At 66.7% G+C, this 55,350-nt stretch carries 58 protein-coding genes and 1 riboswitch (2 of these 59 only partly in view); of the genes, 30 read left to right on the plus strand and 28 right to left on the minus strand.

The window, feature by feature from the left end:
- Both ASG79_RS09925 and ASG79_RS09930 read right to left on the minus strand, forming a co-directional pair.
- Positions 1-1,927, minus strand: the 5' portion of a protein-coding gene (locus ASG79_RS09925) for a DNA polymerase III subunit alpha (RefSeq protein ID WP_056390504.1). Its footprint begins 1,565 nt before the window's first position; only the first 1,927 of its 3,492 coding nucleotides appear in the window; it begins with the start codon at positions 1,925-1,927; its stop codon lies off the left edge, out of view.
- 19 nt (positions 1,928-1,946) lie between these two features.
- Entirely contained in the window at positions 1,947-2,297 is a 351-nt protein-coding gene (locus ASG79_RS09930; RefSeq protein WP_018769351.1) for a DUF6504 family protein, read from the minus strand.
- 132 nt (positions 2,298-2,429) lie between these two features.
- Between ASG79_RS09930 and ASG79_RS09935 the strand changes: the two genes are divergently transcribed.
- Complete coding sequence (locus ASG79_RS09935; protein WP_018769352.1) at positions 2,430-2,819, plus strand: hypothetical protein; 390 nt, start codon at positions 2,430-2,432, stop codon at positions 2,817-2,819.
- A 27-nt stretch (positions 2,820-2,846) separates the two neighbouring features.
- Here ASG79_RS09935 and ASG79_RS09940 read toward each other — a convergent pair whose 3' ends face one another.
- A complete protein-coding gene (locus tag ASG79_RS09940; RefSeq protein ID WP_043424939.1) occupies positions 2,847-3,170 on the minus strand; it encodes a chorismate mutase in 324 nt (107 codons plus the stop codon).
- 16 nt (positions 3,171-3,186) lie between these two features.
- Here ASG79_RS09940 and ASG79_RS09945 point away from each other — a divergent pair, with 16 nt between their 5' ends.
- A complete protein-coding gene (locus ASG79_RS09945; RefSeq protein ID WP_018769354.1) occupies positions 3,187-3,609 on the plus strand; it encodes a VOC family protein in 423 nt (140 codons plus the stop codon).
- A gap of 95 nt (positions 3,610-3,704) precedes the next feature.
- Here the strand turns inward: ASG79_RS09945 and ASG79_RS09950 are convergent, their stop codons facing one another.
- On the minus strand, positions 3,705-4,466 hold the full coding sequence (locus tag ASG79_RS09950; protein WP_082581718.1) for an SOS response-associated peptidase: 762 nt from the start codon (positions 4,464-4,466) through the stop codon (positions 3,705-3,707).
- A gap of 132 nt (positions 4,467-4,598) precedes the next feature.
- Here ASG79_RS09950 and ASG79_RS09955 point away from each other — a divergent pair, with 132 nt between their 5' ends.
- Complete coding sequence (locus ASG79_RS09955; protein WP_018769356.1) at positions 4,599-4,856, plus strand: mycoredoxin; 258 nt, start codon at positions 4,599-4,601, stop codon at positions 4,854-4,856.
- Positions 4,857-4,895: 39 nt separating this feature from the next.
- Here the strand turns inward: ASG79_RS09955 and ASG79_RS09960 are convergent, their stop codons facing one another.
- From ASG79_RS09960 to ASG79_RS09975, 4 genes are all read right to left on the minus strand, one after another.
- Positions 4,896-5,645: a biotin/lipoate A/B protein ligase family protein gene (locus ASG79_RS09960; protein ID WP_056390510.1), complete on the minus strand. Its 750-nt coding sequence runs from the start codon at positions 5,643-5,645 to the stop codon at positions 4,896-4,898.
- Positions 5,646-5,713: 68 nt separating this feature from the next.
- Positions 5,714-7,426, minus strand: a complete 1,713-nt coding sequence (locus tag ASG79_RS09965) for an ABC1 kinase family protein (RefSeq protein WP_056390513.1) — start codon at positions 7,424-7,426, stop codon at positions 5,714-5,716.
- Between the two features lie 4 nt (positions 7,427-7,430).
- Positions 7,431-7,973, minus strand: a complete 543-nt coding sequence (locus ASG79_RS09970) for a PadR family transcriptional regulator (protein ID WP_018769359.1) — start codon at positions 7,971-7,973, stop codon at positions 7,431-7,433.
- 140 nt (positions 7,974-8,113) lie between these two features.
- Positions 8,114-8,917: a thioesterase family protein gene (locus ASG79_RS09975; protein WP_018769360.1), complete on the minus strand. Its 804-nt coding sequence runs from the start codon at positions 8,915-8,917 to the stop codon at positions 8,114-8,116.
- 155 nt (positions 8,918-9,072) lie between these two features.
- Here ASG79_RS09975 and ASG79_RS09980 point away from each other — a divergent pair, with 155 nt between their 5' ends.
- A complete protein-coding gene (locus tag ASG79_RS09980) occupies positions 9,073-9,750 on the plus strand; it encodes an endonuclease/exonuclease/phosphatase family protein (protein WP_018769361.1) in 678 nt (225 codons plus the stop codon).
- 4 nt (positions 9,751-9,754) lie between these two features.
- Here the strand turns inward: ASG79_RS09980 and ASG79_RS09985 are convergent, their stop codons facing one another.
- From ASG79_RS09985 to ASG79_RS09995, 3 genes are all read right to left on the minus strand, one after another.
- The gene (locus ASG79_RS09985) at positions 9,755-11,644 is read right to left on the minus strand and encodes a glycosyltransferase (protein WP_235509779.1); all 1,890 of its coding nucleotides are present in this window, start codon (positions 11,642-11,644) and stop codon (positions 9,755-9,757) included.
- 452 nt (positions 11,645-12,096) lie between these two features.
- On the minus strand, positions 12,097-12,609 hold the full coding sequence (locus tag ASG79_RS09990) for an NUDIX domain-containing protein (protein WP_018769363.1): 513 nt from the start codon (positions 12,607-12,609) through the stop codon (positions 12,097-12,099).
- 93 nt (positions 12,610-12,702) lie between these two features.
- Positions 12,703-12,894: a DUF1918 domain-containing protein gene (locus tag ASG79_RS09995; protein WP_026265782.1), complete on the minus strand. Its 192-nt coding sequence runs from the start codon at positions 12,892-12,894 to the stop codon at positions 12,703-12,705.
- Positions 12,895-12,967: 73 nt separating this feature from the next.
- Here ASG79_RS09995 and ASG79_RS10000 point away from each other — a divergent pair, with 73 nt between their 5' ends.
- Positions 12,968-13,474: a metallophosphoesterase family protein gene (locus tag ASG79_RS10000; protein ID WP_018769365.1), complete on the plus strand. Its 507-nt coding sequence runs from the start codon at positions 12,968-12,970 to the stop codon at positions 13,472-13,474.
- A 156-nt stretch (positions 13,475-13,630) separates the two neighbouring features.
- On the plus strand, positions 13,631-14,524 hold the full coding sequence (locus ASG79_RS10005) for a glucose 1-dehydrogenase (RefSeq protein WP_056390519.1): 894 nt from the start codon (positions 13,631-13,633) through the stop codon (positions 14,522-14,524).
- A 36-nt stretch (positions 14,525-14,560) separates the two neighbouring features.
- Here the strand turns inward: ASG79_RS10005 and ASG79_RS10010 are convergent, their stop codons facing one another.
- The 4 genes from ASG79_RS10010 to ASG79_RS10025 are packed head-to-tail and all read right to left on the minus strand — an operon-like array spanning position 14,561 to position 17,308.
- Entirely contained in the window at positions 14,561-15,007 is a 447-nt protein-coding gene (locus tag ASG79_RS10010) for a DUF1810 domain-containing protein (protein ID WP_043424958.1), read from the minus strand.
- A 25-nt stretch (positions 15,008-15,032) separates the two neighbouring features.
- The gene (locus tag ASG79_RS10015) at positions 15,033-15,563 is read right to left on the minus strand and encodes a DNA alkylation repair protein (RefSeq protein WP_056390522.1); all 531 of its coding nucleotides are present in this window, start codon (positions 15,561-15,563) and stop codon (positions 15,033-15,035) included.
- Positions 15,560-15,919, minus strand: coding sequence for a TraR/DksA family transcriptional regulator (locus ASG79_RS10020; RefSeq protein ID WP_056390525.1), 360 nt, complete (start codon positions 15,917-15,919; stop codon positions 15,560-15,562). The genes ASG79_RS10015 and ASG79_RS10020 overlap by 4 nt, the downstream gene beginning before the upstream one ends.
- Before the next feature lie 21 nt (positions 15,920-15,940).
- The gene (locus ASG79_RS10025) at positions 15,941-17,308 is read right to left on the minus strand and encodes a coiled-coil domain-containing protein (protein WP_056390528.1); all 1,368 of its coding nucleotides are present in this window, start codon (positions 17,306-17,308) and stop codon (positions 15,941-15,943) included.
- 260 nt (positions 17,309-17,568) lie between these two features.
- A riboswitch (cyclic di-AMP (ydaO/yuaA leader) is annotated at positions 17,569-17,739 on the plus strand.
- A 3-nt stretch (positions 17,740-17,742) separates the two neighbouring features.
- On the opposite strand from ASG79_RS10025, the gene ASG79_RS10030 reads away from it, so the two are divergent.
- Entirely contained in the window at positions 17,743-18,576 is an 834-nt protein-coding gene (locus ASG79_RS10030; protein ID WP_056390531.1) for a LysM peptidoglycan-binding domain-containing protein, read from the plus strand.
- A gap of 127 nt (positions 18,577-18,703) precedes the next feature.
- Here the strand turns inward: ASG79_RS10030 and ASG79_RS10035 are convergent, their stop codons facing one another.
- From ASG79_RS10035 to ASG79_RS10050, 4 genes are read right to left on the minus strand one after another with little or no spacing between them, the layout of a single operon-like run.
- Positions 18,704-20,167: a protein adenylyltransferase SelO gene (locus ASG79_RS10035; RefSeq protein ID WP_056390533.1), complete on the minus strand. Its 1,464-nt coding sequence runs from the start codon at positions 20,165-20,167 to the stop codon at positions 18,704-18,706.
- Positions 20,151-21,098, minus strand: coding sequence for a ribonuclease Z (locus ASG79_RS10040; RefSeq protein ID WP_056390535.1), 948 nt, complete (start codon positions 21,096-21,098; stop codon positions 20,151-20,153). The genes ASG79_RS10035 and ASG79_RS10040 overlap by 17 nt, the downstream gene beginning before the upstream one ends.
- Positions 21,091-21,612: a mycothiol transferase gene (locus ASG79_RS10045; RefSeq protein ID WP_056390536.1), complete on the minus strand. Its 522-nt coding sequence runs from the start codon at positions 21,610-21,612 to the stop codon at positions 21,091-21,093. Before ASG79_RS10045 ends, ASG79_RS10040 begins: the two co-directional genes overlap by 8 nt.
- A 49-nt stretch (positions 21,613-21,661) precedes the next feature.
- Positions 21,662-22,093: a hypothetical protein gene (locus tag ASG79_RS10050; protein ID WP_056390539.1), complete on the minus strand. Its 432-nt coding sequence runs from the start codon at positions 22,091-22,093 to the stop codon at positions 21,662-21,664.
- Between the two features lie 240 nt (positions 22,094-22,333).
- On the opposite strand from ASG79_RS10050, the gene ASG79_RS10055 reads away from it, so the two are divergent.
- From ASG79_RS10055 to ASG79_RS10075, 5 genes are all read left to right on the plus strand, one after another.
- A complete protein-coding gene (locus ASG79_RS10055) occupies positions 22,334-23,200 on the plus strand; it encodes a universal stress protein (RefSeq protein ID WP_018769376.1) in 867 nt (288 codons plus the stop codon).
- Between the two features lie 65 nt (positions 23,201-23,265).
- Positions 23,266-24,846: a DUF4389 domain-containing protein gene (locus ASG79_RS10060; RefSeq protein ID WP_056390543.1), complete on the plus strand. Its 1,581-nt coding sequence runs from the start codon at positions 23,266-23,268 to the stop codon at positions 24,844-24,846.
- A 74-nt stretch (positions 24,847-24,920) separates the two neighbouring features.
- Positions 24,921-25,388, plus strand: coding sequence for a universal stress protein (locus ASG79_RS10065; protein ID WP_056390546.1), 468 nt, complete (start codon positions 24,921-24,923; stop codon positions 25,386-25,388).
- Between the two features lie 44 nt (positions 25,389-25,432).
- On the plus strand, positions 25,433-26,431 hold the full coding sequence (locus tag ASG79_RS10070; protein WP_056390549.1) for a polysaccharide deacetylase family protein: 999 nt from the start codon (positions 25,433-25,435) through the stop codon (positions 26,429-26,431).
- Between the two features lie 12 nt (positions 26,432-26,443).
- On the plus strand, positions 26,444-29,260 hold the full coding sequence (locus ASG79_RS10075) for an HAD-IC family P-type ATPase (RefSeq protein ID WP_235509780.1): 2,817 nt from the start codon (positions 26,444-26,446) through the stop codon (positions 29,258-29,260).
- On the opposite strand, the gene ASG79_RS10080 is transcribed toward ASG79_RS10075, so the two are convergent.
- Complete coding sequence (locus ASG79_RS10080; RefSeq protein WP_082581727.1) at positions 29,257-29,919, minus strand: hypothetical protein; 663 nt, start codon at positions 29,917-29,919, stop codon at positions 29,257-29,259. The genes ASG79_RS10075 and ASG79_RS10080 overlap by 4 nt on opposite strands.
- 254 nt (positions 29,920-30,173) lie before the next feature.
- On the opposite strand from ASG79_RS10080, the gene ASG79_RS10085 reads away from it, so the two are divergent.
- The 3 genes from ASG79_RS10085 to ASG79_RS10095 are packed head-to-tail and all read left to right on the plus strand — an operon-like array spanning position 30,174 to position 31,314.
- Positions 30,174-30,431 carry an SHOCT domain-containing protein gene (locus ASG79_RS10085; RefSeq protein ID WP_082581719.1) on the plus strand — a complete coding sequence of 86 codons (258 nt, stop codon included), beginning with the start codon at positions 30,174-30,176 and terminating at the stop codon, positions 30,429-30,431.
- Positions 30,432-30,469: 38 nt separating this feature from the next.
- Complete coding sequence (locus ASG79_RS10090; protein WP_018769383.1) at positions 30,470-30,787, plus strand: DUF3040 domain-containing protein; 318 nt, start codon at positions 30,470-30,472, stop codon at positions 30,785-30,787.
- Positions 30,784-31,314, plus strand: a complete 531-nt coding sequence (locus tag ASG79_RS10095; RefSeq protein ID WP_056390552.1) for a hemerythrin domain-containing protein — start codon at positions 30,784-30,786, stop codon at positions 31,312-31,314. Before ASG79_RS10090 ends, ASG79_RS10095 begins: the two co-directional genes overlap by 4 nt.
- Before the next feature lie 57 nt (positions 31,315-31,371).
- Here ASG79_RS10095 and ASG79_RS10100 read toward each other — a convergent pair whose 3' ends face one another.
- Positions 31,372-31,860 (minus strand): universal stress protein, encoded by a 489-nt coding sequence (locus ASG79_RS10100; protein WP_056390555.1) that lies wholly within the window; start codon positions 31,858-31,860, stop codon positions 31,372-31,374.
- 274 nt (positions 31,861-32,134) lie between these two features.
- On the opposite strand from ASG79_RS10100, the gene ASG79_RS10105 reads away from it, so the two are divergent.
- Complete coding sequence (locus ASG79_RS10105) at positions 32,135-32,806, plus strand: response regulator (protein ID WP_051081367.1); 672 nt, start codon at positions 32,135-32,137, stop codon at positions 32,804-32,806.
- A gap of 9 nt (positions 32,807-32,815) precedes the next feature.
- Here the strand turns inward: ASG79_RS10105 and ASG79_RS10110 are convergent, their stop codons facing one another.
- A complete protein-coding gene (locus ASG79_RS10110; protein ID WP_056390557.1) occupies positions 32,816-34,498 on the minus strand; it encodes a GAF domain-containing sensor histidine kinase in 1,683 nt (560 codons plus the stop codon).
- A 240-nt stretch (positions 34,499-34,738) separates the two neighbouring features.
- On the opposite strand from ASG79_RS10110, the gene ASG79_RS10115 reads away from it, so the two are divergent.
- The 4 genes from ASG79_RS10115 to ASG79_RS10130 all read left to right on the plus strand — a co-directional run bounded on the left by ASG79_RS10115 (position 34,739) and on the right by ASG79_RS10130 (position 39,188).
- The gene (locus tag ASG79_RS10115; protein WP_018769388.1) at positions 34,739-35,197 is read left to right on the plus strand and encodes a pyridoxamine 5'-phosphate oxidase family protein; all 459 of its coding nucleotides are present in this window, start codon (positions 34,739-34,741) and stop codon (positions 35,195-35,197) included.
- Positions 35,198-35,341: 144 nt separating this feature from the next.
- The gene (locus ASG79_RS10120; RefSeq protein ID WP_018769389.1) at positions 35,342-36,208 is read left to right on the plus strand and encodes a universal stress protein; all 867 of its coding nucleotides are present in this window, start codon (positions 35,342-35,344) and stop codon (positions 36,206-36,208) included.
- 24 nt (positions 36,209-36,232) lie between these two features.
- On the plus strand, positions 36,233-38,752 hold the full coding sequence (locus ASG79_RS10125) for a cation-translocating P-type ATPase (protein ID WP_081620195.1): 2,520 nt from the start codon (positions 36,233-36,235) through the stop codon (positions 38,750-38,752).
- Between the two features lie 13 nt (positions 38,753-38,765).
- Positions 38,766-39,188 carry an Hsp20/alpha crystallin family protein gene (locus tag ASG79_RS10130; protein ID WP_018769391.1) on the plus strand — a complete coding sequence of 141 codons (423 nt, stop codon included), beginning with the start codon at positions 38,766-38,768 and terminating at the stop codon, positions 39,186-39,188.
- A gap of 122 nt (positions 39,189-39,310) precedes the next feature.
- On the opposite strand, the gene ppsA is transcribed toward ASG79_RS10130, so the two are convergent.
- From ppsA to ASG79_RS10150, 4 genes are all read right to left on the minus strand, one after another.
- The gene (ppsA, locus tag ASG79_RS10135; RefSeq protein WP_056390559.1) at positions 39,311-41,734 is read right to left on the minus strand and encodes a phosphoenolpyruvate synthase; all 2,424 of its coding nucleotides are present in this window, start codon (positions 41,732-41,734) and stop codon (positions 39,311-39,313) included.
- A gap of 48 nt (positions 41,735-41,782) precedes the next feature.
- Positions 41,783-44,338 (minus strand): cation-translocating P-type ATPase, encoded by a 2,556-nt coding sequence (locus ASG79_RS10140; RefSeq protein WP_018769393.1) that lies wholly within the window; start codon positions 44,336-44,338, stop codon positions 41,783-41,785.
- Complete coding sequence (locus ASG79_RS10145; protein WP_026265787.1) at positions 44,335-44,796, minus strand: universal stress protein; 462 nt, start codon at positions 44,794-44,796, stop codon at positions 44,335-44,337. The genes ASG79_RS10140 and ASG79_RS10145 overlap by 4 nt, the downstream gene beginning before the upstream one ends.
- Positions 44,797-44,902: 106 nt before the next feature.
- The gene (locus tag ASG79_RS10150; protein WP_056390563.1) at positions 44,903-46,834 is read right to left on the minus strand and encodes a heavy metal translocating P-type ATPase; all 1,932 of its coding nucleotides are present in this window, start codon (positions 46,832-46,834) and stop codon (positions 44,903-44,905) included.
- Positions 46,835-47,017: 183 nt separating this feature from the next.
- Between ASG79_RS10150 and ASG79_RS10155 the strand changes: the two genes are divergently transcribed.
- From ASG79_RS10155 to ASG79_RS10165, 3 genes are all read left to right on the plus strand, one after another.
- Positions 47,018-47,470 carry a flavodoxin family protein gene (locus ASG79_RS10155; RefSeq protein WP_056390564.1) on the plus strand — a complete coding sequence of 151 codons (453 nt, stop codon included), beginning with the start codon at positions 47,018-47,020 and terminating at the stop codon, positions 47,468-47,470.
- Between the two features lie 17 nt (positions 47,471-47,487).
- The gene (locus tag ASG79_RS10160) at positions 47,488-47,850 is read left to right on the plus strand and encodes a DUF5655 domain-containing protein (RefSeq protein WP_018769397.1); all 363 of its coding nucleotides are present in this window, start codon (positions 47,488-47,490) and stop codon (positions 47,848-47,850) included.
- Between the two features lie 65 nt (positions 47,851-47,915).
- On the plus strand, positions 47,916-48,386 hold the full coding sequence (locus ASG79_RS10165) for a GyrI-like domain-containing protein (protein ID WP_056390568.1): 471 nt from the start codon (positions 47,916-47,918) through the stop codon (positions 48,384-48,386).
- A gap of 40 nt (positions 48,387-48,426) precedes the next feature.
- Here ASG79_RS10165 and ASG79_RS10170 read toward each other — a convergent pair whose 3' ends face one another.
- Positions 48,427-48,813, minus strand: coding sequence for a hypothetical protein (locus ASG79_RS10170; protein ID WP_056390848.1), 387 nt, complete (start codon positions 48,811-48,813; stop codon positions 48,427-48,429).
- A 286-nt stretch (positions 48,814-49,099) separates the two neighbouring features.
- On the opposite strand from ASG79_RS10170, the gene ASG79_RS10175 reads away from it, so the two are divergent.
- Entirely contained in the window at positions 49,100-49,372 is a 273-nt protein-coding gene (locus ASG79_RS10175; RefSeq protein ID WP_056390572.1) for a YegP family protein, read from the plus strand.
- Positions 49,373-49,405: 33 nt separating this feature from the next.
- On the opposite strand, the gene ASG79_RS10180 is transcribed toward ASG79_RS10175, so the two are convergent.
- Positions 49,406-50,863 (minus strand): DUF5129 domain-containing protein, encoded by a 1,458-nt coding sequence (locus ASG79_RS10180; protein WP_056390575.1) that lies wholly within the window; start codon positions 50,861-50,863, stop codon positions 49,406-49,408.
- A gap of 26 nt (positions 50,864-50,889) precedes the next feature.
- Here ASG79_RS10180 and ASG79_RS10185 point away from each other — a divergent pair, with 26 nt between their 5' ends.
- The 6 genes from ASG79_RS10185 to ASG79_RS10210 form a co-directional block, all read left to right on the plus strand.
- Entirely contained in the window at positions 50,890-51,837 is a 948-nt protein-coding gene (locus ASG79_RS10185) for a universal stress protein (RefSeq protein ID WP_223991733.1), read from the plus strand.
- Between the two features lie 64 nt (positions 51,838-51,901).
- Positions 51,902-52,426 (plus strand): hypothetical protein, encoded by a 525-nt coding sequence (locus tag ASG79_RS10190; protein WP_018769403.1) that lies wholly within the window; start codon positions 51,902-51,904, stop codon positions 52,424-52,426.
- Positions 52,423-52,614 carry a hypothetical protein gene (locus ASG79_RS10195; protein ID WP_018769404.1) on the plus strand — a complete coding sequence of 64 codons (192 nt, stop codon included), beginning with the start codon at positions 52,423-52,425 and terminating at the stop codon, positions 52,612-52,614. The genes ASG79_RS10190 and ASG79_RS10195 overlap by 4 nt, the downstream gene beginning before the upstream one ends.
- A 53-nt stretch (positions 52,615-52,667) precedes the next feature.
- The gene (locus ASG79_RS10200; RefSeq protein ID WP_018769405.1) at positions 52,668-53,537 is read left to right on the plus strand and encodes an HNH endonuclease; all 870 of its coding nucleotides are present in this window, start codon (positions 52,668-52,670) and stop codon (positions 53,535-53,537) included.
- A 31-nt stretch (positions 53,538-53,568) separates the two neighbouring features.
- On the plus strand, positions 53,569-54,654 hold the full coding sequence (locus tag ASG79_RS10205) for an alpha/beta hydrolase (protein WP_223991736.1): 1,086 nt from the start codon (positions 53,569-53,571) through the stop codon (positions 54,652-54,654).
- A gap of 28 nt (positions 54,655-54,682) precedes the next feature.
- Positions 54,683-55,350 carry the 5' portion of an alpha/beta fold hydrolase gene (locus ASG79_RS10210; protein ID WP_082581720.1) on the plus strand. Its footprint extends 280 nt past the window's final position, so 668 of the gene's 948 nt are visible here — the first part of the coding sequence; its start codon is at positions 54,683-54,685; its stop codon lies off the right edge, out of view.

Genomic DNA, 55,350 nt, shown 5'->3' on the forward strand with positions numbered 1-55,350 from the left:
TCCGGCCGTCCCCGGCGATGTAGTCAGGGCCTGTTCCGTCAGGTCCTGCCGGGTGCCTTCCTGCCTCCACCACGTCCTTCTTGCTGGGGTGGATGCGGATGATCTCCCGGACTGCGAAGGCCATGGCGCTTTGCATGCGCACCCCCAGGACATCGAGTTTGAGCATGCCCATGGGGTCCATGTCGTGCTTGTCGAACTGGCTCATGGGCAGCCCCAGGCCGCTTGGCTGGACCGGGGTGCGGTCCAGGAGTGTGGCATCGCCCAGGATCACTCCGCACGGGTGCATGGAGATGTGGCGGGGCAGCCGGTCCAGGCGTTCGGTCAGGTCCACCAGGAGGTCAAGCTGCTGGTTCCCGTCCGTGTCGCGCTGCTCCACCCGGCCAGCGAACTCCCGGAGTTCGGGCTTTTCCTGCAGTGCTTCACGGAACTTCCGGGCGGAGAAGCGCCACAACTGCTTGGCGATCTCCCCCACCTCGCCGTCGTCCATGCCCAGCGCCAGCCCGGCGTCGCGAACCGCCCCCCGGGCCCGGTACCCGTTCTGCATGCTCATCAGGGTGACGCGCTCCGGGCCGAACCGGTCAAAAATCCTGTGGTACACGTTGTGGCGTTCCGCGCTTTCCACATCGATGTCAATGTCAGGGAGGGTGGCCCGGTCGTTGGAAAGGAAACGTTCAAAGATCAGGTCATGCTGGAGGGGATTCACATGGCTGACCTCGATCAGGTAGTTGACCAGGCTTGAGGCTCCTGAGCCCCTGGCGGCCGCCCGGACCCCCATGTCCTGGATCATGCGGGATACCTCCGCCACCGTCAGGAAATAGGCGGAGAAACCCAGGTTCCGGATGATGCCAAGCTCATGCTCCAGCCGGGACAGCATCTCCTGTTCGGGTTTTCCTGAGATCCCCGGGAAACGCCTGCCGATTCCCGCATGGCAGCGCTGGATCAGTTCGGCGTGCGGATCCTGGCTGATCCCAATAACCGATGCTTCCGGAACCACTGGCTGCTTCCACCCCATATCGGTGCTGGGGTCGATCCGGCAGAGGTCGGCGAGCGCCTCTGTTTGCGCCATCAGCTGTTTGAGGTCTGCTGCACCGTAACCGGCAGCGGAAATGATTTCCTTTCCCAGTCCCAGCATTTGTTCGGAGGTTTTCAGCCAGCCCTGCCCGGTGGGCTGCAGGAGCGGTTCACCTGCAAGTTCCGGAAGGGACTTCAGGGTCCGGGCAGAATCCAGGACGTCGGCGGTTGGTGCGCCGTCTGCGGCACAGTACCTGACGGCGTTGGTGAGGATGGCGGGTACGTGGTGTTCCTCTGCGAGCCTGAGCATGCGGACTGCATGTGCGGTGCTGAAGGGAGTCCCCGGAGCGCTGAGCTGGGAGACAATTTCCGCCACGACCGTTCCAGCGGGCATGGCATCCAGCCATTGCTTGAACAGGGTCCGTGGACGCAGGTAGCGCCGGCCACCCATGGCCCGTCCGACGTCGGAATCCGGTCCAATCAGGACGGTCAGCACCGGCTTGAGGGTCTGGGGGTCAAGGGTGCGGGAGGCGAGTTCGGCACGGGTGACCGCGGCGGGCACCGCTCCCCCGGCTTTCCCCGAGGTCCTGGCGTGGGAATCGGAAACCAGCCGGCACAGCGCACGGTACCCGGCACCGTTGTTGTGGCCGCGGGCCAGCACCACCACCCTGCCGGATACCTGTGTGCGGTGATCGCCGTCGTCGTCAAATACTGCAAGGTCCACCCCCACTATGGGGTCGATGCCCGCCGCCATGCAGGCCTTGAGGTGCTTGATGGTGCCGTACAGCCCGTCCCGGTCGGTGCAGGCAAGGGCCGTTGCGCCGTCGGCTGCGGCCGCCATTGCCAGCTCTTCAGGCCAGGAGACACCGTAGTGGGCACTAAATGCCGTGGAAACGTGGAGGTGGGTAAAGCTCATGGTGATGGGAGGTGGGGATTCATGCGGTTTTGGGGCGAAGGCCGTCATGGATCCGCAGCAGCCGCCAACGGCCACTGCGGATATGGCGGGTCAGGTCAAGGGTGAGGGGTTCGGCAACGGCAGGTTCTCCTGGCCCCATCGGGCGGGACGCCACTTTGGCAGGCAGTACCTGGACCCGCCAGATTTCGTGGTCCACCACGCCCGGTCCGCTTCCCAGCGGAGCCCGGGTATCCTCTGCCCACCATTGCCGGCGTTCATACCAGCGGACAGGTTCGGCACAGACGATGTATGACGTTCCTGCCCACGTCAGGGATTCCGGCTGCCCGGAAGCGGAGCACACCACGTCAACGGACTCGCTGAACATGCCCACGTGCGCCTCCCTGCAGCTGCAGATTTTGACCCTTATTCGAATATGTATTCGAACGAATCCAGTCTACGCCGGGGAGGCAGCAAAACATAGGCGGGGGTGGACGGAGCGTGCGGCAGGGAGCAGGATGATGGCATGAGTACCGATGACGCACTCCTGAAGCAGGCAAGCATCAAGACCCAGGACTCCACCCTGGTTGCACGGTTCGACATCGACGGCACCATTCCGGACTCCGGGGCCTATGTGGTGGGCCTGATGGGAGCCTCGCCGGATTATTCCATGCAACGACGGCTGTGCATTGAGTTCATGAACGGGGAGGCAATCGCCTGCTACTCGTTCAACCGGGACCAGGGAATCGAGGAAGACTACGACCTGTCGGGAGTGTCCCACTCGGACAACAGCATTACCGGGAGCTTTCCCGCGACGGCCTTGACCGGGCTGGGGCAGGGCCATGTCCTGTCAGCCTTCAGTGAGGCGGACGGCCGGGAGTTCCAGCACGGGGTGCCGGTGGAGGAAGCCCTTTAGGGCTCCTCCGCCAGCCCCCGGAACAGGTCAGCTGTTTTCTTTGTGGATCCGCAGTTCAAGTTCAATAAACGCGGAGATCATCGCCCGGTAGGTTGCTTCGACGATGTCCGGATCGATGTCCTTTTTCTCTGCGGCGGACCGGACGTGCTCGATGATCCGCTCCACCCGGCCCGGGGCACGCACCTCTGCGTCATCACCCTTGAGGGTCCCGGCGATCCTGATCAGCCGTTCGCGGCGGGCAATGAGGGTGACAATCTGTTCATCCACCTCATCAACGGCAACCCGAACGGCAGCGAGCTGTTCCTTGTCGGCCCGGGCATCCCTATCGTTTCCTTGAATTGTCGCCATCATCTGACAGTATCGAAGCATGGAGCCAAGAGTCGACTTTATCTCCCTCGGAGTCCGCAATGTTCAGGCATCCCGCGACTTCTACGTTGATGGCCTTGGCTGGCCGGTCCACCGTGAGGTTGCCGGGGAAGTGCTGTTCATCCAGGTGAACCACGGCCTGGTGCTGTCCCTGTGGGACGTCCGCCAAATGCAGGCCGAAGCGGGCACCAGCCCTCCCGCCGGCATCCCCTGCATCACCCTCAGCCACAACGTCGCCGGTCCCGGGGACGTGGACAGGGTCATGGAAGAGGCCGCGGAGGCCGGCGCTGACATCATTGCCGAGCCGGTCACCCAGCCGTGGGGCGGCTACACGGGCTATTTTGCCGACCCCGACGGGTTCCGCTGGGAAGTGGCGTACAACCCCACCTGGGCAGTGGACGACGCCGGCAGGGTCACCGTCTGATCCCCGGCCTCACCATGAGGTGCGGCTGCTGGAGCTGGGCTGAAAAACAGGGCTGGGAAAACAGGCCGCTAGAACAGGGCGCTGGAACAGGGCAGCTAGAACAGGGCTTCGACCGGGCGGATCAGTTCGGGGCCGTTGTTGCGGACATTGCCCACTTCCTTGCCCACCGACTCCACCCGCCAGTCGGCCGCGGCATTCTTGACGCCGGACCGCACCAGGTCCACGAGTCCGGCGGCGTCATCCGCCTGCGGATCCAGCCATGCCTCCATGGTGTCCCTGTCCATGGGCAGGGGGACGCGGTCGTGCAGCTCCGTCAGCTTCCCGAAGATGGTGGATTCAGACCCCGGCGGAGGCGTGTCTGCCGTGAGGATGGACGTTGAGAGCAGCCAGCGGCCCGGATCCCCTTCGGGAACGGAGGGGTCCTTCCACCACTCGTAGAGGCCGGCGAAGACCAGCCCGTGGTCCGTGCCCGGGTGCACGTAGTAGGGCTGCTTCGACTTCCCAGGTCCCTGCTTCCATTCGTAGTAGCCATCGGCCGGGACCGCGCAGCGGCGGGACTGGACTGCCTTCCGGAACGCCGGCTTCTCCAGCACCGATTCGCTCCGGGCGTTGATCATGCGGGAACCGATTCCGGGGTCCTTGGCCCAGGACGGGACCATGCCCCAGCGTGCCACGTGCAGCTGGCGCACCTGCCGGGGCGCGGCACTGTCATCCACCAGGCGCTCCAGCACGATGGGGACGGCATCGGTGGGTGCCACGTTCCACGACGGCGGGATGCTCACCTCGCTCTCCAGCTCGGCATCGAACTCAGCCAGCAGGTCCCCCACGGCGCGTGCCATTACGTAGCGTCCACACATGGCACCAGCTTGCCACCGGCCGCCACAAACTGTCATCCGGCGCCGTTCCAGGCGTCAGGCACCGGGGAATACCGGCAGCCACGCTACGGTTGACGGTAAGGAAACCTTTCAAGCGACGTATAGGAGATCCCTGTGGACTTCACTCCCGAATCCGGCACCATCACCATGTTCTCCACCACCTGGTGCGGCTACTGCAACCGGCTCAAGAAGCAGCTGGACGCGCAGGGCATCGGCTACACGGAAGTCAACATCGAAGAGGTGGACGGCACTGCCGAACTCGTGGAGCAGCTGAACGGGGGCAACCGTACGGTTCCCACAGTGCTTTTCCCGGACGGCTCCGCAGCCACCAACCCGTCTGCTGCCGAGGTCAAGAGCCGGCTGGCTGCCTGACCGGCCCAAGACGCGGCATCGCCGCAACTTTAGTGCGGGTCATGCCCCCAGGCTGCTGAAGGAAGCAGTTTCCAGGGTGGCATGGCTCGCATATGTTTCCAGCAGGGACCGCTCAACGGCTGCCACGTCAAGGCCGGGCACCAGGTCGTTGGCGGCACCGGCGGTTGCCGGGTCCCAGTTCAGGCCGAGCGCGGCATAGCTGTCGGTGAGGACCTTGCGGATCGGGGCGGAATCCTCCACCACGATGACGGAGCTGAAGAGCCAGCCACCCGAGACCACACGCTGCGCGGTACCCACCAGTTTCACCCGCCGGGAGTTGTCCGCTGGATCCGTTCCATGCACGCTGAATTCACCGGGACAGTACTCGCCTGGGATTTCCCCCACCGCCGCCTGCACCCCAACGCCCCGCAGCGCCTGCGCAAAGAGCTCACCGAAGTAACCGAACCTGGTTTTGGAACCGGCGACGGCGTCCGCGTCCGGTTCGATATGGTCCACCACAAGGGTGCCACGGTGGTAGGCGGCCGCGCGTCCCCCCGCCCGCCGGACCAGGGGTTCGAAGCCGTTGTCCCGGCAGGCACGGGCGGCGGCGTCAAAGCCGGGCAGGCGGGTGTCCCGCTGCCCGAACGCCACAGTGGGAGCCGGCCGGTACAGCCGCAGGGTGGGGCCGATGCCGCCGCTCCTTGCCCTGGCCAGCAGCTCCAGGCCGAATTCAAGGTCACGGCCCGCGCCGAGGGACACGTCCTGCCGCACCACGGTAAGCGTGCGGAGTCCAGTACCGGTGTGGTGCATTGTTGCGAAACTCCTGGGTCGGGTGCGGGCAGGCCATCCCTAGGTTACGCCCGACGGCGGCAACCGCCTTAACGAACCCGGCGCCCGGCCCACAGTGCGTGCAGCAGCGGAAGGGACGACGCAGCCATCAGCGCGTTCCCGGCCGCCAGGTCGTCGGCGCGGACGATGGCGCCGGACACCAGCAGGGCACCGAAAACCACGGCGGAGGCCGCGCGCCGTCCCGCCCGTTCCAGCCGCGCCGCCTGCCGCTCCAGCCGCGGAACAGCCACCTCCAGCGACCCCTCCTCAAGCCGGCCGGCCAGCGCGTCCAGCCTGCCGGGCAGGCGCAAGGCAATACCGGCGGCATCGAGCGCCTGCCGGGCCACGTCCTGCACCACGTTGCCGCGCTCGTCGCGCAGCAGCTGCGCCGCGTAGGGTTCCACCGAGTCCCAGAGGTTGAAACGTTCATCCAGCGCGCTGCACACACCGGAGGTCAGGGACATGGCTCGAATGATCAGCAGGAAATTCTCCGGCAGCTGGAACGGCAGCGAGCGGACCACGTCGCCGAACTCCACCGCGAAATCCCGGAACTCCCGGGGGTCGACTTCGCGGAGCTCGGCAAAGCCCATGCCGCCGAAGCGGGCAAAGAGCTGGGTCATGGCGCGTTCCAGGCCCACGCTGTCCGCCGACGGCATCAGGACGCCGACGTCGTTGATCGCCGCCACGAGTCCCTTGCCGTCGCGGGCGGCTGCTGCGATCAGGAGCTTCCGCAGGCCGCTGCGCGTGGAGGGGGTAACCTCGCCCATCATGCCGAAGTCAATGAACGTCAGTTTCCAGGGGCGTTCGCCTGCGCCTGCACGGACGGGAGTGACGAAAATGTTCCCAGGGTGCGGGTCCGCATGGAAGAAGCCGTTGGTGAACAGCTGGTCGAACATGATGGCGGCAAACACCGGGGCCACCGTGGCGGGATCGATGCCCGCGGCACGGAGCGCACGGGCATCGGTGATCTTGATGGCCGTGACATCCTCAAGGGTGAGTACACGGCGGGTTGTCCGTTCCCAGACAACTTCCGGTACCGCCACCCGGTCATCACCGGCAAAGTCAGCCGCAAAGCGCTCGGCGTTGACTGCCTCCTGCAGGTAATCAATCTCCTGCAGGCTGATCATGGCGAATTCCTCTACCAGGGCCCGCATGTCGGCGCGGCGGGAGACGAGCCGGACGTGGCTGAGCCAGCCGGCCACTTTCCGCAGCGCGGCAAGGTCGACGTCGACGATGGCGCCGATGCCCGGACGCTGAACTTTCAGGACCACGGCATCCAGTCCAGTGTCCCCGGCATCCATCGGGTTCAGGCGGGCCCGGTGGGCCTGTCCCAGCGAGGCGGCTGCAATCGGAGACTCGTCCACGGAGGCGAAAACCTGGTCCGGCGGTGCACCCAGTTCATGTCCCGCCAGGGCGGCGATTCCCGGGAAGGCCACCGGCGGCACCTCGTCCTGCAGCCCTTCGAGCTCTTTGGTGATCTCCGGAGGTAGGACGTCGAGCCGGGAGGACAGGAACTGGCCCACCTTGATCATCAGGCCCCCGAGTTCCACGGCCAGATCATGGAACCGCCGGGCAAACTGCCGCATCCTCCGGGAGCGCGTCCGGGCGGCGACGCCACCAAGCCCTATCCGCGGCAGGAACAGCTCAAACCACCACGTGGTTGCAAGGTTCCAGGCGGCGAAGCGCAGGATCCGCCGGTAGCGCCCGCGGTGCTGCCTCAACGGGCGCTGCGGGTCGTCCCTGGCATGGAGGATCGACGACACCCGATCAGTCCCGGGCGAGGATGGCGTAGAGCCGGCGGCGGGCCTCGTCCAGCACCGCCACTGCCTGCTGCACCTGTTCCGCTGAACCGGTTCGGCCTACCTGCGCCGCAGCCTGGGCCAGTTCAATCCCGGCCTTGGGAAGGGAAGCGATGCCGCCTCCGCCCATGGAGGCCGCCGGATCCCATGGCGCAGATCCCCGCTGGGCCGCCACCTCCTCACGGCCGGCTTCGGTCAGCGAGTAGATCTTCCGCCCGTTGGATTCCTCGGCGCTGATGGACCCTTCATCGGCCAGCAGCTGCAGCGTGGGGTAGACAGAACCCGCGCTCGGTTTCCAGCTGCCGCCGCTGCGCTCCTCGATCTCCCGGATGATCTGGTACCCATGCATGGGCCGTTCCGCGAGCAGTGCCAGCACCGCTGCCCGCACCTCTCCCTTCCCGGCGCGGGTTCCCACCCGTTTGTCGAAACGGGCGCGCAATTCCTCCACGGCCTGCCACATGCCGTCCAGATTGTTTCCGCCGAATCCCCCTGTGGGGTGTGAAGCACGCATGATGAACTCCTTTGCCGATCGCGAACGATATACAACGATACTCAGCGATATACGCCGCGCACCATACCAGGAGCAAGGATGCTGCCCGCGGACACCCAGCAGCCGGCCACCGCCCGCGTACTGTCAGGACGTGCGCAGGGTCAGGATTTGCGCAGGGTCAGGATTTGTTCAGCGCGGCCGAACGGGCCCTGCCGGTCGTGCAGCACGGTGGAGGTCAGCCCGATCCCGTCGCGGCCGAACGACACCGCGTTGTCCAGCCCCAGCCACTCCCCCTCGGGCCTGCGGTACATGTGGATCTGCAGGTCCAGGTTGGGGAACGCGTAGCTGTCCTTGCCCGGAGGTACCCGGGCGGCAATTCCGTTGGCGGTATCCACCAGACCCATGAGCCGCGGGAAGTCACCGCTGTCCGCCCGGTCGGTCAGCGGATGGTCGGTGCGGAGCCATACTTTCCCGGCGCCCGGCCGGTGCCCTTCGGCCACCCGCATTTCGAGGGACCGGATGTAGCCTCCGGGCCACACGGCGGAGCCGTCATAGGGTTTGCATTCATCGGGCCCCGGTATCGCCGCGTCCTCGACGGCGGCCACCCCTGCGGTGTCACTGGTCTGCAGGCGCCAGCCGGTGGCACGGATCGCGGTCCGGCCCCCGGCCACCAGCTCGGCCTGGACCAGTTCGATGGTCCTGCCGGGCCGCAGGGTGGTGGTGTCAATGCGGAACTCGCCGCCGGGAATCAGCCCAAGGATTTCGTAGCTGATCCGGGCCATCCGCATGTCCCCGCGCGGCTGGTGCCGTTCCAGGACATCTGCCATCAACCCGGAAGCGGGAGCCATGTGCTGTTCGTGGGCGTTCCAGGCGCCCTGGGCGTGGATGGTGGACCGGAACAGGCCGCCGCCAAGGTCCTGGTAGTAGAAGTTGCCCCCGGCGAGTTCGGACAGGTCTGCAGTCAAGGCTGGCCCCTTACGGAATTTCAGTGAATTGGCACTAACTCTATCCTCCTGCCGTGGAAGGCACGCTGCGGCAAGGCCACGAAATGTTGGAGGGTGCGGGTGCCAATCGGACTAGACTCAGGAACTGGTCCTGTCAGCAACCCAAAAGAGGTTCCATGCGCGTCATCAGCTATAACCTCCGCAAGCACAAGGCCAGCGGCGAGCTTCTTGCCCTGGCACGGAACCATGACATCGATGCGCTGTGCCTCCAGGAAGTGGATTCCAGCGATCTTCCGGAGACCCTTGGTCCCCTGCACCTGGCCGACGTCACCAAGGGCAACCGGCTGGGGCTGGCCATCTATTACCGCACCACCCGGTTCACGGCATTGGACACGCAATCCTTCGCCTTAAAGAAATCCATGCATGACCGGGTGCTGGCCCCGGCCCATGAGCGGCTCATCGGAACACGGGTGATGGACAACGAAACCCAGCATGAACTGGTGATCGGCTCGTTCCACGCTGCCCCGCTGACCGCATCGAACTCGCTGCGCAGGAAGCAGATCCACGCAGCCCACGCCGAACTGCTGAGCATGGGCAAGGGGTTGATGACCCTGATGGTGGGCGACTTCAACTATCCGTTCTTCACCAAGAACCTGGACATGCATATGAAGAACTCGGGGTACGCCCTCTCGCTGAGCAACAGGCGGACCTACACCAGGTACAAGGTGTTCAAGGGTCATTTCGACTTTGCCACGTCCCTGGGCCTGGACATCACCAGCGTGGAAACCCTGCCGCGCGGAAACTCGGACCACCTGCCCATCCTGGTGACCGCCGAGTACGGCGAGGGCTACTAAATGATCAGGGCGACGGCAACCGGTAGATTCGGGCGTCGGCGTTACTGAATATGAGCTCCACGCCCCCTTGGGCCTTTAGCCAGTCTTCCAATTCCTTGGAGTTGCGTTCGGTGCTCTGGCCCTGGAGCTCGAGGCTTGCCTCTGTTGACCGCATGAGCAGCACGAAGGCGCCGGCAGGGTTGTGCCGGCCGTAGTTATAGAAGATTGGGCCGCAGCTCGCTGCTGACAAGTCCCGCCGGCACAACTCGTCCATGGTCCGGTACCGGTGTTCCAGGTAGGCATCGCTGCGCCATGGTGTTGGGTGGGCAGCGGAAATAATGGCCGCCCCGTGAGGCGCGATCCGCTCCACTTCGGCCACGGCGGCCATCTCACTGTCGGTGAAGATGTCGAACTTCGTATTCCCGAACCTGCTGGTCTCGATCAACAAGGTCAGCAGCAGGAAGGTGGGCACGAGGGCCAACACGGCCAGGAAAGGAAGGCGCGTGCCGCCCTCCCTTGGCAGCAGGGCCGAGGACGCCTGCAGGGCGACGAAGGGCAGCGCGAACAGGGAGACGCGGATGAGCATTTCCCCGCCGTATGACTGCATCGGGAACAGCAGGAGCGGGGTGACTGCAAGCAGGACCACCCGGATGTCAAGCCGCTTCCTACGCCAGTCCCGTACCGCCCCTGCCGCCGCGAGGACCCACAGCACGAGGGTCAGGACCATTCGGACTTTCACTACGAGCGAATGGCCCGGGGTCCCGGTGACGCGGTCAACGACATTAGCCGCAACCGCACCCTGGAATCCTGCGTCCTCAAGGGGCGGGTGTCCAATGAGATAGGCACTTGCCGGGTAAACCAACCAGAGTACAAGCACCACAGCAGTGATCAGCGGCAGCCGGCTGGACCAGAGACGCCCACTGAGGCTGAGGGCGGTCATGGCAATGAGCATCATGAAGGGTGTCAGCTGGTGGCTTGCACAGATCACAGCGACAAGCAGGAGGGCCACCACGAAAGCGCTCACCCGGTGCTGCGGCCTTTGCTCCCAGGGGGACCGGCCCCGCCACCAAACCGCCAGGTCGGCGGGCCGGAAGCCACGGAAAGTGCCGGGGTTCGCGGCCAATGGTCCGACGAGCAGTGCGATCAGGATGAGGTACAGGAAGAAAGCGAAGGCCTGCGGGGACAGATAGTCCTGGTCCTGCCAGTTCCCCAGGCAAAAAAGCCAGAGCACCAGCCAACGCCGTCGCGGATCAGCGGTCAAGGTCCGGGTAAGCACTGCCAGGGCCATGAGCCACAGCCCAACGTCGAACACAGGAGCCCACAGGGCTATGCTCACCGGTTGGAGGCCGGATGCCTTGATGACCGTGGCCAGGAGGGCAAAGAAACCCGGCCAGTTGAAGTACGCGTCAATGTCAGGATCTATGACCTGCGTGCTTGATAGTGCGTCGGCAATGCCCAAATGCCTGAACGCTACTTCGCCCCGCGGTATGTCGGTCACAAACGCTGCGGTCCCAAACAGCTCCACAACCAGCACTGCGAGGAGCCACACCATCACTGCGCGGCCCGCCGGGCCCCGGGCGTCCCCCCGCAGCGCCGCGATGAAGGTGAGATTGATCAGCAGGAGCCCTATCCAGTACGGATAGGGCAGGACGGCAACGAGCCCGAGGTCGCTGTTGACGGGCAGGTCCACGGTGGAGGCCGCCCCTGCGGCGAGCACCAGCGATACGGCACCTGCCAGTGCGAAGACCACATCGCGGGGCCGCAGGCGCCCACCGTTGCGTCCGGGGGCATCGAGCACGGCGGTCATGGTGTCTCCTGCCTGGGGCGCCAGGGCATGGCGGGGATCCTGGGCCCGGCTGCCCCGAAGCCGGGCGAAGGCACTACCGGCGGCCGAGCGCGGCATCTTGGTCCTCACGCCGCCCGGGTACCGGGAGGACGCGCTCCCGCGCCGCATGCGCCACCATGCCGAAGAATGCAGGATATTGATGTCGCCGTGTAGTGGCAGGGATCTGGACACCCGCAGGAGTCCGGCCCGGCAGTAAGCCTGGCTGTGACGTGGCACCCGGTGACAGGAGAGGAATGGACAACTGGCTCACCAACCTTGCTTCGTGGCTGGGATGTAGATTCAGCCAACCGGAGATGGCCCCAAAAATGGGACATGTCAGGGCTAATACGGTGGTTGTCCGGTTTACCTGCCCAGAGATCAAGCAGCCCCGACTTCGCCGTAGCTTGGAGCATAACGGCCTGCACATGCGGACAGCACCAGTACCGGGTACCTAATTTCGCGCCAGGGATACCTACACCCGCCCGCAGGGCAGCCCGGTCCGTCAGTCCAACTTCCAGGGTGGGCAGTCCAGGAAAGGCTTATCAGGGATCCTGGGTGTCCAGCCGCGCCAGCAGGTCCGGCCACGACGCCGCGAATCCGGGGTGCAGCTCCAGTGCGTCCACCTCGGCTGTGGGAATCCAGAGCAGTGCGATGCTTTCGGGATCGCTGATGACGGGCTCGAAGGATTCCCGCACCAGCACCACTACGGTGGTGTAGGACCAGTAGCCGTGGTCCAGCACGGAGGTGAACAGCACTTCCACGCTCTCCGGCGGGACGGCAGCTTCCTCGTAGGCTTCGCGGAGGGCACCGTCGACCGGTTCCTCGCCCTGGTGCAGTGCCCCGCCGGGCAGGCCCCAAGTTCCACCGTTGTGGCTCCAGACGGCGCGGTGCTGCAGCAGCACACCTTTGCCGGGGTCGTAGGCCAGGACGCCGGCCGCGCCGAACCTGCCCCAGTACCGGCCGCGTTCCCCCTCCACCCATGCGTCGCCCGGGTCGCGCGGGCCGGTGCGCGGCGGCGGAGTGGAGGACGTGCTGGCGGACGGAAAGAGATCCATCGCTCCAGTCTGACAGGTGAAGCACCCGCAGGTGAAGCACCGGCGGGCCAGGCGGGGGCGGGTCAGGGGGCGGGCGGAATCCCGCCGGCCCTGTCAGGTCTTGTTTCCGTGGTCGACGGCGAAATCACCGCCGGGATACATGACGGTTTCATGCCCGTCGTCAAAGCGGACCACATATGGTGGGCTGCCGCCCTCGCCACGGACTTCAAGAATCACCCCATGCCGGTCCGAGGACCCCACGGTCCTGCCGTGCACGACGATACGGTCGCCTTGGGCTGCCTCCATGGCAATCACCTCCCAGCCCCCAGATTACGACTCGTGGCCGCGTGGGAACAGGGCACCATGGCAGGATTCCGGTATGCCGTTGAACCTCATCCTGCTCGCCGATACCCACATACCCAAACGCGCCAGGGACCTGCCGGAACAGGTGTGGTCCGCCGTCGAAAATGCCGATGCCGTATTCCACGCGGGCGACTGGGTGGAGGCAGCCCTGCTGGACGAATTCGAACGCCGGAGCAACCGGCTGCTGGGTGTTTTTGGCAATAACGATGGGCCCGAATTGCGCCGGCGCCTGCCCGAAACGGCAACTGCCAACCTGGACGGAGTCCGCTTTGCGGTGGTCCATGAGACGGGGCCGGCCAAGGGCCGCGAAGTGCGGTGCGATGCGCTCTTTCCCGACGCCGATGTCCTGGTGTTCGGCCACAGCCACATCCCGTGGGACACGGTGTCGCCGAACGGCCTGCGGCTGCTGAACCCCGGGTCGCCTACGGACCGCCGCCGCCAGCCGGCGTGCACGTTCATGGAGGCCACGGTCGACGGCGGTCAGTTGGCCGAGGTCCGGCTGGTCACGGTCCAGCGTGACTGACCCGCCATGCCGCTTGGCATGAGGCCGCCTCTCTGCCTAGGCTAGGAACCGTAAGCATGCTTAGCTTTTTGCTTTCCTGTAAGGGCGCAAATCGCGGGCTGCTTCAGTACCCGGGGCGACGAACCAGCCCGTGTCCGCACGACCAGGAGGACCACCATGACTGACCAGTACACCTTCCGCAATCCCGTGACGGCCTACGAAAAAATCTCCCCGCCCAGGCAGCACCAGCCCGAGCCGGGGCTGGATGCAGAACTCGAACCCAAGGCCGACCTGGGCGAGGAGACCTACCGCGGCACCGGCCGGCTGGAAGGCCGCCGGGCCATCGTCACCGGCGCGGACTCCGGCATCGGGGCCGCGACGGCGATCGCCTTTGCAAGGGAAGGCGCCGACGTCGTGCTGTCCTACCTGCCGCAGGAAGAAGCGGACGCCTCGCGCATCGCCGGGATCATTGAAGCGGCCGGCCGCAAGGCCGTCAAGGTGCCCGCTGACCTCAAGGATTCGGCGGCATGCCGCGACCTGGTGGAAACGGCGGTGGCGGTCCTGGGCGGGGTGGATATCCTGGTCAACAATGCCGGGAAACAGGTGGCCCAAGAGGACCTGCAGGACATTTCCGACGAGCAGTTCGACCACACCCTGAAGACCAATGTCTATGCGATGTTCTGGGTGACCAAGGCCGCCGTGCCGCATATGCCTGCGGGTTCGACCATCATCAACACCACGTCCATCCAGGCCTACAACCCGTCCCCCACCCTGGTGGACTATGCCACCACCAAGGCGGGCATCAACAACTTCACCAAGGGCCTGGCCCAGCAGCTCGCGCCCAAGGGCATCCGGGTGAACGCTGTGGCCCCCGGCCCCATCTGGACGCCCCTGCAGGTCAGCAGCGGCCAGCCCAAGGAGCAGCTGCCGGAGTTCGGCCAGTCCACGCCCCTGGGCCGTGCCGGCCAGCCCGCCGAACTGGCCCCCGCCTACGTCTTCCTGGCGTCGCCGGAGTCCAGCTACGTCGTGGGCGAAACGCTGAACGTCAACGGCGGCAGCCCCACGCCCTAGCAGCCAGCCGCGCTCCGGCTGCCCCGGTCCGTGTGGTCAGCCGGCTGCGTCCTGCGCCGCCAGGAGCTCGTCGGTGGCAGGGTCCGGCTCGCCGTTGAAGAACTGGGCCAGGACAGTCTTGAACACTGTTTCTCCGGGTGCTGCCCGGAGGAACAGTGTCATGGAGGATCGGAGTTTCCTGGCGTCGATGCCACCGAAGATGTCCTCGGCCGGCTGGTCGGCATGGTTGGCCAGGACCGTGGCACACTCGAGAAGCCGCGGGCCCAGGACTTCGTGGTCCAGGTAGGCCCGGGCTTCAGCCAGTGAAGAGATGGCGTATTTACGTGACATGGCGCTCTGCCCCAGCCCGGCAATCTGCGGGAAGATGAACCACATCCAGTGCCCGGACTTCCGGCCGACCTGCAGCTCCCCCAACGCCTGGTCATAGGTTCCGCCGGTGTTTTGGGCGGCAACAAATCGCCCAAGATCAAACGGCTCATTCATGTGGATCTCCTTCATTCGTCCGCTTTTAGAAAGTCAGTTCCTTCATGAGGGCAGCGGCCGCCGCCTGAAGATGGGGGTCCGGGTCCCCGCGCCACCGTTCCACCACACCGCGGGCCCGCTGCCGTTCACGCTCCCCCAGCCCTGCCAGCAGCGGCATCAGGACATCGGAGAGCAGGGGCGCGGTCAGATCCGCTGCCTGGGCGGAGCGGAGGAAGCCTTCCAGCCGGGTCAGGTCCGAATGCTGCAGGAGCCGCACCCGTGACTGCAGCAGCACCACGGCGGCAAGGCGGCGCTCGAAAACCGGGCGGGAGCCGGGCCCCGGCTGTCCCCAGAGGGCAGAGGCCAGCATCACGGTTGCGTCGTGGTCCAGGTCCTTGAATTTGCGCAGGGCGTCGCGCACAGTTCCACGGACGGCGCCCACGGAGGAACCATACGAGGCCAGCACACCGCCCAGGCGGTGTGCGACGTCGTCCGCGCGGTACCAGGCGCCCTCATTCTGGAGGGTACGGTCAACAAATTCCGCCGCAGCGGACACCACGTCCGCTGTGCCGGTCACCGCGCGCGCCCCGCGGAGGCGTGGTGGATGCAGAACGGGGTCCAGGGCCGGGCTTCCAGCCTGCCCTCGGCGATGGGTTCCCCGCACACCGCACAGATGCCATAGGTCCCCGCGGCCAGCCGGGCCAGGGCAGCTTCAATCTGGTCCAGCCCCGCCGAGCTTTGTTTCAGCAGCGCCGATGCCTGTGACAGCTCGAAGGCGATCGTGGCGCCCTCCGGATCGTGTTCGTCGTCGACGTTGGAGTCCTGGCGAGCCGAATTCGCAGCGTCGATGTCCGCCCGCAGCGCCGGCAGCAGCGCCATCCGCCGCGTCCGCTCCTCTTCGAGCAGTGCACGGAACCGTCCGAAATCTGGCATGGGGAAAGCCTAGCGCGTCAGTCAGTACCAGTTCAGGGATACGGAATGGTTCCATGCCCCGCAGGGCGACCCGTAGCGGTCACGGATGTAGCCCAGGCCCCATTCGATCTGCGTCCGGTAGCTGGTCAGCCAGTCGCTCCCGGCGCTGGCATACTTGCCGGGCGGCAGTGCCTGGGCAATTCCGTAGGCCCCGGACCACGCGTTGGTGGCGGTGGTCAGCCAGTTGGATTCCTTGGTCCACAACTGGGCCAGGCACAGGAACTGGTCCTGGCCCCAGCCGAAAGCGGCAAGGCGTCCGGACGCGTAGCTTTTCGCCCCTGCCGGATCGTTGACCGCTCCACCGGGAATGGAAGGCACGACGACGGCGGGCGGGCTGGGCAGGGCCGGCTCGGCTGGCGGCGCCTCCGGAACGGAAGGGACAGGGTTGGCCGGCGGAGGGTTGGCCGGGACAGGATTGGCAGGGGCTGGATTCACCGGGACAGGATTGCCGCCCACGGCGGCTGGGGCGGCTGGTGCGGGCGGCCTGGGCTGCTGGGCGGCCGCCGCGGCGGCCCTGGCGGCCGCTTCGGCCTGGCGGCGGGCCTGCTCCTCCGCTGCGGCGCGCTTGGCCGCCTGGGCCGCCTCGTAGGCAGCCAGCGCAGCCTGGCCTTGGCGGTACTCCCCCTCAAGCGCCGCCGTCGTCCCTTTCAGGGCGGCAAGCTGGGCCGTTAGCTCGCCGCCGTGCCGCTGCTCCTCGGCCACCTGCCGTGCCAGTGCGTCCCTGGCGGAACTGGCTGCCTCGGCTTTTGCCCTTGCCTCCCCGGACAGGCGCTCCCGTTCGCTCCTGGCAACCTTTTCCTGTTCCACCAGGGCAGCGGATACCTTTCCGGCCGCCGCCGCCTTGACCACCAACGCGGCCGTCTTGTCCCCCACGAGCTTGACGAGGTTGAGGCCCTGGACGCTGTTGGTCCCCAGGGCGTCCAGCGCCACGAAGAACCCGGCGTTGGTCCCGCCTGTCTTGTACGACTGCACGGCCAGGGCCCCGAGGTCCTTCCGGTACCGGGCCACTTCGTCGTTTGCGCGGGCGGCCCGTGCGGACAGGGTTTCCAGGCGTGATGTGGCTGACTGGAGCTCTGCATCCGCGGCAGCGTATTCGGCGGCCGACCGTACGGCTGCGTCCCCGGCTGCCTCCGACTGCGCCTGCAGGCCGGTCAAGAGCCCGTCGATGGTGGCAATTTCTGCAGCTTTTGCCGCTTCGGACGACTGCGCCTGCTGCACATCCGACCAGGAGGGATATCCGCCCGGCGGCGGCTCCTCCGCTGCGGCCGGCAGCACGGTGGCGGCGGCCAGGGCGATGGCCAGCACGCCACCGAGGAGCGGGATCCCTCGGCTGGTCACGAACAGGGGCATAGTCCCGAAGCTTACCGTCCGGCGCGGCCCCCGAGGGCGCGTCCGTGGCCACATTGTTACCGTTTGCAGCGATAAAGACCCTGCCTGCATTGGTCGAGGTCACCGCCCGAAATGCGAAGTACATCAAGACGTTTGCGCAATTGAGAGGGGAGCCTCGTATGTTATCCAAATGTGACAATCGGGGGCAGCGCGGGTTATGGTCGTTTGGTGTCCCTCTCAGACGGGACATTCCCGTCAGCATGCCGAGCCCTGCCGCTGATCATGGGATTCAACCGCTTTCCGTTTGGCAGGGACGGGGGAACCAAGTTTCTACGGCCACATGTGGCCTTGGGGTTAAGTCGTTAGCGCCTCCGCCCGCGGAGCCAGCTACCGGCCGGGTATCTCCAGCCCGAACCCGACAGCTCACCCCGCAGGCATGGGAGAGGCGATCAACTGTGTCAAAAATTTCCACCACTGCCCGTCACCGCGCGACTCCGGCCCGCTCCATTGTGCTCGAGGGCCTCGCCGTAACCGCCAAGTCCCAGGCCCGTTCGCTGGGCCGTCCGGCGCTTGCCGTTGCTGCAGCGTCCGGTATTGCCTTTGGCGTCGGAGCCCCCGCCCATGCAGGTGTCACCGGCCCGGACACCACTGAGAACACCAGCGTCCAGGCATACTCCGCACCTGCCCCGGCAGCAGCACCCGCCGCAGCAGCAGGAACCGTCCACACGGTGGTGTCCGGCGACACCATCGGGGCCATCGCGGCCGCCCATGGCGTCAGCCTCAACGACGTCCTGGCCGCCAACGGACTGGGACTGTCCTCGATCATCTACCCCGGTGACCAGATCAAGATCCCCGGCGCTGGCCACACCGCAGCCCCGGCGCCGGCAGCAGCTCCCGTCCAGACGGCAGCCGCAACCGCACCGGCAAACACCGGCATGAACATGTCCTACGCCTCAGCCGCCCCGGCGGCGTCCACCGGCACCGGGACCGGCGCTGCCATCCTGGCATCCGCTTACAGCCAGGTCGGCGTGAACCAGGACTGCACCGCAATGGTTGAGAAGGCCCTGCGCTCCGTCGGCAAGTCCGTCGGCGACCTGGCCCCGACGCAGTTCTTCCAGTACGGAACCGTTGTCGGCGCTCCCGCCCCCGGCGACCTGATCATCACCTCCGGCCACGTGGGCGTGTACGCCGGCAACGGCCAGGTTGTGAGCGGCGGCGTCAACGGCTACAGCACCGAGGTCCACTCCATCAGCTGGCTCGGCGGCTACTCCGCAGTCCGCGTAGCCTAGCCTTCGCAACGCTTTGGCAGCAGCAGGCTGGTATTAAACAGCAAAGCTGTTCTTAAACAGGAGGGCGGCAGCCGGGTATTCCCGGCTGCCGCCCTCCTGTCATTTCCGCACCGTACCGCTGAGGCAGTCACGTCCCGCAGAAGGTCATGTAGGTGCCGAAATCCTCAGGGGCACCTTCGGCGTAGCGTTCCAGGCCCGGCCGCTCGGCGAAGGGGCTGCCGACGGCCTCGAGCAACTGCTGCAGGGGAGCCAGGTTTCCGTCAGTGGCGGCGGACAGCGCCTCTTCCACGAGGTGGTTCCGCGGAATATAGGCAGGGTTCACGCTGTCCATCAGTTCCGCGTCGGGCCCCAGGGCCTGCCACCGCTCCGCCCAGGCGTCGAACGCTGCAAGGTCCAGGACCATGCCGCGCACGGGACGGAGGTCCCCCCGCGCGGCCTTGCCCAGGTTCCGGAAGAACAAGGTGTAGTCCACCGGCCCGTCCTTCAGGATGGCAATGGCACCGTCCACCAGGGCGGAGGCGGCGTCGCTGTCCGCATCCCCCGACAGGCCCAGCTTGGCCTTCATGCCGCCGGACCACGCCTGGCTGTACTGTCCGCGGAATCCGCCAAGTACCTCCACCGCGGGGGCAACCGCCTTTTCCTGGTCCCCGTCGATCAGCGGCAGCATTGCCTCCGCCAGCCGTGCAAGGTTCCATTCGGCCAGCACCGGCTGGTTGGCGTAGGCGTAGCGTCCGCTGACGTCGATGGAACTGTAGACAGCGGCGGGATTGAACGCATCCATGAACGCGCACGGGCCGTAGTCGATGGTTTCCCCTGAGATGGTCATATTGTCCGTATTCATGACCCCGTGCACGAACCCCACCAGCATCCACCGGGCCACCAGGTCCGCCTGGGCGGAGACCACCGAGGCGAACAACTCCAGGTAGGGGTTTGGGGCGCCGGCAGCGTGCGGGTAGTGCCTGCCGATGGCGAAATCCGCCAGCCGCTTCAGCAGCTCGAAGTTTTCCGTGGCCCGCGCGTACTGGAAGCTGCCGACGCGCAGGTGGCTGCCGGCAACCCGCGCCAGGACCGCACCGGGCAGCATGCCGTCACGCCTGACCTGCCGGCCAGTTGCCACGACCGCGAGCGAGCGGGTGGTGGGAATGTGCAGGGCATGCATGGCTTCACTTACCACGTACTCACGGAGCATGGGCCCGACGACGGCACGTCCGTCCCCGGCGCGGGCAAACGGCGTGCGCCCCGAGCCTTTGAGATGGAGGTCCAGGAGGCGGCCGCCTTTGTCCGTGACCTCACCAAGCAGCAGGGCGCGTCCGTCGCCAAGCAGCGGAGAGTAGCCGCCGAACTGGTGGCCCGCGTAGGCCTGCGCCACCGGGGTGGCGCCCGCCGGAACGTGGTTGCCCACCAGGAGCCGCACCCCTTCGGGACTGCGAAGGTACCCTGGGTCCAGGCCCAGGTCGCGTGCGAGCCTGTCGTTCAGGACCAGGAGCTCGGGGCTGGGGGCTTCCTCGGCCTGCCAGGGAACGGCGAGTTCCGACAGTTCCCGGGCGAAACGGCCGTCAAAAGTGACCGTGGATTCAGCTGCTGCCGTCATGGCTTAACCCTATCGCCGTAGTTCCGCCCGCTGCTTCCCGTGCCGGTTGCCGGCGGCGGGGAACGGCAATGCGCTGCAGGTCCTCAGCGGCAATGACCGTGGTTCCCGGAGCCCGCGCCCGTGCCTGCTCCGCGAGGTGCGGGACGCCGTCGCCATAGCGTGCGGAGAAGTGGGTGAGCACCAGCATCCGGGACTTCCCGGACGCCGCAAGTTCCCCTGCCTGCCCGGCGGTCAGGTGCAGGTATTGCCGGGCCAGGCCGACGTCGTCGTCACTGAACGTGGACTCGGCCACCAGCAGGTCCGTGCCTGCTGCCAGTTCTTCGGCACCGTGGCAAGGTGCGGTGTCCATGATGAAAGCGAAGCGCTGGCCCGGCCTGGGAATACTGACCTCTTCCAGCCTGGCCGCTCCGAGGACCCCTTCGCGCTGCAGCAGGCCCACGTCGGGCCCTTCGATGCCCGCCGCCCGCAGCCGCTCCGGCAGGAACGTGCGGCCATCTGGCTCGGTGAGCAGGTAGCCGTATGTCTCGATGCGGTGCTTGAGGGGCCGGACCTCAAGCCTGTCCGCCACGGGACCGGCGCCGCCATGTGGATGGAGCCTCACGTCAAGCCCGGGCGGGCTGAGACCGACCAGGGCCCTGACCACCTGGTCACCGGACGCCGGATAATGCAGGTGGACCGGGTGCGCCACGCCGTCCAAAACCATCCGGGAGAGCACCCCGGGAAGGCCGAAGCAATGGTCCCCGTGCACGTGCGTAAGGCAGATCCTGGTGATGGCGCCCGCCGCCACTCCCGCATGGATCATCTGGCGCTGGGTACCCTCGCCGGGATCGAAAAGCAGCCCTTCGCCGTCCCAGCGCAGGAAGTAGCCGTTGTGGTTGCGGGTCCGCGTGGGAACCTGGGACGCAGTGCCCAGCACTACGAGTTCACGCACCGTTGGAATCTGACGCTGCAAGCAACCCTTTGGCGTAGGCGGCCTGGCCGCCGTGCTGAAGGCAGTCCCCCAGGATGCTGACCAGCCGCACACCCAGGGTGACGGGCGGATCCCAGCGCCTGTCGACCACACGGTCCAGGTCGGAATCCCCGATACCTTCCAGGACCCTGGCAGTCTGCCGGTGAACGGCCTGGTAATACTCCCGCAGGAGTTCCCGGGGCGCGCGGACTGCGTCCACCTGCTGGCTTGAGTGGCCGTAGCCCGTATCACTGTCCGCCAGCGGGAGCCCGAAGCGGGTTACGAATCCTTCGGCCTTCCAGACCTGCTCCAATCCCGAGGCGGACGCAACCTGCGCATCTTCCACCCGTCCCATGTGCCAGACCAGCCAGGCGATGGAATTGCCTTGGCCTGCAGGACGCAGCTGCAGCTGCTCCTCATCCAGCCCGTCCAGTACCTGCCCCACCAGGCCGGGGAGGCGGTCAAACGCCTCGAGCAACAACTCCTTGGAGTGCATGGGTCTCCTTCCCTGCGGACCGGGCCCGGGCGCACCCGGCCCGGGATTGCTAGCGTTCCAGGTCGTCCGGCTCAAACTCACTAAGGGGCGAGCCGCCAAAGTTTTCCTCGTCGTCGCTTGCGTCTGCTTCCAGGCCGGTGGGATTCCCGCCGAAATCGACGTCGGCTGCTGCTTCACCCAGCGTGGGTGTGTCCGGCGGAACCTGCTCATCGCCGGAGCGGTACCGGGCCTGCGCGCTTTCGTCCCGCAGCGTCTGGTCGCTCAGGAAGTCCTGCTCCTCCCCCGAGACTGCTTCGTCCTGCAGCAGCGGGTCCTCCTGCCAGCGGTCCGGATTGTTCTCTGCAGCCCCGGGGTAGCTGTCAGGTTCCCCGTTGACGGGATCGAGCTCCAGTGACGATGCCGCGCCGGGAGTCTCGTCGAGAAGAACGTCGTCTTCCTGCACAACTTCCAACTCATCGTCGGGGACGTTCTGTTCAGTCATGATGATGCCTTTCTCATGGGCTCCGGGCGGATAATAGTAAGCATACTGAGGAACGGTATGCCTGTGAACAGCCACCGCATTTCCGTCCCAAGCGGACAAACGGCGGTTCCCGGCCGCGCGCCAAGGCCGCAGGGCGGCCTGAACAGCGCTTCCGTGACTTTTGGCCCTAGAGTGCCGGTGGCGGCGGGGCCAGTCTTGAAAGGCAGGAAGACCAGTTCAAGACGACCAGGAAGTGCGGCCATGACATCCCAGAAACCCATCGCTGTGGGCACCAACGACTCAGCGCAAAGCCAGGCCGCGGTCCTGTGGGCGGCCCGCCGCGCCCACCGGACGCACCTGCCGCTGGTGATCCTCCACGTCGTCGACGACCGGTGGGTAGCTGAACCCTACCCCTGGTTTGGAACCCTCCAGCAGGCCGGCGAGGAACTGCTCAAGACCGCCGCCGGCAGGCTCGAAGGAACCGTGACGGTCACGCCGACTACGGAACTGCTCACCGGAAGCGTGGGCGGCCAGCTGGCCAAGTATTCGAAGAAGACCTCGATGATGGTCATCGGCTCCGGCAGCGGGCACCTTGGCGGGGCCCTCGCCGACCGCGCACTCCAGGTGGCGACCGCCGCCAAAGTCCCTGTCGCCGTCGTCGGGACCCAGGACCTCGAAGGCAGGTCCGGTGTGGTGGTCGGCGTTGACGGGTCTGCCGAGGCAACGCGGGCCGTCGCCTTCGCCGCGGCCGAGGCCGACCGCGAGGGAGACGAACTCACCGTCGTTTATGCCGTCAATGCGCCCGACCCCATCATCGACGCCGGCCTGACGCCGGGGGCGCTCGCGGACCTCATCGTGGACGAAGAACGCGTCGTGCTCTCCGAAACCGTGGCCGGGCTCAAGGAAGACTACCCGGACCTGACCGTGCACCAGCGGCTCGACAGGGAAAAAAACGCGGTGGACGCCCTTGTCGAGGCCGCCGCCGGGGCACGGCTGCTTGTGGTGGGCAGCCGCGGCCGGGGCGCCTTCAAGCGCCTTTTGCTCGGTTCGACCGCACACGGCGTGCTCAGGCACCTCCCGTGCCCCACGATCATTACCCGTACTGACACCGTTCACAGCCCCCTTTAGGCCGCAGCGCCTGCTGGTCCTTCTTCCCGCTCCACATCCTCCCCTACAGCGGAAGGTTCCACGCCATGAAAAAACCCGCCGCCATCATCATGCTGGTCCTCGGCATCCTGATCTCTCTTCCGGGACTGGCCGCGCTGGCGGGAGGAGCCGTGGCATCGGCGGTGGGATCGATCCAGGGGGACGGATACCTGACCTCCGGCACATCCCGTTTTTCCGTCAGTTCCTTTGCCCTCACCTCTCCGCGGGCCGAGGCCATCGGCGAGGATGTGCCGGGCAGGCTTCCTTTCGACATCGGTACCCTGCGGCTGCGGATTGCATCAATGATCCCCGACAAAGCGGTGTTCATTGGCATCGGCCCGCAGGCCGACGTCGAACAGTACCTGTCAGGTGTGCACCACTCGGAGCTGCTGAACATCCGGCAGCGGCCTTTCCGCGCCGAATACCGTGACGTTCCGGGCGGCAACCCCGCATCGCCGCCGGCCGGCCAGCGCTTTTGGACGGCCTCCGTTTCAGGCTCCGGCGAGCAGGAGCTGACGTGGAACATCACCCCGGGCACCTGGGAAGTGGTGGTGATGAATGCCGATGCCTCCTCCGGTGTTGATGTCCAGGCACAGGCCGGCTTCCGCTCAGACCTCATCAGGCCGGCAGCCACAGGCCTGCTGGTGGGCGGCCTCATCGCCCTCGTGATCGGTATTCCCCTCATCGTCTTCGGCGCCATGGGACTGGGCCGGCATGCCGGGCGGCCACCTGTTGGACCATCACCGGGCGGCCCGGCGGTGGCAGGACCGGGGATGGCGGGACCGGGGATGGCGGAACCGGGGATGCAGGCGCCTGGGATGGCCGGACCGGGGATGCAGGCAGTGCCGGCCGCACCCGGAGTGGCACCCCCGCCGCAGCCGTTCACCGTGGCAGCCGAAGACCGCCGCGCCTACCCCGCAAGGCTTTTCGGTGACATCGATCCGGGACTGTCACGATGGATGTGGCTGGTCAAGTGGTTCCTGGCCATACCGCATTTCATCCTTCTCTTCTTCCTCTGGTTTGCGTTCGTCATCACCACCATCGTGGCGGGCTTCGCCATCCTGTTCACCGGCCGGTACCCCAGGGCACTGTTCGACTTCAATGTGGGTGTCATGCGCTGGAACTGGCGGGTGGCCTTCTACGCCTACGCCGCCGTAGGCACCGACCTCTACCCGCCGTTTACGCTCAAGCGCACCAATTATCCTGCGGACTTTGACGTTGACTACCCGGAACGGCTGTCCCGCGGGCTGGTGCTGGTGAAATGGTGGCTCCTCTCGATCCCGCACCTGCTCCTGGTGGCCGCGTTTACCAATACAACGTGGCGGTGGCGGGCGGACAACACCTTCGTTGGCGCCACCTATGAGCAAAGTGCGGGACCGTCCCTGCTGGGACTGCTGGTTCTGGTCGCGGCAGTGATCCTGCTGTTCACCGGCCGCTACCAGCGCCCGCTGTTTGACTTCATCCTCGGCATCGACCGCTGGATCTACCGGGTCCTTGCCTACACAGCGCTGATGCGGGACGAATATCCACCATTCCGGCTGGACCAGGGAGCCACCGAACCTGAATGGCCCGGACCGGTGATTCCGCCGGCCGGGGCACCACCGGCGGGAGCCCCCGCGGCGCCGTGACCTTCGGCCCTAGCCCCGCAGCAGGCATCCGGGCATGATGGGCCTGACAGCGAGGGTCCGACGAGGGAGCAGACATGAGCATAGCCGGGGCACCAATTGCCAGGATCGTGGTGGGCGTCGACGGATCGGAACCGTCCCTGGAGGCACTTCGCCAGGCCCAACGGCTCGCCACTCCCCTCGGCGCCAAGGTCCAGGCGATCGCCTGCTGGGAGTACCCGCAGGTGTACTCGGGCTACGTCATGATGGGCATTGAGGGCTTCGAGGAAGGCGCCAAGAAGGTCCTGGACGACGCGATGGTGCAGGCTTTCGGCGCCGAGATGCCGGCCAACGTCACCTCGACCCTTGTCCGCGGCCATCCGCGTGAGGCGCTGATCGACGCCAGCCGGGACGCCGACATGATCGTGGTGGGGCGCCGCGGGCACGGCGGGTTCGGCGGCCTGCTCCTGGGCTCCGTCAGCTCCGCCATCGTGGCCCATGCCCACTGCCCGGTACTGGTGGTCCACACGCCCGAGAGCGGAGCCCACAGCTCCAAGGAGTCCTGAACGGTACGTCCGGGCGGGAAAGGTACTGACCTCCGGGACGGGTGATGGCATTGCCGCTCAGTGAGGCACGACGGCGGACACCCGCCATAGCGCTCGCCGCCGCCCTGGTGGTCCTCGCCATTTCACTGGCCCTGTTGCTCCCGGTGCCCTCGGCCGGTCCGCCGTCGGCATCACCGACGGCTCCCTCCCCGCTGCCCAGCGGCTCCAGCCAGCCCGGCACAGCCAGCCCAACCGTCTCCACCCCCGCGCCGGGGCCGCAGGAGACGGAGACACCCGAAGCGGGCCAGGCTCCCGTCGAGCCCCCGGTCGTCGTGCCGCCGGTTCCCGAACCGCAGCCCACGGAGCCACCGGCCGGCCCGACGCCACCCCGGGAGCCGGGTACTCCCCCGCAACCGGCGCCGTTCCCGGAATCCCTCCGCGGCCAGGACCTGACCGTCATCCCGGGGGCAGGCCGGGTGGTTGCCCTCACCTTCGATGCCGGAGCCAACGCGGCAGGACTGCCCAAAATCCTGCCCACCCTCGCCGCCAAGGGGGTCGCCGGGACGTTTTTCCTGACCGGCAACTGGGCGGCGAACAACCCGCAGGCCGTAGCGCAGATCGTGGCCGCCGGGCACCGGGTGGCCAACCACTCCATGACCCACCCGGGCTTCACCGGACTGGGCAACGACCAGATCTTCCAACAGGTGCGTGGTGCCGAGCAGGCCATCCTGGCAGCCGGCGCCGATCCAAGGCCGCTGTTCCGCTTCCCCTACGGCGAGCGGGACGCACGCACCATCGCTGCAGTCAACTCCCTGGGCTACGTGGCCGTCAGGTGGACCGTGGACACCCTGGGCTGGAAAGGCGCCAGTGGAGGTTCCAGCGTGCAGTCGGTGGCCGACCGCGTCCAGGCCGGCCTGCAGCCCGGTGAAATCGTCCTCATGCACATCGGGTCCAATCCCGACGACGGCACCACCCTCGACGCCGACGCCCTCCCCCGGATCATTGACCGCACCGCTGCCGCAGGATACGGCTTCACCACGCTCGATGCCCTGCCGGGGCAGTGAGGCCGCGGCACCATGGCGAAGACCCGGCCCTCCCGACGCGGGCACGTGCAGCCCCCGCGGCCGGAACCATCCTCCACCGGCCGCCAACCGGACGCTGTCCCTGATCCGGCACACCACGGGCTGCCGGTCCACGAGGTCGTCCTGCTGCTGGAAACGGATGCGGCCAGGGGCCTTGGCCAGGCGGAGGTAGCGCGCCGGCGCGCCCAGTTTGGCGCGAACGAGCTTCCCCGGTCCAGGGGCGGGGGAATCGCCCGCAAGCTGGGGCGCCAGTTCAACAACCCGCTGGTCTACGTCCTGTTGGCCGCCGCCGCCGTCACCGTGGTCCTTGGCGCGTTCCTGGACGCCGGCGTCATCCTCGCCGTAGTGCTGGTCAACACGCTGATCGGATTCGTCCAGGAAGTCCGGGCAGAAGCGGCCCTGGACGCCCTTCACTCGCTTGTCCGCACCCACGCCACCGTCATGCGCGGCGGCGAACGGAGGCAGGTTCCATCCGAGGACCTGGTCCCCGGCGACCTTGTGCTGCTGGAGGCCGGCGACAAGGTACCGGCTGACCTCCGCCTGGTGCGCCTGTCCGCCTTACGGGCGGACGAATCCGCGCTGACGGGAGAATCCGACCCCGTGCCCAAGGACGAGGTGGTCCTGCCCCCGGTCACGCCGGTGGCAGACCGGAGGAACATGCTGTACAGCGGCACCCTGGTGACCGCCGGCACGGGTGCGGGGGTCGTCGTCGCCATCGGCGGCGAAACCGAACTTGGCGAGATCCACCGCCTCATGGGGACGGTCCGGCCGGTGGCCACGCCGTTGACGGTCAAACTGGCACGCTTCAGCTCGACGCTCACCATAGCCATCCTGGCCCTCGCCGCCGTGGCCTTCCTTGCCGGGCTGGCACATGGCGAGCAGCCGGGGCAAATGTTTACTGCCGCCGTCGCCCTGGCCGTGGGAGCCATCCCCGAAGGCCTTCCTGCCGCCGTCACCGTGACGCTTGCCATTGGCGTCCGCCGCATGGCGCGCCGCCGGGCCGTGGTCCGCCGGCTGCCGGTGGTGGAAACGCTGGGCAGCACCACGGTGATCTGCTCGGACAAGACGGGCACCTTCACCGAGAACCAGATGACAGTCCGGGCACTCTGGACCCCTTCCGGGACGTATGACGTTACGGGTTCCGGCTACGGACCGGAGGGACGCATCGCCCCGTCGGCAGCACAGCACACCGGCGGCCGGCAGCACGTGGCGGATTCAGCGGAGCACCCGGCGGACGGGGACGCTGCGCTGCAGTGGTCCCTCCTGGGCGGTGCAGCCTGCAACGACGCCACCGTCCGCAGGGAGGGGCAGGGGTGGCACGTACGGGGGGACCCTACGGAGGCCGCAATGCTGGTGGCAGCAGGGAAGGGCGGGATGGACGTATCCGGCTTCCTGGCGGCCAACCCGCGGAAGCAGGAACTGCCGTTCACGTCGGAGCGGCAGTTCATGGCCACCCTGCACCTTTCCACGCTTCCGCACGGAGCCGGCGTGGTGTTCGTCAAAGGGGCCGCCGAACGGGTCCTTGACCTCTGCGGCACGGAAATGGACAGGTACGGTGCCAACAGGCCCCTCCACAGGCAGGCCGCGCTCAATGCCGCACATGCGCTCGCGGACAGCGGGCTCCGCGTGCTGGCCACGGCCATGATGCGCCTTCCCCCGGACAGCCGGCCTCTCTCCGCCATCCAATTGCGGGGCCGGATGACCCTGACCGGGCTCCAGGCCATGCACGACCCTCCCCGGGAAGCGGCCGCGGCGGCAGTGGCGGCCTGCCGGCGTGCCGGCGTGGCGGTCAAGATGATCACCGGAGACCACGTGCGGACTGCAGTGACCGTTGCCGCGGCGGTGGGCCTGGCCGCCGACCATGACAGCGGAACAGCCCTGACAGGCGCGGAGCTGGACGTCATTGCACCTGACCAGTTCGCCGATGCCGTGGAACGGGCCACGGTTTTCGCCCGGGTCTCGCCGGAACAGAAACTCCGCCTGATCGGGGCCCTGCAGTCCCGCGGACACGTGGCCGCCATGACCGGGGATGGCGTCAACGACGCACCGGCCCTCCGGCAGGCGAATGTCGGGATTTCGATGGGACGCACCGGAACGGAGGTGGCCAAGGAGGCATCGGACATCGTCCTCACCGATGACGACTTTGCCACCATTGAGGCCGCCGTTGAAGAAGGCCGGAATGTCTTCGACAACCTGACCAAATTCATCGTCTGGACCCTGCCCACCAACATGGCCGAGGGGCTGGTGATCCTCGTGGCCATCCTGCTGGGCGCAACGCTGCCCATCCTGCCCACCCAGATCCTCTGGATCAATATGACCACCGCTGTTGCCCTTGGACTCATGCTTGCCTTTGAGCCAAAGGAACCAGGACTGATGTCCAGGCCGCCACGGCCGCCGGACCGCCCCCTCCTGACGTGGGCGCTCACCGTGCGGATCCTGCTCGTTTCGGCCCTCCTCGTCGCCGGGGCATGGTGGCTCTTCGAACATGAATTGGCCGATGGTGCCTCTCTTGCACAGGCCCGGACGTCCGCCGTGAACCTTTTCGTGGGCGTGGAGGTGTCCTACCTCTTCAGCTGCCGGTCGCTGACCCGGCCGGCGTGGCGGATAAGCCCGTTCAGCAACCGCTGGCTCCTGGTCGGCGTCGCGGTGCAGGCGGCCGGCCAACTGGCACTCACGTATGCGCCGCTGATGAACGGGCTCTTCCACACCGCCCCCATCAGCGGCGAAGCGTGGCTGCGGATCCTTGGCCTGGCCCTGCTCGCATCCGTGGCAGTCGCCGTGGACAAGCGTTTGCGGCGCCGCGGCTTCTAGTGCGCATCCCCCGCGGCTGCAGCATCCGGCATAAGGCGCAGCAACACCAGGCCTGTGACCACGGCCATCACTGCCGCCATGAGGACCGCCGCCCCCACGCCAATCACCGCGATCAGCCAGGCAGGCTGGTCCGGCTGCCACAAAGGCGGGGCAACCAGCATGAACGCTGCAAGACCCGCCGCCCAGGCCGCGGCGTTGCCGGCGATCCACGGCCACGCCCGCCGGACATGGTGCCGCAGCTCAAACCACTGGGCAGTGCCAATGGATCCGAGCAGCAGGATTGCCGCCGCGCCACCCGCAGTCAGCCGGAGCGGAAGCGGCCAGTCCTGCCATTCCCCGAAGGTGGACGGCAGCATGCCCACGGACCAGGCGAATGCCGCGGCCACCGCGGTCAGCAGGACCCAGCGGGCCGCGGAGATCCCCGGCAACCGGTTCCGCAGGACGCGGACCTGGAACCATCCCAGGACAGCTCCTTCGGCGAGGCCGGCCAGTACCAGGAGTGCAAATTCCGCACGCGGCCAGGCAGTGGCCGCAAGAAACCACGCAAGGACCGGGGCGAGGAAGCCCAAGCTCTCGCCCAGGGTCGCCCAGCCCACCCAACGGGTGAGGAACGCACGGCGGGCTGTCCCGCCGTCGTACGTGCTGTCCGCAACGGCCACGGTGCCATCCTCCCTTTCCGCTTTACTCTCCTGCAACGGAACCGGATGCTCATCCAGATTCACCATGCCCGCGCCGCCACCGCCAGTGCCATAAGCCCCCGGTGCGGAAGTTCCGCACCGGGGGCCGAGGACCGGAGCCTGGTACCCGGCTCCGGAACAGGACTAATGGCTCTGCCCCGGACACCGGCAGAGACCAATACTGGAAGGGAAGGCGGACGGCTGGCGTCCGCCTCCACTTCAGCGGAGGTCGTGACGTGTACGGCTGGAACGACGGCATGGGCCTGTGGGGCTATGTCCTGATGAGCATCAGCATGGTGGTGGTCTGGGGAGCAATCATCACCGGCATTGTCCTGCTGGCCCGTTCCCTGCGGGCTCCCTCCCCGGGTGCACCCCGGCCCCCGTCGCCACTAACGGCAGAAGACGTACTGGCCGAGCGTTTCGCGCGCGGCGAGATCGACGTCGCGGAATACCGGAACAGGCTGGCCGTCCTGCGCGGCCAGCCGGGTACCTGAGTTCCGGTTCCCGCAGGCAATGGATAGTGGGTGCAGCTGTGCCGCTCTCTGAATTTGAAAAACGCGAACTCGAACTGATCGGCCATGGCCTGGAGGAGGAAGACCCCGGATTCGCGGCCCTGCTCGGAAGGGATGCCTTCGTACTGTCGCTTCGCACCCGCGTCAGGCGCGGACTCCTGCTTTTCGCGGCGGGCGTGGGCGTCCTGCTCCTTGGCCTGGTGGTCCGGGCGCCCTACCTGGGCATCGCAGGCTTCGCCGTCATGAACGGCGGAGCGTACTGGGCCATCAAAGACCTCCGCTGGTCCTTGCGGGCCAACCACCGGCACGTCGCCCAACTGGAAGGCAACAACGAATGAACACCAACAGCGGTAACGGCACGGAAGCCGGCTCCGAGGCGCGTGCGCTGCAGGCGGTGGAAGCCCACCATGCCGACATGCTGCGGCAACTGAACGCGCTGGTGGGACTGCTGACGGAGGCCGTGGAGGCACGGGACCCTGCCGCCGGACAGGAAACGCAGGCTGCGTTGCTGGACTGGTGCGACACGGTGCTGGTGCCGCACGCCCTGGCAGAAGAAGGGCCGCTGTACAGCGGGCCCCACGGCCTGCCGGAAGCGAAGCTGCTGTTGGACGGCATGCTGGCCGAGCATCAGGTCATCGTGGGCCTGGTTGAAGAGCTCAGGACCGCCGAAGGCGTTGCTGCCGCCGTGGCCGCCGGGGCCATCCAACGGATTTTCGCCCTGCACCTGGACAAGGAGAACCGCCTCCTGATGCCCTTCATCATCCAATCCCCCGGCCTGTCACTCGCACAGGCAGTCGAAGGGCTTCACGAACTGGTGGGGGAAGGCGCGGCACACCATCATGAGGACGGCCATCACAGCCACTAGGGCGGGATGACACGTACGACGGCGGGATGCCGGGTCGGTCAGTCAGGGCGACTGCAATCAGGCCGCCGGGTCATGGCTCCCCGTCAGGGCGCTTGCCTGGCCGGTGTCCCCCGCGCCTTCCGCCTCCGGGGCGTGCACCACCAGCACGGGACAGTGGGCATGGCTCACGCACGTCGAACTGACGGAGCCAAGGACAAAGCTCCCATGTCCCCGCCTGCCCACGATCAGCAAGGAGGCGTTGCGGCTCGCGTCGATGAGTACCGGCCCTGGCTTACCCCGTACCAGGCGGGCATGCACGAAGGCCGGCAGCTCCCCGAATGCTTCTTCCAGTGCCTGCTGGAGGACCTGGTGGGCCGCGTACTTGAACCCTTCGATCCCTACGGCGAGGTAAACCCCGTAGCCGGCCGGGACGTCCCAGCAGGCCCAGGCCTCAACCGTCGCTGACAGGGGCTCCGCCATGGCCCGGGCCACCCGGAGCGCGGCGATGGAGGCGTCTGATCCATCCACCCCAACGATGATCCTGGGGTACGTTTCAGGGGCAGTCATGCCGGCTCCATTCACTGTTGTTGCCGCATTCCCTCCTGCGGGCATCCTGCAAGCGTCGTCCCCAGAATGGAACAAGTGCGCTTTCAGGGGTAGGGCCGAAGGTCATGACAGGAACAGGGCCCAGACTTCGGGTGCCGCCCTGCGGATCGCCGGCGGACTTAGGTCCCTTCCGGCAGGACGCCTCCTGGGGAACAATGGGCTCAGGCCCTCCCCGGGGGCCGCCCCCGCACGAATGCGGGATTTGGTCCTGGAGATTTGGGAGCGATCAATGCAGATGCATGAAGCTGGGTCTGAGGCGGCAGGATCTCCCGGGCAGGTCCGGGTGTTCATCCTTGATGACCACGAACTTGTCCGGCAGGGGTTGAAGGACCTGCTGGAGGGCGAAGGGTTCCTTGTGGTGGGCGAAAGCGGCTCGGCTGCCGAGGCCACGCGCCGCATACCCGCACTGCACCCCGACATCGCCATCCTCGACGGAAGGCTTCCCGACGGCACGGGAATCGAGGTGTGCCGGGACGTGCGTTCCCTGGACCCCCGCCTGCGCTGCCTGATACTCACCAGCTACGACGACGAGCAGGCCCTTCGAGGCGCTGTCCTGGCCGGTGCCTCCGGATACATCCTGAAACAGATCAGGAGCGATGACCTCCTGGCCGGAATCCGGAAGGCGGCTGCGGGCGAGTCCCTCTTCGATCCGGGAGTTGAGCAGCAGATCATTACCGGACTGTCCACGGCACACACCGATCCCCGCCTGGAGGGCCTCAGCGCACAGGAGAAGAAGGTCCTGGCCCTGATCGGGCAGGGCCTGACCAACAGGCAAATCGGCGACGAACTGTTCCTGGCCGAGAAAACCGTCAAGAACTATGTTTCATCGATCCTGGCAAAACTGGGCTTCGAGCGCCGGACGCAGGCCGCTGTCTACGTCACCAAGAGCTCCACGGACACTGCCTGAGCCGGCAGGTCAGGTGAGCCGGGCGGTCCATGTCACGGATGTGCCCTTGCCTGGCCCGCTCTCAATGATGCAACTGCCCTGCAACAACTCAGCCCGGTGGCGCATGTTCGCCAGGCCGCTCACCCGGGCAGGGTCGGCGAAGCCCCGGCCATTGTCGCGGATGAGAAGCTGGACCTGGTCCTTGCCCACCGCAACCGTGACCTCCACGTCGTCCGCGCCGGAATGCCGCAGCGCGTTCCTGAGTCCTTCCGACAGCACGGACAGCAGATGGACGGCCACATCCTCCCGGATCGAGTCCACGGGGCCGTCCAGGGCCACCTTGGGGGTCAGGGCGTAGCTGCGCGAGTTTTCCCGGACCACCCGCAGGATCCGGCCCGTCAGCGGTTCGCGTTCCTCATCCGCCGTCCGGAGCGAGTAGATGGTGTCCCGCAGCTTGCGGATTGTTTCATCGAGTTCCGTGGTGACGGCGGCGATGCGCTCGTGCGCCACCGGGTCCACGGTGTAGCGGCGCAGGCTTTGGATGCTCAGGCCTGCGGCAAACAGGCGCTGGATGACGAGGTCGTGCAGGTCCCGCGCGATCCGTTCCCGGTCAGTGAACAGCAGGTTTTGTTCGCGCAGTGCGTTCACGCGCGCCAGGTCGAGCGCCAGCCCGATCCGGCTCCCGAAAATGGCACCCGACTCTGCGTCCGCCTGGTTGAAGGCGGCAGTTGCGTGTGCGCGGGCCAGCAGGAGAACGCCGTTGTCGCTGCTGCCATGCCCCAGGGAACACACGAGTACGGATCCGAGTTTCCCGGCCATTCCGGCCTCAAAGACCTGCCGCGGGTCCTTGGCCACAAAGGAGCCGCCGCCCTCGATCACGTCCCACACGGAGTGGGAGACCCTCCATTCCTGGCCTGCCTGGAGACCCTGCACACCAAGGCAGGACCGGCATCGAAGCACGCCTCCACCCGCCGGCACGGCCACCACTGCAAGTGCCGCATCCGATACCTTTAAAGCGGCGTCGGCAACGACGTCCAGGTTATCCGCGTCCCCGGGGCTGGACGCCATGATCAATCTGCTGCTGAGCTCCATGCCTGCTTCCAGCCACTTCTGCCGGCGCCCGCTGTCTTCAAAGAGGCGCGCGTTCTGGATCGCGACGCCGGCCGCCGCCGCCAGGGCAACGGCAAGGTCCTCATCGTCGGAGGTGAAATCCTCGCCACCTTGCTTTTCCGTCAGGTAGAGGTTGCCGAACACCTCGTCACGGACGCGGACGGGCACGCCAAGGAATGTCTTCATGGGCGGGTGGTTCGGCGGGAAGCCGGACGCAATGGGATGCCGGCCAAGGTCATGGAGCCGCAAGGGCTTTGGTTCGCGGATGAGCAGGCCAAGTACGCCGTGCCCCGTCGGCAGGTCGCCAATGGAGCGGATTCCGTCTTCATCAATACCCACCGTGATGAAGTGGCTCAGGGTGCGGTCTTCGCCAATGACGCCCATAGCGCCGTACCGTGCGCCGACCAGGGCGCAGGCCGAACGGACCAGGCGGTCAAGCACGGCCTCAAGGCTCAGATCCTCGGCGAGGGCCACCACCGCCGCCAGCAGGGCGTTGATGCGTTCCTGGGTATCCAGCTGTTCGTCGCCCCGGGCGGAAAAGTCCCGCAGCAGGTCTTCAACGGTGTCCCTAGTCGGCGGACGCCAGGGCTTCTCAGTGCTCACGTTCCACCTCCTGCGGCAAGAACCTGCCACGCTGCGGGTCCTTGGCGCGGTCCGGGGGTCCGGAACGGAAATGCCTGCCCCGGGCCGCAAGTCCGCCTTCACTTGGGCATGAAGACGCTACCGGCACAATTCTAGGAGGCCCAGGCGAAAATTACCTCCGACCGTCCCGGATGGGTGCCTTTGCTGGCGCGGGACCTTCTTCCCTATCCCCGGGAGGTTTGCCGGTCCTAGGCTACGGCCATGAATACCGCAGCCACAGAACCTGACATCAAGGAACTCGGCGTCCACGATTGCTGGCGATACCTTCGTTCAACTTCCCTCTGCAGGATCGCCTTCTCCGAGGGGGACGCAGTGGAAAACTATCCGGTGAATTTTGTCCCCACCAACGGCACACTGCTCATTCGTACCGGCCAGGGAACAAAGCTCGCCTCCCTTGCCGACCGGAAAGTGGTAGCCGTCGAGGCGGACGGAATGAACCAGTACGGCACCATCGCCTGGAGCGTCATCATCAAGGGGCACGCCAAAGTTGTAACCGATGCGGAGGAAGTCCAGGACGCCATGGAGGCGGGCTTGTCCCCCTGGCAACCCGGCCAAAAAAATGTCCTGATCCGGATCACGCCGCAGGATATCAGCGGCCGGAGGTTCGTCATCGCGGCGCCGACCCATTGGTGGCCGGCCCGGGAGCCCAGCGCCGACTGACCCAGCGCCCACTAGCCCAGCGCCGACTGGCCAACGCTGATCAGGCCAACGCGGATCAGGCACGCCGGTCAGGGCAACGTCATCCGGCTCCGCTCCACGCCCGCACCACACCCCTTCTCCAGCACCCCCTAAGGATGGTCCCCCATGGCAACTGCCAAGCCAATCGCCGTCGGCATCACTAATACTTCGGCCTCCAACGCCGCCCTGTTGTGGGCAGCTGCCCGGGCCAACAGGCTAAAGTGCCCCCTCGCCGTCGTAAATGTGGTGGACGACCGCTGGATGGCCGCCGAAGTGCTCCCCTACCTTGAAGTCCTGCGTGAATCGGGGCTGGCGCTGTTGAAGGAGGCCGGTGAAAAAGCCACCGCAGCCGAACCCGGACTGCAGGTAACCCTCCAACTGCTCGAAGGAGGCATCGGGGCAGCCCTGGGCGACTATTCCAGGAATGCCTCCATGCTCGTCCTGGGCACCAGCGGCCACACGCGCGGCGCCCTGACGGACCGGGCCCTCCAGGCCACCGCCACCGCGGAGTGCCCGGTGGCCGTCATCGGTGATGCCCAGGAGGCAGGCCGCGGCATCGTGGTGGGCGTGGATGGCTCGCGTGAAGCAACACAGGCAGTGGCTTTTGCAGCCGCGGAGGCTGACGCACTGGGCGAGGAGCTGACCGTCCTATATGCCTTCACCGGCCCCAACCGCTGGATTGCGGCAGGGCTGCCGCAGAGCAGTTTCGCCACCCACGTCGTCGAGGAGGAACAGATCGTGCTCGCCGAAACTGAGGCGGGCCTCCGGCAGGACTATCCGGACCTCGTGGTCAACACCAGGATGGAGACCGTTCTTGAGCCGGCGGACGCCCTGATCCGTGCTGCATCCGGCGCCCGGCTGCTGGTCCTGGGCAGCCGCGGAAAGGGTGGCTTCGAAAGGTTCGTCCTGGGATCCACGGCACACGCAGTGCTGTCGCAGCCGCCGTGCCCCACCGTGATCACCCGGGTGCACAAGCAGCAGCACGCCGACTGACCGGGTCAGCTGCCTGGCCACATCATGACAATCGCCGGGGACAACGGGAGACCGGTCCCGGGACTGGACGTGAGCCATCCCCGGGACGGACTCTCCACCGCAGAAGTGCGGGAGCGCACTGCCGCCGGCCGTGTCAACAGCGTGCCAACGGCAACCAGCAGGAGCGCCTGGGAGATTGTCCAGGCGAACGTGTTCACCCTGTTCAACGGCGTGGTGGGAGGCTGCTTCATCCTCCTGCTGGTCCTTGGCCAGTGGCGTGATGCGCTGTTCGGCTTGTCCGCCATCAGCAATTCGCTGATCGGGATCATCCAGGAGTACCGGGCAAAGCGTTCCCTTGACCAGCTTGCCATTCTGCAGGCCGCCCGGAACACGGTGGTCAGGAACGGGGCCAGGGAAGTCGTCTCCTCGGACGAACTGGTCCCTGACGACCTGGTGGTGCTCAACGCCGGGGACCAGGTAACGGCAGACCTGGAGCTTCTTGGCGGGGCACCGCTTGAGGTGGACGAATCCCTGCTGACGGGCGAGTCGGAACCCGTTCCCAAAGCCGGCGGTGCCGTGCTGCTGTCCGGCTCGCTGATCCTCGCCGGCAGCGGCCGGGCCAGAGTGCTCCGCGTGGGACCCGACACCTTCGCTTACCGGCTGGCAGCCGAGGCACGGCGGTTCTCCCTTGTCAGGTCAGAGATCCGCAGGGGCCTGGAGAAAGTCTTTACCGTCATCACCTGGCTGTTACTGCCCACCGCACTGCTGCTCACGAATGCGCAGATGCAGGACCAGGGCGGATGGGCTGGAGCCATGGGATCGGGGCGGTGGATACCTGCCGTCGTGGGAGCTGTTGCCGGGATCATGGCCATGATCCCCCTGGGCCTGCTCCTGATGACAAGCGTGGCCTTTGCCGTGGGCGGCCTCCGGCTCGCTCGCCAGAAGGTCCTGGTCCAGGAACTCGCCGCCGTGGAGGTATTGGCACGGGTGGATGTCCTCTGCCTGGATAAAACCGGCACCCTGTCCTCCGGCTCCGTGGTGTTTGACGCCGTCCATGAGGCCGGAACAGTTCCTGCGTCCGGGTGGCGGCCGGCGGTGGAATGGTTTGGTGCCAATGCTGAGGCCAGCAGCACCGCTGCAGCCATCGGCGCGGCCTTTCCCGTGCGGGTTCCGCTGCAGGAGCAGGATTCCGTCCCGTTCTCCTCCGCCCGGAAGTGGAGTTCGGTGACGTTCGCGCCGGGCTCCGCCGCCTCCGGGACGTGGATCCTGGGAGCGCCGGATACGGTCCTCGGGTCCGCTGACTCTGCTGATGCGCACGCCAGGGCGGCGGCCCTCGCTTCCACCGGCCTGCGGACCCTGGTTCTGGCGCACCTCCCGGCGCCGCTGCCGCCGGGCCCCCAAGAGGCAGGCCTGCCGTCCGGGCTGGTGCCGGTCATGCTGCTGACCTTCCGGGAGAGCATCCGCCGGGACGCCGCCTCCACCCTCGACTACTTCCGCCGGCAGGGGGTGACCGTCAAGATCATTTCCGGTGACGATCCCCGGACCGTGGCAGCGCTTGCGCGCGGGGTGGGTTTTGGAACCGGGGTTGCCTATGACGCACGCACGCTTCCCCGGGATCCGCTGCTGCTGGAGGAAACGGTGGAGTCGCAAAGCCTCTTTGGAAGTGTGACCCCATCCCAGAAACGGGACCTGATCCAGGCCCTGAAGCGGCGGGGGCACACGGTGGCAATGACCGGGGACGGGGTGAACGACGTCCTGGCACTTAAGGATGCGGATCTGGGGATCGCCATGGACTCGGCCTCCCCCGCGACCAAGGCCGTGGCCCGCATGGTCCTCCTGGACGGGCGCTTTGAACGGCTGCCGGCGGTGGTGGACGAGGGGCGCCGGGCCATCAGCAACATTGAGCGCGTCTCCCTGGTCTTCCTGAGCAAGACTGTCTACGCCACGGTCATCTCCGTGGTGACCGGCGTCCTGTTGCTGGCCTTCCCGTTCCTGCCCCGGCAGCTGTCCGCACTGGACGGACTGACCATCGGCCTGCCGGCGTTCTTCCTTGCCCTGCAGCCCGGCGGCCAGCGTTATGCCCCCGGGTTCCTGAGGCGTGCCCTGGCCTTCGCGGTCCCGGCAGGCATCTGCACGGCCCTGTGTGTCCTGGCGGTCAGCGCGTACGGGCAGTTGTGGGGCGGCCACAGCCTTGAGTCCGCCCAGTCCGCGGCAACGGTGACACTCGGCCTGGTGGCCGCGTGGATCCTGGTGATGGCATCACGCCCCCTCAACCGGATCAAGGTGTTGATCCTTGCCGGGATGTACGCGGGGCTGGTCCTGTTGTTCAGCGTTCCCTTAACGCAGGACTTCTTCCGGGTTGAGTGGCCGCCCGCCGGACTGCTGGCCGTCTCGGTTGCAGTTGCCCTGGCAGGGTGCCTGGCCATCGAACTGGTTGGCCGCCTGACCCGCCGGCCACCGGCGGGTCACGGCCGAACGGGGCTGGGACCTTTGCCTCTGGAGCCGGATTCATCGAAAGGGGATGGTGGAAGTGCCGGGCAACGCGATGGTCCGGCTTCCACATGAGCAGGAGGCAAGAATGACTGACCTGATGAAATGGTTTGATAACCGCCGCTCCCCCATCGATGTCATCGAACGGCTTTTCGAGGGTGACCTGGGGTCCTCCGCCATCAGGGTCGAAGAGATGGTGGACGGCAACACGCTGGTGGTGCGGGCAGAGCTGCCCGGCATCGATCCGGAGAAGGACGTGGACGTGACGGTTACGGACGGTGTCCTGACCATCAAGGGAGAACGGCAGGAAAAGAAGGAACACAAGGAGAAGGACAGCTACCGGTCCGAGTTCCGCTACGGTTCCTTCGTCCGGCGGATCCCCCTCCCCACCGGGGTGAAACAAGACGACGTAACGGCTGCATACAAGGACGGGGTCCTTGAAGTGCGGGCTCCCATGCCGGAGCAGGTGCAGGCAACCGGGGCGTCCAAGATCCCCATTACCAGGGGCTGAGCAGAGTCACGGTACGACGACGGTGCCTGGCTTCCGGGGAGACTGTCCCCTGGGGTGCCAGGCACTTTCCTGTGGCCGCCAGGGCAGTACGCGGGGACACGCAGTATGCCTTGGGCAGCGGGTCAGACGGCTTGTTCGTTGGCAGCCCGCGCCTCTGCTGCCGCAATAACCGGAAGCGTCCGCACGTACGTGTCCGGGTTCAGGGACACCGAATCGATCCCCTGGCTGACCAGGAACTCCGCAAGGTCCGGATGGTTGCTGGGCCCTTGTCCACAGATGCCGATCTTGATGCCGGCGGCATGGGCCTTGCTGATCGCCTGGGCAATCATGGACATTACTGCCGGATCCCGCTCATCGAACAACCCGGCTAGTTCCTCCGAATCGCGGTCCACCCCCAGGACCAGCTGGGTGAGGTCGTTGGAACCGATGGAAAAACCGTCAAAACGCTTGGCGAATTCCTCTGCCAGGACCACGTTGGATGGGATCTCACACATCATGTAGAGCTGGAGCCCTTCGGCGCCGCGGACCAGCCCGTGCTCTTCCATGGCCTGGATGACCTGGTCCGCTTCCCGCACGGTGCGGCAGAAGGGGACCATGACAATCACGTTGCCGAACCCGGCCTGCTCCCGGACGCGTTTGAGGGCCTTGCACTCCAGCGCGAATCCTTCCCGGTAGGCGTTGCTGTAGTAGCGGGAGGCGCCGCGGAACCCCAGCATGGGGTTTTCCTCGGGACGTTCGAAAGCGCTGCCGCCGATCAGGTGGCTGTACTCGTTGCTCTTGAAGTCGCTCAACCGGACGATCACCGGTTTGGGATGGAAGGGGGCGGCGATCTTGGCGATCCCCGTGGCCAGCACGTCGATGAAGTACTCCTGCGGGTCCTGGTAGCCGCTGGTGAGCTGCCGGATGAGCGCGGCCTCCTGGGGGTCTGACACCCGTTCCGGATGGACCAGGGCCATGGGGTGGATGCGGATCAGGTTGTTGATGATGAACTCCATCCGGGCCAGGCCTACGCCGTCCGCAGGCAGCCGCCACCACTTGAACGCGGCGGCCGGGCTGGCGATGTTGATCATCACGTCCGTGCGGGTGGCCGGGAGGGCGTGCATGTCCACGTCCTCCACGGAGAACTCCAGCAGCCCTTCGTAGACGCGGCCCTCTTCGCCTTCCGCGCAGGACAGGGTGACCTGGCCGCCGTCGGGAAGGACCTCTGTGGCGTTGCGCGTTCCCACCACTGCGGGCACGCCCAGTTCGCGGCTGACAATGGCGGCGTGGCTGGTTGTGCCGCCGTGGTCCGTGATGATGCCCGCGGCCCGCTTCATGACGGGAACCCAGTCCGGGTCCGTCATCCGGGTGACCAGCACGGAGCCGTCCACGAATGATTCGATGTCCTTGGCATCCCGCACCACGCACGCCTGCCCGCGCGCGACCGAATCTCCGATGGCGGCGCCGGTGACCAGGACCTTCCCGGGCCCTGCAAGGTGGTAGGTCCGGAAAGTTGATGTGCTCCGGCGGGCCTGGACGGTCTCCGGCCGTGCCTGCACCATGAAGAGTTCGCCGGTGACCCCGTCCTTGGCCCACTCCATATCCATGGGCACGCCGTAATGTTCCTCCACCGCGACGGCCCAGCGGGCCAACAGGACAATCTCGCGGTCATCCAGTACCCGTGAGCTCTGCTCCCGCCCGGTCGTCTCCACCATCATGGTCCTGGCATCGCCACCGCGGCTGTACACCATTTTGCGTTCCTTGGCACCGACTTGCCGCTCGATCACGGGGCTGAAGCGCCGGTCTGCAAGGAGCGGCTTGAACACCTGGTACTTGTCCGGGTTGATGGTGCCCTGGACCACCGTCTCCCCCAGCCCCCAGGCGGCGCTGATGACCACCACGCCGGGAAAGCCGGACTCCGTGTCGATCGAAAACATCACCCCTGATGCGCCAAGGTCCGAGCGGACCATGCGCTGCACTCCAACGGACAGGGCAACGTCGAGGTGGTCGTAACCCTTCATTTCGCGGTAGCTGATGGCACGGTCCGTGAACAGGGAGGCGTAGCAGCGCCGGCACGCCTCCAGGACCGCGCGCTCCCCGGCCACGTTCAGGAAGGTTTCCTGCTGGCCGGCGAAACTGGCGTCCGGGAGGTCCTCGGCCGTGGCACTGCTGCGGACCGCAACGGCCACTTGGTCTTGCCCGGTGCGCTGGCAGAGGGCCCGGTAGTGCTCCTGGATGTCGGCAGTGATGTCCGCCGGGAAGGTGGCCTGCAGGAACAGTTCGCGGATCGCCGCCCCGGCCTGCCGAAGTGTTGCTGCCCCGGCGCGGTGGTCCTCCATGTGCTTCCTGATCCGGGGCTCCAGGCTGTTGGCAGCAAGGAAAGCGCGGTAGGCGGTGGCCGTGGTGGCGAACCCTTCCGGAACCCGGACTCCTGCCGGCTGCAGCGCACGGCTCAACTCCCCCAAGGAGGCGTTCTTTCCCCCTACGGAGGGGATGTCCGCGATCCCGGTTTCTTCAAGCCATTTGACGCTGACATCGGCCAGGGACGTTTCTGCAGCGGCGGTCATGGCTCGATTCTGGCCTTGGTGGCGCCGGGGCAGGCAGAGTCTTTGGTCCTAGCTCCGCCGCAGGCGCGCCCGGGCCGCTTTGTGGATCCAGTCTGCAAGAAGGACAGCGGGGGCCGCGAGAAGTGCCAGGAGGAAGCCCAGGGGAGGCGGCGGGGCCTGGCCCAACAGCGTTGCAAGGTAGGGCAGGAACAGGCACACCGCAAGGATGGCCAGTTCCGCAAGAACTGCCCATACCAGAAGCCGGTTGGTACCCCATCCCAGCTTCCAGGGCGGCACGGTGGCGCTCCGGCAGGCAAAGGCGTTGGCCAGCTGTCCCAGGACCACGGCGGTAAAGGCGGCGCCGGAGGCAGCCATGAGGAGCCCGGGCTGGGGAACCTGCCCCCGGATCCACCCGCCGGCAGCGAGGACAACGGAGAAGACGGCCATTTCCATGGCGGCCTCCGTGGGACCCAGGATGCAGAAGACACGGATGATCAGTTGCCGGTCCATCAGGTGCCGGCGTTCGGGCGGACGCGCCAAAACACGCCGGCCGGGCGGTTCGGCGCCAAGGGCCAGCGCGGGCAGCAGGTCGGTGCCAATGTCCAGGGCAAGGATTTGAAGGACACCGAGGGCAAGCGGGAAGTGGCCGCCGGAGAGCGCCCAGATGACAAAGGGAGTCAGCTCCGCCACGTTGTCGGTGAGATGGTAGGTGAGGAACCGGTGGATGTTGGCGTAGGTTGCCCTTCCTTGTTCGATGGCTGCCACGATGGTGGCGAAATGGTCGTCCAGAAGGACCAAATCCGCTGCCTCCCGCGCCACGTCAGTTCCGCTCCGCCCCATGGCCACGCCGATGTCGGCTTCGCGAAGGGCCGGGCCATCGTTGACGCCGTCGCCGGTCATGGCCACCACATGCCCACGGGCCTGCAGCGCCTTGGCCACGCGGAGCTTCTGTTCGGGCGAGACCCTGCTGACCACCACTCCGTCACGGTCCAGGAGTGCGCCGAGTATTTGCTCGTCCGCCGGAAGGTCTGCGCCTTCCAACACGTATTCAGGCGTTCCGGCAAGGCCGATCTGCCGGGCGATCGCTGCCGCCGTGGCAGGGTGGTCGCCGGTGATCATGGCGACCTTCAGGCCCGCCTGCCGCGCCGTTCGGATGACGTTGCCCACATCCGGCCGGGGCGGATCCTGCAGTCCGATCAGGCCCAGGAGTTCCATGTCCGTTTCAAGTTCTGCGGCAGGGCTGGTCTGCCAGGTTTCGGGTGCTCCCGCGAGACGCCGCCGTGCCACCGCAATGACGCGCAGGCCACGCGTTGCCATCACCTCTACCTGTTCCTTGACCTGACCCGGCACGGATTCACACAGTGGGAGCACGGTTTCGGGGGCACCCTTGCAAAACAGCTCGGGCCCCACAAGGGCAGACTCCCTGCGCCGCACCGGATCGAACGGCAGCCGGCGCGATGCCGCGGGCCCGGACCCGGCGCCTGTCAGCCGGCGGGCCAGCACGTCCACGGCAGCTTCCATCGGGTCACCCTGTGCACGCCACTGTCCATCGTGCAGCTCGGCCCTGCCCTGTGAAGCGGTGCGGGCGGCGAGCGCCGCCTGGGCCGCCCTGGCCGTTCCCCGGCCCTCGATGTGCGCGTCCGGGTCATACCCCTGGCCCGTCACATGGACGGCCCCTTCCAGGGTGAAGACCTCGACGGCGTTCATTCGGTTCTGCGTCAGGGTCCCGGTTTTGTCGGTGCAGATGAAGGTGGTTGAGCCCAGGGTTTCCACGGCTTCAAGGTTGCGGACCAGGCCGTTGCGGGACGCCATGCGCTGGGCGCCCATGGCCAGGGACAGCGTGACAGTGGGCAGGAGCCCTTCCGGGACCAGGGCCACGGCCACGCCGATCGAGAACAGGAAGGAATCCCGCCACTGAAAGCCCACCAGCAGCGACGCCAGGAAGAAGACCGCTGCGATACCCAGCGCCATGCCCGCAGTAACGCGGACAATCCGCCGCAGTTCCAGGGACAGCGGCGTAGGAGGAGGAACCGCTCCGCTGGTGAGGGCGGCAATTCCGGCCAGCCTGGTCCTGGCTCCCGTGGCGGACACGGCGGCCTCTCCGTAGCCGTTGACCAGGAAGGTACCGCCCCACGCCGCGTCACCTGCGGCTTTCGGCACTGGCTCGCTTTCGCCCGTCAGCATGGATTCATCCATTTCGCAGGCCGATGCTGACAGCAGGACCATGTCTGCAGGCACACGGTCACCGGCACTGAGCAGCACCACGTCGTCAACCACCAGCTCGCTGGCGTGGACCTTGCGCACCGTCCCGTCCCGCCGCACCACCACGTCGGCGGGCAGCAGGCCGCGCAGCCTGGCGGCGGCATGCTGGGCGCGTTCCTGCTGGATGTGGGCGAACACCCCGTTGACAATGACGACGACGATGATCGCCACGGCCAGCTGCGGCATGTCCGCAACGAATGCCAGCGCGGCGGCGCACCACAGCATGAGGGCGAAGAAGTGCGTCATCTCCCCCCACAGCTTTCGCCATTGCGGGACGGGTTTCTCCGCCGGGAGCTGGTTGGGGCCCGCCTGCTTCAGGAGCTGCGCTGCCCGTTCGGAGCTCAGGCCCTCCGCAGTCCTCACACAGCGTCCGCCTCCTGGCCCACCAGGAGCACCGGGCAGGTTGAGTGGGCCGCGCACGCCTTGCTCACCGATCCCATGGACGACTTAAGCAGGCCGCCTTCGCCATGCCTTCCAACAACCAGCATCTGCGCGCGGCGGCTCTCCTCCACCAGCACTTTCGCCGGAGGGCCGAACTTGATGGTCACGTCGATGTTTTCGGGCCGTTCCCCGGAGAAGGCCCGGCCCAGAGCATCTTCGACCAGGCGGCCGGCGGCGTCCTCAAGCCTGGCGGTGAACTGCCGGTCCGCCCCTTCCAGGCGGGACATCACCAGGTAGTCCGGCATTCCGACGCATGAAATGACTTCCAGCCGCGTGCCCAGGCGGGCTGCCAGCGTGCCCGCATAGCGCAGGGCTGCGGAGGAGTATTCGGATCCGTCCACACCTACAATGACGGGTTTGGCCCCTGTTTCTGCGTTCATGGACACCACAATCCCGGCTGCGGGCGGCGCTGGGAAGGGCCAAAAGTCATGCCCGGCGGCCACACCACCTCCCGCTCCGGGCAGGCCTGGCGGAAGGAAGCCGGCATCAACCGCGTTGCCGTGCCTCGTCCGCTCCGCGCAATGCCCTGAGTCCGTTCAGGATGGTGGCCAGGTCAACTACCTCCTGCAGGAGGGCACCGGCAACAGCGGGAATGAAACCCGTCATGGCGATGGCCATCAGGATGAGGCTGAGCCCGATCCCAGTCCAGATACTTACCAGGGCCACAGCAACGGTCCGCTTTCCAATGGCCACGGCCAGGGCCACCTTGGACAGGTCATCGAGCATGATCACCACGTCCGCGGACTCGCTGGCCGCGGTGGCCCCCTTGGCACCCATGGCGATCCCAACGTCGGCGGCGGCAAGGACCGGGGCATCGTTGACGCCGTCACCCACCATCAGGACGGGTCGTTCCAAAATGGCCGCAACCGTGTTGACTTTGTCCTCTGGAAGGCATTCGGCCTGGACGTGGCCCATTCCCGCTTCCTCGGCGATGTGGGCAGCCGTCGCGTGGGCATCACCGGTCAGCAGCATGGTGTTCCGCACGCCCAGCCTGTGCAAGCGCGCCAGGGTGGCCACGGCGTTGCGGCGCAACGGGTCCTTCATGATCAGTGCACCCGCGTACTCGCCGTTGACCGCCACGTGGACTGCCAACTGGCCACTCTGGACTGCTGCTTCCCGGTATCCGCTGGCCGAACTGCGGATCAGGGCGGCTTTTCCCACCACCACCTGCTGGCCGTCGCAGACAGCTTCAACCCCGTGCGTGGCGTTTTCGGTCGCCTGCTGCACCTGCAGCAGTTCAATGTTCGCTTCCTTGGCGGCTTCGATCACGGATGCTGCCAGCACGTGGGAGGAATACTGCTCGGCGGAGGCCGCCAGCTGCAGGATCTTCCGGCTGCCAAGGGCTTCCCCCGGGCCCGGCGCCACCTGGATCCCGTCCAGGACCGGGCGGCCGGAGGTGAGTGTTCCAGTCTTGTCGAACACCGCTGTCTGCGCCTTGGCAAGCTGCTCCAGGCTTCTGGTGTTCTTGATGATGATGCCCTTGTGGGCGGCCTGGCTGGTTCCAGCCAGGAATGCCACCGGCGCTGCGATCAGGAGCGGGCACGGGGTGGCCACCACCAGCACCTGGGCAAAGCGGAGCGGCTCACCTGACAGGAACCAGCCGGCCCCGGCCATGGCCAGGGCGAGGAGGGTAAAGGGCACCGCGTAGCGGTCAGCGAGCCGGACTACCGGCGCACGGCTGTTGGACGCTTCCTCCACCAGGGCGATGATCCGGCTGTACTGGGAGTCAGCCGCGGTGGCCGCCGCCCGCATGCGGATGGCGGCCACGCCGTTCACCGAACCACTCAGCAGCAGCTCCCCCTTGCTACGCTCCACCGGCAGGCTCTCCCCCGTCAGCGATGATTCGTCCATGCTTGCTGAATCGGACAGGAGTTCGCCGTCAACAGGTACCAGCTCGGAGGGGCGGACCACCAGCACGTCCCCGGGCACCACCTCGCCTATCGGGGTGTCCTCCAGGACTGTGTCGGCACTTTCCCTGTGGGCAAAGCGGGGAGCCCGGTCCAGCAGGGACCGCAATTCACGCGCGGCGCGTCCCTGGGCAAAGTTTTCCAGTGCCTCCCCGCCGGTGAGCATCAGGATCACCACCAGGGCCGCGAGGTACTCCCCGACGGCCACCGTGCTTGCAACCGCCATCAGGGCCAGCAGGTCGATGCCCCAGCGTCCCTCCCGCAACGACCGGACCATGCCGGCCGCCCGCGCCACCACGATGATGGCAGCGTAGGCCGAGGCGAGCACGCGGACCTGCAGTTCCAGCCCAAACTGCAGCAGCACCAGGGCGGCAAGGAGTACCAGGCAGGTCAGCGCGACGACGGGATACCGCCGGAGGAAGCCCCACACCTTCTGCACGGGCGAGCCGACGCGTTCCTCGACCTCAACGCTGCCGGCGGTTGCCGCAGGCGGGACGGCCTGCTTTCTCATTCAGGACACTTTCAACATGGGCGGTAGCGGTCCTCACACATAAGACTGAAACTATCCTGATGCCGGCAGTACGGCTAGGGCATTAGGCCCCGGCCGGCGGCATGACCTTTGGCCCTGCCCCGCCGGCGGCCCCGGGAGCATGGTTGAGGGGCAACATGCCGCCTATCCGGACCGGGAGCCTCCATGAAAGCCGTCGTCCTCTATGACTCCGCGTATGGAAACACCAGGACCATCGCCGAGGCGATGGCATCGCGCCTGGGGCGGGACGCGGCCGCTGTTCACGTTGACGGTTTTGATGCCGACGCCCTGCACCCGGGTGACCTGCTCGTCGTCGGCAGCCCCATCAACGGCTGGAAGCCGACTGCCCGGATCACCGAAACGCTGGCAGACCTCGGGCGCCGGGGACTGGCAGGGGTGAAGGCAGCAGCCTTCGATACGAGGGTGAAGCTGTTCATCCACGGCGACGCTGCCAGGAAGATGACGAAGGCACTGACGGAGGCAGGTGCCAGCATCGTTGGCGGACCCATGGCTTTCTACGTCAAAGGCAGCGAGGGCCCGCTGGTCGACGGTGAGGCCGAGCGGGCGGCAGCCTGGGCCGCCGGACTTGCGGCCGGGGCGGGCAACGGTACTGCATAGGCGGGGACGCTGTTACTTTGCAGCCGTGGACGGTAGAGCGGTTCTTCGCCGGCGCTCCGGACGCCCTTGGGCTCTACCAGGCAGCGGAGCGGATGGCGGCGGAGCTGGGCCCCCATGAGGTCCGGGTCGGAAAGAGCCAAATCTCGTTCCGCCGGCGCCGGGGCTACGCCTACCTGTGGCGGCCCGGGGTCTACGTGAATTCCCCGGTTCCGCTGGTCCTGTCCCTCGCGCTGCCGCGGAACCTGGGCTCGCCGCGCTTCAAGCAGGTCGTCCACCCGGCGAAAGGAACCTGGATGCACCATCTGGAGCTCACGGACAGTTCCCAACTCGATGCCGAGGTCCGCGGTTGGCTGCTCGAAGCGTATGAGGCTGCGGCCTGACCTGGCATGCCCTTTAGAGTCCTATGGCCCTGTCACGTTGGCCGCGGGATGGCAAGGCTGGGGGCATGACTGAAAATGGCCAGCAGCCGCGAAAGATCCATGTCACCGAACAACCCGTCGCCGTGGTCCGTGAACGGGTTCCCATGGACGCTCTGACGAGCTTCTTCAGCCGGGCCTTCGGTGAGGTGATGGCCGCGGTGCAAACGCAGGGCGTCAGCCCGGCAGGACCGCCGTTCGCGCTTTACCACGGCATTCCCGGCGCCACGGTGGACGTCGAAGCCGGGTTCCCCGTCGCCGGGAACTTCCAGGGAACAGGCGAGGTGGCCCGCGGCGCGCTTCCCGATACTGACGCGTTCGAGGCCATCCACACGGGCCCTTACGACACCCTCGGCAGCACGTACGATGCCATCCGCGAACGGATGGAAGCCGAGGGCGCTGCCCCTGCCGACACCATGTGGGAGTACTACCTGACCGATCCGGAGCAGCAGCCGGATCCGGCCACGTGGCAGACCAGGGTCATCTGGCCGGTGGACTGAGTCGGCCAGGGTTTCGGCCGCCCCGGGGCCTGGTCCTGCATTATCTTCCGGGGCCGCGACTGAAGGTGAGGTCCCAGGGCTGCACGCCGTGGCTGGTTTCGGACCACCCGTCGCGGGCCAGCTCCCGGCGGAGCTGGCTGAGGCTGGCCTGCATGCCGGGAGCCCACGCCTCTTCGGGAGGTGTCGGGTTCAGCGGCGGACCGGGAAACGTATCGCTGGCATAGAGCCGGCGTCCGTCCCCGGTCCTGGCCACAAACTGCAGTTGCGTCCGCCCGTACTGTGAGCCCAGCGTGTACAGGATCCGCGCCCACCACTTGCGCGATGCGGCGTCCTCCAGCTCTATCCGGAGCCGCTCCTCGGGACCGGGACCTGCGTATCCGGGAGCTGGTTTGCCTGGGCGGCCAGGTCGAGGTGCATCTGTCGTCATGTCGTCCTCCGGGAACCGCAACATCGTGAACTCCCCAGTCTTCCGCGGCCCGGCTTAATGGGACAGGGCCCTTCGGCACTGAACTTCGGGGCATGCTGCCATCGCTAGCATCCCCGGAGCCGGCGATCAGGGTCTTTGGTCCCTAATAGCACGCCGCGGTCCTCTGAGATGGTGGTCTGGGCCGGAAGCACCACGCTGGGGTTGTGCATCCGGGTTTGCCGCGCCCGGTGTCGGCCGGCATGCAGCCTCATCAACGGAGGCGGGACGCTAGAGGAGAGCAAGGCTTATGGCAGGTACGTTCGAACTGTTTGTCGATGAAGATTCACAGATCCGGTTCCGGCTTGTGATGCCTGATGGACACGTACTGGCGGTATCCGGACAATTCGCGGACAAACGGGCGGCGGCCGCGGCCATCGAAGAGGTACGGGAATGTGCGGGAACCGGCCTGATCCGGGACATACCTTCACCGCCGCCGAACGTTGCCTGCAGCACCATCCCGCACGCGCGGCACGCGGTCCGGCGCGGGCCGCACAGGCTTGGCTCCCTGGGCGCCGCCTAGGGTGGAGGACGGCGGCGGCCAAAGCCCCGGTCATCAGAAGCTCGAGGAACTGCCCGAACCGGAGAAGCTTCCGCCGCTGCTGCCGTACCCTGTGGTGCTGCCGCCGCCCCTGGCGGAATTGACGCTGCTGACGCCCGTATTGAAGCCGGAGTTGAAGGTAGCCACGGAGAAAAACTGGTACGACGGGTACACCGTGCCCAGGATGCTCGGCTCATAGCTCCGCTGCCTGCGGTGGTCCAGGCCCTCGTGGGCCGTCTGCATCTGCTCGCGCATCAGCCGTGCCTCGCGCTCATTCCTGGCGAATCCCTGAATGACTGTTTCCGCATGGTTCTCCAGCAGTTCCGAGAGCCGCGACCGCGCCTCGTAGAGCCGGTCCAGCGCCTCTTCCGGCGTGATCCGTCCATCTGCCAGTTCCGAGGTCCAGCGTTCAATGTTCCGCAGGCTTTCGTCGCGGAAGGAACGAAGCGCCGAGGCGGTGGCCGAGTCCCCCTGCCCGTGGCGCTTGGCCAGGAGTTGCTCAAGGCCGGCCAGGTCCTTGCGGAGCGGGGCAAGCTGCCGGTCCCAGGCGGTAGGCCATGTGTCGGCACGGTTCAACAGGGCGTTGCTGTCGGCGATGACATCATCCAGGGCATCCAGCTCGGCGGCGCTGTCCGCGAACTGGCGGGCAAGCTTGAGGTTTTTCCGCCTGCTGAGGGACCGTTTGGCCAGGGCGTGCACCTGGTTGGAGAGTTCCGTGGCGGCGGCATAGCGGGTCAGGAAGGTGCGGTGTTTCTCCAGGACCCTGCTGCCGTAGCGGGATGATTCGGGGATGGTCCCGGCGTTCAGTTCCGTGACGTCCAGGTCCATGCTGACGTTGGAGTAGCTCCGGTCCCCCCGTTCGATTTGTTTGCGGCAGGCAGCCCTGGTCACCGCCCGCACAATCAACCACGCCGCTGCCCCAAGGGCCGCAAGTCCCCCGGTGACCCAGGCGGTGATCAGGAATGCGGCGGACCGGTACCAGGGCTGGTTGATGAGTTCGGCGGCACGGCGAATGCCGGCCACAGTACCGTCGGTCCACTGCGCGTCCCGGAACAGTTCCTTTGAGGCCTCCTGGATATCGCTGCGCTGCTCGAGCGACACTTTCCGGTCCTCCCCCATATAGGTGCCCACGTGGCGGCCCACCGGGTCAAGCGCGAAAATGAACAGCCCATCGGCCCACTTCTGTCCGTCGGCGCTGATCCACTCAGGGTGCCTGGAGCGTGCGAACCTCAGGACCTCTTCATTGAGGTTGTCCTCAGCCTTTCCGTTGTAGGTAAAGACAGCAACACGGGTGGGCTCGTAAAACTGGATCCGTTCGACGGCGGGGACCAGCGTATTCCGGTCAAGCACCCCCGCTGTGTCCTCCACGATGACGGCTGACGGGGACACGGCATCACTTGGGGCCGCAACCCCCAGCAGGGAGGCGGCCAGGACAAGCATGATCACCCCAATACGGCGCACCAGGGTGCCCATATGCCTCCCCGCTTCCTAGAATCAGGATGGATTCCTGGAATCAGGATGAAACCAAGGGGCAGGGCCGCCAAAGGGCCGAAGGTCCCGCCGGCGAGGATCGGTCTGATGAGGAGCGCAGCCAGGTGATGCAGGATGCGGGTTCGATTGTGGCCGGCTATGACGGTTCGGATGGAGCCGCGGCAGCCGTCCGGTGGGCGGCGCGCCACGCCCGTGCCACCAACTGCGCGCTTCATGTGGTGCATTGTTCCCTGTGGCAGCTGCTGACCAGGCACCTCGGTCCGGTTCCAGGTGTGTCAGGCAGCGGCCTTGAGCAGTCCGCCCAGGCCGTCCTGGAAGAAGGGGTCTCGCATGCTGCAGCGGAAGTTCCAGGGCTTCAGATCCGCGGCACCCTGCTCCACGGACTACCCGCACAGCTCTTGGCCGAAATTTCCGGCGGCAAGAGGATGCTCGTAGTCGGCAGCCGTGGCCTGGGCGGCTTCCTTGGCCTCCTGGTGGGATCCGTTAGCCTGGAACTGGCGGCCACCGCCACCTGCCCGGTGGCCGTGATCCGGGAGGACACCCATCCTGGCGGACCCGTCGTCGCCGCCGTCGATGCATCAGGTTCCCCCTCGGCACTGGAAGACGCGTGCGCCGTTGCTTCCGAGTGGCACGCACGCCTTACGGTGGTCCACGTCCATCACGAGCCCGCCGGCTACACGCGGCTGGACGGGAAGGAAGCAGCGGCTGGCGCCCGGGAAGTTCTCGAATCCGTTGTGGACCGTGCACGAACCCTGGCGCCCAATATCTCCGTTGACGGCAGGATACTCACGGACAGTTCGGTCCCGAACGCCATCCTGCAAGCCGCCTCGGAAGCCCGGATAGTGGTGCTGGGTTCCCAGGGCCGCGGCATCCTCCGGGAGACCATCGGATCAACCGCCCACGCAGTACTGCACCACGCGCACGGGCCGGTCCTCATTTCCCGGCGCGGCGCATGATGGAGAAGGCCGCGGCAGGAGTGTCGGCCGGGCCACAGGCCGTACCTCCTCCTAAGCTGGTTCGGTGACCCCTGTTCCCTCCCCCGGCCCGCTGGACGTCGTCGTCCATTCGGGCCCGGCGGACTGGTGGGTCATCCTTGCCGGGCTTGGACCCCTGGCCGTTCTTATCGCAGCCCTGCTGGCCTTCTACATCAACTGGCGCACGCTCAAGCAACGCACTGCCGCGGACAAGACCGCGCTGGACCAAAAGCGCGAAGCGGACGCCGACGCCCTGCGGCAAAAGACCGAAGCGGACAGCCGGGCGGAATGGTGGCGCCGCACCCAGTGGGCGCTCGACCGGGCGTTGGACCCGGATGCAGGGACAAAGGCGCTGGGCCTGGCGACGCTGGAAGTCCTTGCCAGGAGCGAACTGGCCCGCACCGAGGAACTCGAGTTGTTCGACATCGCCTGGAAGAGTGTGTCCGGGGACGAGAACGGGGACGATGCCGACGCCGGCCCAGGGCAGGAGAGTGCCGTCGTGGACGGCCCGGACAACTTAGGCGAGAATGGAATGACGGATGAAGACAGTGCCAAGGAGGCTGGACCATGAGCGCAGCATCGCCTGAACACCGCCTTGTCCACACTCCCCGAACCGGTACCAAGCCCGCGGGCAAAAAACCCACGCCTGCCGAGCACCGGGTCCAGGTTGCCGCGGCCAGGCTGCGCGTCACGCTTGATGAACGGCTGGGGCGGGAAACGCCCGCCAAGACCAAGGCGCTGGCCAAGGAACCGATCTAAATCCCGCTGCAGGGGCTTGGGGATCGACGGCGAATGGCTGGGTTTGGTGGGCAGTGGCGGCAGTAATTCTTGGCTGCGACACGAACGGGCTGCACCGCTGGGACTACGGAGCCGTCGTCGCGCAGGTGGCGCAGTCCGGCAGGTTCCTGGACCGCTGGCGCGTCGGCTTTTGCCCTGACATCCTCCCGGGGACCGAAGCGTGGCTCCTGGTGCAAGGCGGCAATGATGCAGGCAGCGGCCTCATCGGTCACGGGTCGGTGGCATCGGAGCCCTACCAGGCCGCCGCAGGCGATGATTCCGATGCCAACGACTGGTTCATCGCAGTCGCTTTCGACGCACTGCTCCCGCTGGGCGAGCAAATACGCCCCGGGACCCTGCGGGAGGCCTTTCCCGGTGACCTCTGGGCCAAGGCGAACGGCCCCTCCCTGGTGACCTTGCCGCCGTCGTCCTGGCCTGTTCTGCAACGCTTGTGGAGGGAATACGGGCCCACGACGCCGGATCCCACCGAGGTGGTTGCCGGAACCTTTCCGCCGGGCGGCGTCAGCCATATCCAGGTGAACCGCTTTGAGCGGGACCCCGACGCCCGCCGGGCCTGCCTGGCCTTCCACGGCACGTCGTGCGCCGCCTGCGGCTTCTCCTTTGAGTCCGCTTACGGTGAGGCCGGTACCGGAGCGACAGCCGTGCACCACGTGGTGCCGCCGGCCATGATTGGCAGCGGATACCAGCTTGACCCCATCGCCGACCTCATTCCGCTTTGCCATAACTGCCACGCCGTGGCGCACGGGGCAAACCCGGCGCGGACGGTTTCCGAACTCCGGAGCATCATGTCGGCCGCCGGGCATGTGCGGGGTGAAGTGGTCACTGACCTGGCCCTTCAGGCCCAGGAGGACGCACGGCGGATCCTCGGGGGCGGCAAGACGTAAGGGGCCAGCATTCGGGGATAAAATTGCAGGGATGACATTGGCTGCACGTTCCGGGGTGTTTCAGTCGGTCAGGAGCGCCCGGCCCCTGTTGCGCCGCGTACCCGTATGGACATGGCGCGTCCTGATGCGCGCCGTGAGTGCCCGGGAGCAGGCGCGGTTCAACACCGACCCAATCACGGCTGTGGCATATGTGCACGACATTGACTACGTGGGTGATGCCCTCCGCGCCCACCGCCTCGACGTTTTGACACCGCTGCAGCCCGCAGCTGACTCTCCTGGTACAGAGGCTGTGGCGGCGGAGCTGCTTCCCGTCTACGTTTACTTCCATGGTGGCGGGTGGACATCCGGTGACAAGGCAGCCCTGACCAAGTACTGCGCCAACCAGGCAGTGGGCGGGATGGTGGTGGTCAACGTCAACTACCGGCACGCGCCCCGGTTCGCCATGGGGCATGTGCTCGAGGATGCCAATGCCGCCCTGGCGTGGGTTGCCGCCAACATCGAGGGGTACGGCGGGAATCCCAAGAGGCTGATCCTGGGCGGGGACTCGGCCGGCGGACAGATCGCTGCCCTGCTGACCGCAGCCAGCCTGCGTTCCGAACTGGCGGCGCATTATGCCCTGCGGCCCGCAGTTCCCGCGGGACACCTGAAAGGGCTCGTCCAACACTGCAGCGCAGTGGATTTCTCGGTCTTCTTTAACAGCGGATTTGTCCTCAGCCTGAACTTCGTCCGTATGCTGTTGCCGCCTGCATCCCGGGCAACGGCAGGTCCGGGAGCACGCAATGGCCGTAAGCGGCCCTCTCCACCACGGACCGTGGCGCGGCTGAGGAGCGCCGCGGGTTTCCTGTCCCCGATCGAGTGGCTGGACGGGACCCATCCGCCCGTGTTCCTCACCACGTCCGAGCGTGACTACTTCTACCGGGCAAACCTGAATTTCATCGAGCGCCTGCAACAACACGACGTTCCAGTGGATGCCCTGATCTACCCTTGGGACAGCCTCAACACCGAACACACCTGGCAACAGGATTACCGCTACCCCGAATCCCAGGAAGTCTACCGGCGCCTTCACGCGTTCGTCCGCGGTGTGGCTGAACGGTCCACCGGTCCTGCCCCTGAATAAATTCAAGGCACTGGACTATGTTGGGACCATGGCAGAGCTGGACCGGAACGGGTACGGGATCGACCCCGAGGAGTTTGGCTCCGCCCTGGTGGACGCGGCCGCCTTGCTCGATGCGGAGCTGGGGGACGTTGACTGGTTCACTCCACCGCCGGGCGCTGTCCACCGATCCATTGATGTCCCCAGTGGCAGGCTCGCCGCCATGACGCTGGGCAATCCTGGCAATCCCAGCGTTGTGCTGGTGCCCGGAGCAACCGGTTCCAAAGAGGACTTCTCCCTCATGATGCCCGACCTGGCCAATGCCGGTTACTTCGCACTGAGCTACGATCTGGCGGGACAGTACCAGTCAGCGGCAGCGGGCCCCGAGAACCTGGTGCCGCCACGCAAGCATTATGACTACCGGCTTTTCGTGGACGACTTCCTTGCAGTTCTGGAGACCACTGCCACCCCAGTCCATGTTGTGGGTTATTCCTTCGCGGGAATCATTGCCCAACTCGCCTTTGGGGAGCGGCCGGAGCTCTTCAGGTCCCTCACGTTGCTTAGCTGTCCGCCGGAGCCAGGCCAGAGTTTCAGGGGGGTGGGCCGCATCGGCCGGTTCAGCACGTGGGTGAACGGCCGGGTGGGTGCTGCCTTGCTGATCTGGGGCATCCGGAGCGGCAAGGTGGTGCACGTACCGGAGGGCAGGCGGCGGTTCGTCAA

It is taken from the genome of Arthrobacter sp. Soil761 (assembly GCF_001428325.1).
In the GTDB taxonomy this organism is placed as follows: Bacteria; Actinomycetota; Actinomycetes; order Actinomycetales; family Micrococcaceae; genus Arthrobacter.

Coding starts and splice junctions, on each gene's coding strand:
- ASG79_RS10035 (WP_056390533.1), bottom strand. CDS start 20,167: ATGACGGCAGCAGCTGAATCCACGGTCACTTTTGACGGCCGTTTCGCC.
- ASG79_RS10145 (WP_026265787.1), bottom strand. CDS start 44,796: ATGAACGCAGAAACAGGGGCCAAACCCGTCATTGTAGGTGTGGACGGA.
- ASG79_RS10095 (WP_056390552.1), top strand. CDS start 30,784: ATGAACACCAACAGCGGTAACGGCACGGAAGCCGGCTCCGAGGCGCGT.
- ASG79_RS10075 (WP_235509780.1), top strand. CDS start 26,444: ATGGCGAAGACCCGGCCCTCCCGACGCGGGCACGTGCAGCCCCCGCGG.
- ppsA (WP_056390559.1), bottom strand. CDS start 41,734: ATGACCGCCGCTGCAGAAACGTCCCTGGCCGATGTCAGCGTCAAATGG.
- ASG79_RS10150 (WP_056390563.1), bottom strand. CDS start 46,834: ATGAGAAAGCAGGCCGTCCCGCCTGCGGCAACCGCCGGCAGCGTTGAG.
- ASG79_RS10050 (WP_056390539.1), bottom strand. CDS start 22,093: ATGACTGAACAGAACGTCCCCGACGATGAGTTGGAAGTTGTGCAGGAA.
- ASG79_RS10130 (WP_018769391.1), top strand. CDS start 38,766: ATGACTGACCTGATGAAATGGTTTGATAACCGCCGCTCCCCCATCGAT.
- ASG79_RS09990 (WP_018769363.1), bottom strand. CDS start 12,609: ATGGATCTCTTTCCGTCCGCCAGCACGTCCTCCACTCCGCCGCCGCGC.
- ASG79_RS10105 (WP_051081367.1), top strand. CDS start 32,135: ATGCATGAAGCTGGGTCTGAGGCGGCAGGATCTCCCGGGCAGGTCCGG.
- ASG79_RS10065 (WP_056390546.1), top strand. CDS start 24,921: ATGAGCATAGCCGGGGCACCAATTGCCAGGATCGTGGTGGGCGTCGAC.
- ASG79_RS10155 (WP_056390564.1), top strand. CDS start 47,018: ATGAAAGCCGTCGTCCTCTATGACTCCGCGTATGGAAACACCAGGACC.
- ASG79_RS09995 (WP_026265782.1), bottom strand. CDS start 12,894: ATGGAGGCAGCCCAAGGCGACCGTATCGTCGTGCACGGCAGGACCGTG.
- ASG79_RS10170 (WP_056390848.1), bottom strand. CDS start 48,813: ATGACGACAGATGCACCTCGACCTGGCCGCCCAGGCAAACCAGCTCCC.
- ASG79_RS10205 (WP_223991736.1), top strand. CDS start 53,569: ATGACATTGGCTGCACGTTCCGGGGTGTTTCAGTCGGTCAGGAGCGCC.
- ASG79_RS10045 (WP_056390536.1), bottom strand. CDS start 21,612: ATGCACTCCAAGGAGTTGTTGCTCGAGGCGTTTGACCGCCTCCCCGGC.
- ASG79_RS10115 (WP_018769388.1), top strand. CDS start 34,739: ATGAATACCGCAGCCACAGAACCTGACATCAAGGAACTCGGCGTCCAC.
- ASG79_RS10000 (WP_018769365.1), top strand. CDS start 12,968: ATGCCGTTGAACCTCATCCTGCTCGCCGATACCCACATACCCAAACGC.
- ASG79_RS10180 (WP_056390575.1), bottom strand. CDS start 50,863: ATGGGCACCCTGGTGCGCCGTATTGGGGTGATCATGCTTGTCCTGGCC.
- ASG79_RS10055 (WP_018769376.1), top strand. CDS start 22,334: ATGACATCCCAGAAACCCATCGCTGTGGGCACCAACGACTCAGCGCAA.
- ASG79_RS10060 (WP_056390543.1), top strand. CDS start 23,266: ATGAAAAAACCCGCCGCCATCATCATGCTGGTCCTCGGCATCCTGATC.
- ASG79_RS10025 (WP_056390528.1), bottom strand. CDS start 17,308: ATGCCCCTGTTCGTGACCAGCCGAGGGATCCCGCTCCTCGGTGGCGTG.
- ASG79_RS09935 (WP_018769352.1), top strand. CDS start 2,430: ATGAGTACCGATGACGCACTCCTGAAGCAGGCAAGCATCAAGACCCAG.
- ASG79_RS09940 (WP_043424939.1), bottom strand. CDS start 3,170: ATGATGGCGACAATTCAAGGAAACGATAGGGATGCCCGGGCCGACAAG.
- ASG79_RS10070 (WP_056390549.1), top strand. CDS start 25,433: ATGGCATTGCCGCTCAGTGAGGCACGACGGCGGACACCCGCCATAGCG.
- ASG79_RS10100 (WP_056390555.1), bottom strand. CDS start 31,860: ATGACTGCCCCTGAAACGTACCCCAGGATCATCGTTGGGGTGGATGGA.
- ASG79_RS09950 (WP_082581718.1), bottom strand. CDS start 4,466: ATGTGTGGACGCTACGTAATGGCACGCGCCGTGGGGGACCTGCTGGCT.
- ASG79_RS10185 (WP_223991733.1), top strand. CDS start 50,890: ATGGATTCCTGGAATCAGGATGAAACCAAGGGGCAGGGCCGCCAAAGG.
- ASG79_RS09970 (WP_018769359.1), bottom strand. CDS start 7,973: ATGCGTGCTTCACACCCCACAGGGGGATTCGGCGGAAACAATCTGGAC.
- ASG79_RS10120 (WP_018769389.1), top strand. CDS start 35,342: ATGGCAACTGCCAAGCCAATCGCCGTCGGCATCACTAATACTTCGGCC.
- ASG79_RS10125 (WP_081620195.1), top strand. CDS start 36,233: ATGACAATCGCCGGGGACAACGGGAGACCGGTCCCGGGACTGGACGTG.
- ASG79_RS10010 (WP_043424958.1), bottom strand. CDS start 15,007: ATGAATGAGCCGTTTGATCTTGGGCGATTTGTTGCCGCCCAAAACACC.
- ASG79_RS10165 (WP_056390568.1), top strand. CDS start 47,916: ATGACTGAAAATGGCCAGCAGCCGCGAAAGATCCATGTCACCGAACAA.
- ASG79_RS09945 (WP_018769354.1), top strand. CDS start 3,187: ATGGAGCCAAGAGTCGACTTTATCTCCCTCGGAGTCCGCAATGTTCAG.
- ASG79_RS09980 (WP_018769361.1), top strand. CDS start 9,073: ATGCGCGTCATCAGCTATAACCTCCGCAAGCACAAGGCCAGCGGCGAG.
- ASG79_RS09960 (WP_056390510.1), bottom strand. CDS start 5,645: ATGCACCACACCGGTACTGGACTCCGCACGCTTACCGTGGTGCGGCAG.
- ASG79_RS10020 (WP_056390525.1), bottom strand. CDS start 15,919: ATGCCAGATTTCGGACGGTTCCGTGCACTGCTCGAAGAGGAGCGGACG.
- ASG79_RS10005 (WP_056390519.1), top strand. CDS start 13,631: ATGACTGACCAGTACACCTTCCGCAATCCCGTGACGGCCTACGAAAAA.
- ASG79_RS10175 (WP_056390572.1), top strand. CDS start 49,100: ATGGCAGGTACGTTCGAACTGTTTGTCGATGAAGATTCACAGATCCGG.
- ASG79_RS10195 (WP_018769404.1), top strand. CDS start 52,423: ATGAGCGCAGCATCGCCTGAACACCGCCTTGTCCACACTCCCCGAACC.